We start from the raw sequence: 57671 nt of genomic DNA, 5'->3' as shown, positions 1-57671 counted from the left end.
GTGGTGCTCAGAACACATATAAGCGACCTGCTGCCGCTCTCCAAGCTTAACCAGTTCTCCAATACCTATTTTAAATTCATCTGTCATTGTATAATCTGCATAATTGTGAAAAGAACGGTTCTTCCAGCCTGCATTCAAGGTCTCGCCAATCTCCCCCGAAACCTTTCTTCTGCCTCCAAGTTCAGGGAAGTGACGGTAGCCGATCCCTGCCTCTTTCAGCCACCTCTCAAGATTTTCTTTTTTAAATTGAGGACTTCTCTTACTCGCTGGAAACGCACGTACATCCGCAATGAAATCAATATCTGCAGCCTGCAGCATATGTAAAAATTCTTTTTCAGTATGATTGTAGTGTCCGATTGTGTGAAAGATCATGATGCTGCCTCCTTTTATATGTCTTTACCCTGTTTCAGGGCCGCGCATTCTCTGGGGACGGAGTTCACACTACGAGGTCAGACCTCGTAGTGTGAACTCCGTCCCCAAAAAAAATGTCCCCAAAAGCATCTCTCCTCCCCCGCACATCCAATTCCTGTACAAAAAACAGACATATACGCCCCTCCATCCTTTTGTTATAATTTACTGAATATTAATCCACACAGAAAAAGGAGATGCTTTCCTGTTATGAGAAAGCTTTTAATACTGATGGTTTCAGCGGTTGGGCTGTTTTTGTTCTACTTTACTTTTCAGGCTGCTGCAGCTGTTTTTTATACAGACTGGGATTTGCCTGATGCGGGTGAGCAGGATGAAAATGTGCCGCGCGTTGTGCTGATTACAAATGAGACAGATCATCCTTTCTGGCGGGATGTTGCGGCTGGTGCTGAGAAAAAAGCCGGCGAACTGAACGTTGATCTGGATGTGAGCGGAATTTATGGCAGCAACACAGAGGATTTCCTGAGAAAGATTGAAATCGCCATTTACTCAAAGGTTGATGGGATTATCGTGCAGGGACTCGATAATGAAAAATTTAAAGAGCTGACAAAATTGAAAGCGGCTTCATATGGAATTCCGGTGCTCACTGTTGCACATGATGTCCCGAAAGAAGAGAGCCTTCGCAAAACGTATATAGGGTCAGATCAGTTTGAAGCCGGAGAATTGCTTGCGCGGGAATTACTCGAAGATATGGGCACGACTGGTGAAGTGATCCTGATGATGGACAGTGAACCTGAGTATTTTCAGCGACAGCGGCTTGAGGGCGTTGAGCATGTCCTGGCTGGTTATCCTGATATTGAGATGATTGAAGCCAAGATTGGTGACCGCGAGCAGGGTTTATCGACTGTGAATGATCTGCTGAATCACTTTCCGCAGGCAACGTCTTTTCTGGCAGTTAATGCCTCATTCACTGAAGAGCTGGTGAAAGAAATTGAGACCAGAAGAAAAGTAGATCCTTATTACATATACACATTTGATGAGGAACGTGGTGCGTATGCGCTGCTTGAGAGCGGTAAAATTGATGGTGTAGTGGAGCAGTCTCCTGAAGACATGGGACAGTTAAGTGTGGAGCTGATGTCAGATTGGCTTCAAAAAGATAGCCAGCCGCTCGATATTGAAGGTTATTTTACTGAAGTCAGTATTGTAAAGGATTTGAACGGCCAATGAGACATTTACAGAAAAAAATATGGCTGCTCGCCATTGTTGTGCTGATCATTATGGTGATTATCTGGATCTCCCTTACCTACTATAATCAGAAGATGCAGGATCAGTATAATCAGATTCTTGAACGCTACCTGGTGATGAATGAGCTGAATATGCTCAGCCAGGAAACGGTCGCTTCGCTTAATGCCTATCTGTTAGACCCGTCTGACGCGAATTTCCGGACAATTGAGCGCCGGAAAAACCGCATGGGTCAATTATACGATGAGGTCACTGCCTTCAGAAATACGGACAATGAGTCGGAACTGACGAATTATACGAATCTCACAGTGAGTCTCGTGGAAATGACAGAGCGCTCCGTGAACTTTCAGATCTCAGGAGAAATTGAAACAGCAAAATCTGCTTTGAATGAAGCCATTCATATTGCCGATTATGTATCTGAAATGAGACTTTCCGTGATTGATAAAGAACTCCGGACGTATGATATTTTTTATCGGGAAATGATTGACCGATCAGAGAAGTTGACGGAGCTTGGTGTTTGGCTGTTAATGACGATTATTCTCATGCTGTTGTTTTTTACTTACTGGTTTTCCCTCAGGATTACAAAACCGCTTGAAAAACTGACGGAATCAGCGAAGCGGCTGTCAAAGGGTCAGTTTGATAGAGAAATTGAAGCTGATTCAAAGGATGAGACAGCCATTTTAGCAGGAACGTTTGAACAGATGCGGATCAATATTAATAATCTTTTTATTGAGACGAAGCAAAAAGCAAGACTGGAAGCTGAACTGCAGGAAAGTAAGTATTTACTGAAAGAAAGTCAGCTGCTCAGCCTGCAAAGTCAGATTAATCCGCATTTTTTATTCAATACGCTGAACACATTATCTAAAAAAGCTTATATTGAGGGGTCAGAGGAAACGAGTGATCTGTTAGTCAGCATCGCAGATCTGATGCGCTATAACCTGAGACATATGGATAAGCCGACTGCCCTTCATGAAGAGCTTCATGTGCTGAAGCAGTATATCCAGATTCAAAAAGCAAGATATACAGACCGCCTGACTTTTATCACTGAGATTGATGAATCGTGTCTCGGTATTCAGATCCCGGGCATGACCCTGCAGCCGATTGTAGAAAATGCGATTATTCATGCCGTCGAGCCGAGTGAAGACGGGGGCACAATCCTGTTTCGGGTCAGACAGGCACTGAACCATGTTGTGATAGAAGTTGAAGACAACGGGCCAGGCATGACAGAAGAAAAAATAGAGATGCTTAAAGATGCGCGCGCAGTCACCAGTGAAAAAGGAACCGGTATTGGTTTTAAAAATGTGGTTCAACGGCTGAAACTGTTTAACGCGAGTGATGAGGTTGTGGATATTCAGAGTAAGATCGGCCATGGCACGAAGATATCCCTGTATATTTTAAAGGAAAGGAGCGATATGACGTATGATCAAAGTTCTCATAGTGGATGACGAGCAGATGGAACGCGACGGGCTTGAGATGATTTTAAACAGGCATTTTGAGCTTGAGATCAGTCAGGCGCGCAACGGACGGATTGCGATTGACATGTGTGAGCAGCTGAAACCAGATCTCATTTTTATGGATATACAAATGCCCGGTATTTCAGGGCTTGAAGCCATTGAGCAGCTGCACCAGGCCTATCCGGATACAACGTTCATCCTGGTAACTGCTTTTGCAAAATTTGAATATGCCCAGCAGGCGATGAAGCTCGGCGTGCACGACTATATCGTGAAGCCGAGTAAAGTAAGTGAGATCGTGAAAATTGTTGAAGGCGCACTGGATAAAATCTGTGCTGAGAAAAAATCTTCAGAAGAAAGTAAGCGCTATCAGAGTACGATTGAAAAAGCGATGGCCGTCTTTGAGACAGATGTCGTGACGCAGCTGCTGTTCGATCATGTCCATGAAGTTCACTTGAATCAGCTTGTCGACCTGCTCCACATTCCGATTACACAGGATAAGTTTGTGATGAACCTGCTGATACCTGAAGAAGCAAAAGGTTCTTACTCTGCAGTAAAAGAAGTGGTCAGAAGTACCGGCAGCGGCTGGACAGGGGCAATGAATGGCAGACAGGTGCCGATCATTGTTTTCCGTAACAGCGGGGAATCGTTCCGTCACCAAGCCATTACGATGGCAAAACGCATTCTCTCACTCAAAAAACCTGATCAGGACATATGGTTTGTTGGGATTGGTGATGTTTACGAACCGATCGAGCGGATCAAACAATCTTATCAGGAGTCATTGATTGCCACCAGAAACTATCATCAGCCGGTTAAATATCAGTTTTATTCAGATATGCCTGCACTAACGCTCGATTTCTATTCTCAGTCTTATAAAGCGTATGAGCAAAAATTCGATGAGCTTCTGCGTCAGGAAGAGTGGCATCTTTTAACAGAAGAAGTGAACGAAAGTATAGATCAGTATGAGCGGGAAAACAGAGATATTATCCAGACACAAAAACAGATAGCGGAAATTCTCTGGCTGATCTCTTCCATTTTGTCTGATATGGGGGTTGAAGTTGACATGCCTGTCTATTCTGTTCAGGTCACCGGCTATAAACAGCTGAGAGCGGAAACCAGCTATATGATCGACCGGATGAAGTATGCCCACCAGGCACACAGCCAGAATACTGATGGCGATATGATCGAACAGATCAAGCATTACATTATTGAACATGCCCATGAAGATCTGTCCCTTGAAATTATCAGTAAAGAAGCGGGGTTAAGCCCGATCTATGTCAGTAAACTGTTCAAAGAAAAGCTCGGCATCAACTATATCAGCTTTCTGACTGAATGCCGTCTGGAAAAAGCAAAAAAATTAATGAGAGATTCTGAGAAGAGCATGAAGGAGATTGCGATTGAAATCGGCTATCATGATCCGAATTATTTCAGCAAAGTTTTCAAAAAAGCCTATCACCTCTCTCCTACTGCCTACCGGAGTAAAACAGTCACGTGATTATTTATCAGAAAAGGACTGTATGCACATGAATAAACGATTCACACTGTTATCAGCCTGGGTGATGACGATTCTTCTGATCGCCTGTACCCCTGATGAACAGATCAAAGAAGTCGCACTGCCTCCTGAAGCTGAATCAAAAAGCCTGGAGGATATTAAAATCGGTTTCTCAATGGATACACTTCAGGAAGACCGCTGGTTCAAGGATCGCGAGCTTTTTGTAGAGGCTGCAGAAAAAGCCGGAGTTGAAGTAGAGGTCACTGTGGCAAATGGAGATGACGTCAAACAGGTCTGGCAGACAGAAAAGATGATCAGTGAAGGAATTGATGTGCTGGTGGTCGTCCCCCACAATGCAGAATCGATGGCTGCGATTGTAGAAAGAGCCCATGATGCGGGAATTAAAGTGTTATCGTATGACCGCCTTGTGAGAAACGCAGAAGTGGACTTATATTTATCCTACGATAATGAACAGGTCGGTATACTGCAGGCAACTGTGATGACGGAGCTTGTACCAGAAGGGAATTACGTCTACCTGGGCGGAGCGGAGACTGATTACAATGCACACCTGATGAAGCAGGGAGTCTTTAAAGTACTGAAGCCGTACATTGACAAGGGAGATATCACTGTCGTATTCAATCAGTGGACGAAAGACTGGGTACCTGAAGTGGCAAAAGCAAATATGGAAACGGCACTTGAAGTGAATCATCAGCAAATCGATGCAGTCATTGCAGGAAATGATGCGACTGCAGGAGCTGCAATCGAAGCACTTGCCGCATATGACCTCGCAGGCAGCATCCCCGTCGCCGGACAGGATGCGGACCTTGCTGGCGTTCAGCGGATCGTCAACGGGACCCAGAACCTGACAATGTATAAAAGTATTGATGACTTGTCCGAACGCGCTGTGGAACTCGCAATCAAGCTTGCACTGAACGAGGAGATTCAGGAAGACCGGACAATCAATAATGGGAAGATCAATGTCCCTTCTATCCTTTTGCCTCCGGTTCCTGTAGACCGGACAAATATCAAAGAAACAGTGATTGCAGACGGATTTCATCAGAAAAAAGACATCTATCAATAAGATCGACCAGGAGAACTGCGGCCAGAATGGGCTGCAGTTTTTTTGCATATATTTATCTCAATATTAAAAAAATACAGCATGATGATAATTTACTACTAGAAGAAAGCGTTTTCAATCAAATTTCCGATGCTATATTTACCATGTACCGAACAAACATTTTGAAAGGGGTCTTACAAACAATGGGGAAAAAATCAAAAGCATTTGGTTTACTTTCAGCTGCAGTCTTAACATTTGGTCTTGCAGGATGTGGAAGTGATGGGGGTTCAGGCGACGGAAGCGGCCTTGACGTAGGAATCGTATTACCGACAAAGGATGAACCGAGATGGGTTCAGGATGAAACAAGATTCCAGGATGCATTGTCAGACTCTGATTATACAACTGAAATTTTATTCAGCCAGGGATCTTCAGCGAAGGAAAAAGAAAACGTTGAAACATTGATCAGTAAAGGAATGGATGTCCTTATTATCGCTCCGCATGACGGCACAGCTGCTGGATCTGCTGTTGAAGCCGCTCAGGAGGAAGGCATCACAGTGATCTCATATGACCGTCTGATTACAGACACAGAAGCTGTAGACTACTATGTTACGTTCGACAGCATGGCTGTTGGTGAAGCACAGGGTCAATATTTAATTGATCAGGCTGAAGGTTCAGGCATTCCACTATACCTTTATGCAGGAGCTGCATCAGATAACAATGCATTCCTATTCTTTGAAGGCGCATGGAAAGTGCTGCAGCCAAAAATTGCTGACGGCACATTCGTAATCGCTAACTCAAGTGAAGCTGAAGCTTTAAAGGATAAGGCAGAATTAAGCCGTGACGAGCTTGGAAGCATTCTTGGCCAGGTAACAACAAACTGGGATCCAAGTGAAGCGAAAAACAAAGCAGAAACGCACCTGACTTCTGCAGGCGCTGATATGAAAGGTGACGTATCAATCCTTGCACCAAATGATGGAACTGCCCGTTCAATCGCAGACGTATTCGCTTCTGATGGCGCAATTACAGATTATACAATTACAGGACAGGACGCTGAAAAAGCATCGATCCAATATATCATTGACGGAAAACAATCTATGACAGTATTCAAAGATGTACGTACACTCGTTGAAGATGCAATGGGTATGGCAGTAGACGTACTTGACGGCAATACACCGGAAACAACAGCTACTTATGATAACAACAGCATTGAAGTAGATGCAAAACAAACAGACGTGATCGTGGTTGACCAGGAAAATGTTGAAGAGGAACTAATCGATTCAGGCTACTATGAAGCAAGTGAGTTTGAAGGATTAGAATAACGTAACCATCAGAGTAATCGTGCCGGCTTACCTCCCCTGTCACGATTACTCTATGTTTTACAATTAAGCCAGGTGCTTAGGAGGCATGAAAATGAGCGAACCAATTCTGGAAATGAGAGGCATATCCAAAGAATTCACCGGTGTAAAAGCACTCTCCAACGTTAATTTTAAAGTTGATCAAGGAGAAATTCACTGTCTGGTAGGTGAAAATGGTGCAGGTAAATCCACACTGATGAAGGTACTGAGCGGCGTATATCCATACGGCGAGTACTCAGGCGATATTTATTTTGATGGTCAGGTCCAGCAGTTTAACAAAATCAGCGACAGCGTTGACCGTGGGATCGTGATTATCTACCAGGAACTCGCCCTGTTCCCTGACCTCTCTATCTATGAAAATATTTTTATCGGTAATGAATTGCAGCGAAAAGGCGTGCTCGACTGGAATGAAGCAGTTGTCCGCTCTAAAGAATTGCTGAATAAAGTAAACCTTCATATTAATCCTGAAACATTAATTAAAGAAATTGGCGTTGGAAAACAGCAGCTTGTTGAAATCGCAAAAGCACTGAGTAAGAAAGTAAAACTGCTGATCCTTGATGAACCTACAGCAGCTCTTAATGATAAAGATAGTGAAAACTTACTGAAATTATTAAGGGAATTGAAAAAACAGGGAATTACTTCAATTATGATTTCTCATAAGCTGAATGAAGTAATCTCAATTGCAGATAAAGCGACCGTCCTCCGGGATGGGCAGACAATTTGTACGCTTGATGCAGCAAAAGGTGAAGTAACAGAGGCTGCGATTATTAAAAACATGGTCGGCCGTGAAATTGAAGATATTTATCCTAAAAGAAATCATCCTGTTTCTCCGGACAGACTGCTTGAACTTAAGAACTGGACTGCCTATGATCCGAAACTCGGAAGAAATGTTGCAGAAGATGTAAATATTCATGTCAACTACGGAGAAATCGTCGGTATTTCCGGCCTGATGGGTGCCGGAAGAACAGAGCTTGCTTTAAGTATTTTCGGAAACTCAAAGAAATATAAACTCTCCGGGGACCTGTTAGTCGACGGAAACCAGATCCAGTTTAAGCATACGAGTGATGCCATCAAATCCGGTATTGCTTATGTAACCGAAGACCGTAAAGGAGACGGGCTGTTTTTACTTCAGGATATTAAAAACAATATATCGATCTCGAATTTAAAGAACCTGTCAGATTATGGTGTTGTCAATGACAACGAAGAGATTAAAACAGCAGAAGAATACCGACAATCGCTTGGAATTAAAACACCATCAATAGAACAAAAGGTCGGGAATCTGAGCGGCGGGAACCAGCAGAAGGTATCTATCGGAAAATGGCTGTTTGTCGGACCAAAGCTGCTGATTCTTGATGAGCCTACCAGAGGAATTGATGTTGGTGCCAAGCTTGAGATCTATACAGTGATGAATAAGCTGATCGAAAGCGGCATGAGTATTATCATGATTTCTTCTGAGCTGGGGGAAGTGCTTGGGATGAGCGACCGTGTGTATGTGATGGCAAAAGGTGAAATTAAAGGTGAACTGTCTTCAGAAGAAGCAACCCAGGAAAAAATCATGGGACTTGCCACGCTATAGGAGTGAAAAACGATGAATCTATTTAAAGAAGCAAAAGGATTATTAAAGCATAATATTCGTGATTACGGAATGTATATCGCGCTGCTTGTGATTATGCTGATCTTTACGATTTTAACAGACGGCTTATTTATGTCTTCAAGAAATATCAGTAATCTGATTGACTCCTCCGGCTATATCGCAGTACTCGCGGTCGGTGTCATGCTTGTCATTGTCATCAGACATATCGACTTGTCAATCGGGTTTCTTGCAGGATTTCTTGGCGCAATCGCCGCAATTTTGTTAGTTCAATATGATATGCCAGTGTTTCTGGTGATTCCAATTATCCTGGTGCTCGGTATGTTTGCAGGTTCAATCACAGGCTTCCTGGTTGCAAAAGTAGGAATTCCTGCATTCGTAGCAACACTGGCCGGCTGGCTGATTTACCGCGGAGCATTATTACAGGCAACTGAAAAGTCCGGAACGATTAACGTAGATAATGAGGCGTTCAATGCAATCGGAAACGGCTATATCCCTTCAATTGCAGAAGTTGGCGGGCTCCACCTGCTCTCTCTTTTAATCGGAGCAGTCTTTATTCTTTACTATATCTACTCTACAATCAAAAACCGGAATAATAAGATCAGATATAATTTCGACGTTGTCTCTAAGCCACTTTTCATTATCCAGCTTGTTCTTGTCTCTGCACTAATCGGCTACATCACCTGGATTCTTGCAGGTTACAATGGCTTCTCATGGACAATGATCATTATTCTAATCGTACTGATTGTCTATCACTTCATCACGACAAAAACAGTACTCGGCCGCCATATCTATGCGGTCGGAAGCAACCCTGAAGCCGCTCACCTGTCAGGGATTAACGTGAGTAAAATCACATTTATCGTATTCGGTTCAATGGGTATGCTGTCTGCACTCTCAGGGATTCTCTTCACCTCAAGACTGCAATCCGCGACCACAACAGCCGGAACTTTATTCGAGCTTGATGCTATCGCAGCAGCCTTCGTTGGCGGCGTGTCAGCAGCAGGCGGTGTCGGTAAAGTAACAGGCGCTGTGATCGGAGCAGTTGTTATGGCCACTCTCGTAAACGGTATGAACCTGCTCGGCGTCGGCATCGCATCACAATACATGATCCGCGGAGGCGTACTTGCCCTTGCAGTTATTTTTGATGTCATGACGAGAAAACAGAGAGCTTAAAAGAAAAATCCACCTGATGAGGGTGGATTTTTTGCTGCTTTTTTTGGGGACGGAGTTGGCACTACGAGGTCAGACATCGTAGTGCCAACTCCGTCCCCAACTCTTGAATTGACATTCTCTTCAAAACACTGTAAATTACTAAATGTACGAACAATTTTATTAATAAAATAAAAAATCATTCGCTTTTAGGAGTGTTTCATATGGATAATGTATTTGATTACGAGGATATTCAATTAATTCCCGCAAAATGTGTCGTGAATAGCCGTTCTGAGTGTGATACGTCAGTAAAGTTTGGTCAGCATACATTCAAATTGCCGGTGGTCCCTGCCAATATGCAGACGATCATTGATGAGAAAATCGCTGTTCATTTAGCTGAAAACGGTTACTTCTATATCATGCACCGCTTCGAACCGGAAACGCGTATTGCGTTTATCAGGGATATGGAGGCAAAGGGTCTGGTTACATCCATTAGTGTAGGCGTTAAGACAGAAGAGTATGGATTCATTGAAGAGCTGGCTTCTGCTAGCCTGGTACCCGACTATATCACAATTGATATCGCGCACGGTCATTCCAACGCAGTAATAGACATGATCAGGCATATTAAGAAGCATCTGCCTGAGAGCTTCGTCATCGCCGGAAATGTCGGCACACCGGAAGCAGTCAGAGAGCTTGAAAATGCCGGCGCTGACGCAACGAAAGTCGGCATCGGACCTGGTAAAGTGTGTATCACAAAAATTAAAACCGGCTTCGGCACTGGCGGCTGGCAATTAGCAGCACTTCGCTGGTGTGCAAAAGCTGCAACTAAGCCTATCATCGCTGACGGCGGCATCCGGACGCATGGCGATATCGCCAAATCAGTCCGCTTCGGTGCATCAATGGTCATGATCGGCTCGCTCTTTGCAGGTCACGAGGAGTCACCTGGTGAAACGACTGAAGTTGATGGAAAGCGCGTTAAGGAATACTTCGGCTCAGCCTCAGAATTCCAAAAAGGGGAAAAGAAAAACGTCGAGGGTAAGAAAATGTTCGTCGAGCATAAAGGTTCCCTTCAGGACACGCTGACTGAAATGGAACAGGATCTGCAGTCATCGATTTCATACGCGGGTGGTAAAACGCTTGAATCGATTAAGCATGTGGATTATGTTGTGGTGAAAAATTCGATTTTTAATGGGGATAAGGTTTATTGAGTTTGGGTGGTTTTAGTTCAGAAGATTTCGGGTGATATTCAGTAGATTATAGAGGGTGTTCCGAAAATTATCCCTCGTGTTCAGGAGATTACACCAGTGGTTCAGAACGAATCAGCTGGCAATCCTGAAAAAGTGTCATTTGACCTACCCTACCTATAAGCAAAAAGCGGCTGGCGCACATCGCCAGCCGCTTTTTGCAGGGACAAATTCATCTCCGTCCCCTTCATGACACTTTAACCTCCGTCCCCAACATGCACACGCGCCTCCACAACACCAAGCTTCCCCCGCAACCTCGCAGGCGAATCAGTAAACACACCATCCACAAACTGAAGCGAGATCCCTTTCAGATCTTCAGGTTCATTCACGGTATAAAGCCGAATCGGCAGCCCTGCTGCTTCTGCACGTAACGATTCTGCTGTGTGCATGAATCCCGGCCGCGCATGGATGGCATCGGCGCCAAGGTGCCGTGCGCACTTGACGACACCATCTATGTTGTCCCATACAAGTACAGCAATAGAAACAGAACTGCTGATATCACGCACACGTCTTAAGGTTTCCAGGTTAAAAGAGGAGAGAACAACCCGATCTGCCAATTCGTGACGCCTCACCGCATCAATGACAACCTGCTCAATTCCCGGGTATGGCTCACGGTCCGTTTTCAGTTCGATATTCAGCTTCAATTCTGTACCGCCAATCCACTTCAGCACTTCTTCTAAAAGCGGAATTGTTTCTCCGGCGCATGCCTGGTTGTACCAGCTGCCGGCATCAAGCTGTTTGAGCTCAAGTACCGTCATATCCTTTACAGCGCCTGTCCCGTTTGTCGTACGGTCTACGGTTTCATCGTGTATGACGACGGCTTCTCCGTCCTTTGACAGCTGTACATCAATTTCAATCCCGTCTGCTTTTTCGCGCAGGGCCTGTCTGAAAGCGGCCATGGTGTTTTCAGGACACATCGTACTTGCGCCTCGGTGTGCATAAAAGGTTGTCATATTTGCGCCTCCTTCTGTTCAGTTACCGTTTTTGGCTGCATCCACTTCAAGTGCCCGGTTTGTTTCTTCTGCCGCCTGATCAAGTGCTTCCTGCGGGTCTGCTCCCTGATACAAGCTTTCCATTGCATTGACTACACGCTGTCTTGCTTCAGGGAATACTGAAATGAGCGCGCCGCCTGTTGCTGCGTTTGCCTGCGTTTCTTTCAGCTGATCAACCGTTACTTTCAGCTGTGGATATTCTGCCCACTGATCGACAACAACCTGCTCATCGTATGCTGCCGGGTTAATCGCAAAGTAGCCTGTATCCACGTGCCACTGTGCCTGTGCTTCAGCTGATGATGCGTACTTCATGAACTCCCATGCACCCTGCTTCTGTTCAGCTTCGATATCATCTGCCATCCAAAGTGATGCACCGCCGATGATCACACCGTTACGCTCTGCGTCATCCGGTACTGGCAGATAGCCAACGCCTACTTCAAACGGCGCGTTATCAATCATTCCTTTTACACCTGCAGATGAATCAAGAATCATCGCTGTCGCACCTGACTGGAACGCTGCACGCATATCATCCCAGTTTTGACCTGAATTATAGAACGTCCCTTCATCATGCATATCCTTGATCAGGTTGAATACATTCAGGCCCTCTTCTCCGTTAAATACAGCTTCCGTTGCCTGACCTTCACGTCCATTTTCAGCGTCAACGAACAATCCGCCCTGCGCTGCCACAAGCTCTTCAAAGAACCAGCCATAGTTTAAAATAGAGAAGCCTTTCTGTTCACCTTCAGTCAGTGCCGTTGCAGCTTCTTTCAGCTCACTGTACGTCATTGGTGACTTTTCAGGGTCAAGGCCAGCTGCTTCAAATGCGTCCTTGTTATAAATCAGCACAGGCGTTGACGAGTTAAATGGCATTGAATACTGAACGCCGTCCACGCTGTAGTAATTTGTGATATTTTCTTCCCAAATTGACGTATCAAAGCCTTCTTCATCAATAAAGTCCTGAACCGGCTGGATATGTCCTGAGTCGATCATGAATTTTGTTCCGACTTCAAATACCTGCATCATAGCAGGCGATTCATCTGTTCCTGCCACTGTGTTCAGCTTTGTCAGCGCCTCTTCGTATGTACCCTGGAAGACAGGCTCAACTTCATATTCCTCCTGTGATGCGTTGAAATCATCCACTAATGTATTCAGTGCTGTCTCAAGCTCACCGCTCATCGCATGCCAGAACACCACTTCAGTCTTACCTGTATCCTCAGCCGGTGCAGCTGTTGCATCAGTTGTCTGTACTGCCTCTTCTGTTTCACTTGAACATGCCGCCAAAAGTAGTGCCATTGCTGTTGAACCGATCCAAAGCTTTTTCATTGATTGTTTCCTCCTTATTTTAGCGCCCCTTGTGTGAGGCCTTCCTGAAGTCGTTTTTGTCCTGCAAATAATAGAATCAATGTCGGTAAAATCACCATGACTACACCAGCCATCACAACACCCCAATCACTTGCAATCTCCTGGGTCTGCATCTGCTTTAAGCCGATCTGAACGGTGCGGTTTGCTTCATTATTGGTGACAAGAAGCGGCCATAAATACATATTCCATGCCGTTAAAAAGCTGTAAATCGCAAGCGTCGTCATCGTTGTTTTCACAACCGGCAGCACCACGCCGGTAAAAAAGCGCAGCTTGCTGATGCCTGCAATCTGTGAGGCTTCATACAATTCTTTTGGAATCGTCTTGAACTGCTGGCGTAATAAAAACGTGCCAAATGCCATGGCGAAAAACGGAATCGTCAGCCCTGCATAGCTGTTTAGCCAGCCAAGCGACTGCACGGTCTGGAAGTTCGGCACCATCGTCGCTTCCCACGGAATCATCATCGTAGAAATAAACAAATAGAAAATCCACTCACGTCCCTTGAACTCAACGAACACAAACGCAAACGCCGCCAGACTGCAAAGCACCAGCTGTCCGGCCATGATCAGCACAGACACCATTAGACTGTTCCACAAATAAGTGAGGAGCGGCACCCGATCAAATGCAGACACAAAGTTTGCAAGAGAAAAAGTTTCCGGCCACAGTGAGCCCTGCAGTACTTCTCCACCCTGCATAAAGCTTATGAGAAAGGCGTAAAGAATCGGGAACACCATCACAAGTCCTGAGACGGTGAGCGTCATATAAAGTAAAACCTTTTTTCCCATGCTCACTGATAGTGCACCTTCCTTTCACCGATTTTGAACTGAAGCACTGTTACGACCAGCACCGCCACAAACAGCAGTACTGCCTGCGCACTCGCGGAACCAACGTTATAGTTGATAAAAGCGTCCTTATAAATGGAATATACAATCACGTTTGTGGACTCCATCGGCCCGCCTTTTGTTAACAGATCGATCTGGCCGAACGTCTGAAACGCATTGATCAAAGAGACCGTTGTCACGAAAAAGAGCGTTGGTGACAGCATCGGCAGTGTAATTTTACGCAGCTTATATGACTCGCTTACACCTGCAATCCGTGCACTTTCATATAAAGATTGATCAATGTTCTGTAAGCCGCCAAGGAGAATCAGAAAAGCAAAGCCGGTATTCATCCAGATCGTTGCAATCGAAACCGATAGTAGCGCGTACTGCGGATCCAGCAGCCACTGCACCCCTGGAATATTCAGCGCAGCCAATATACGGTTGAATAATCCAATTGATGGATTAAACAGAAACATCCAGATCACAGAAGATGCTGCTACACTCATCCCCATCGTCGCAGAAAACATCGTGCGGAAAAGGCCGATACCTCTCAACTTCTGATTCGCTAAAATCGCAAGTGCAGTCGCAAGCACAATCCCTGCAGGCACTGTATAAAGTACAAATAGCGCAGTTGCCTTTGCACTGATCTGAAAACTCGTGGACTGAAACAGATTCAGGAAGTTCTCCCAGCCGACAAAGACAATCGGCACACCCTGCGAATCGGTTAAAAACAAACTCAAGTACACAGTCCTGACCATCGGATAGAAGAGAAAAACCCCAAACAGCAGCAGCGAAGGCAGCAGAAACAGCATGCCGGTTGCCCAGTTGGACCAGGCACGCTTCCGTTCCACATGACGGTCTGCAAGTTCATGCTGAATCGTCGTCATGATGATACCTTCTTTGCATCCGGCACCGGTTCACACACAATGCGCTCACCCTTTTCAGCTGAAAATAACGCCAGGTGACGATCATCTACGCAGATCCGGATCTGTTCTCCAGGCTGAACGCTGCTCTGACCCGGCCATTTTGCAATCCACTGCGTAGCCTCTCCAAAATCGAAAGTAACAAGCGTTTCAGTTCCCAGCACCTCTACATTTGCGACCTGAACTAAAAACCCAGGCTCACTATCCTTCGCAAGCGAGATATGCTCCGGCCTCACGCCAAGCGTCACGCGTCCTGAACCGATCTTCTGCTTCATAGCTGCAGTCACCGGCGTCATCCAGTGACCATCAGCAACCAGTACAGAATCCTTCATCTCAGCATCAATCAGATTCATTGGTGGCGACCCTATAAACGAGGCCACAAATGTATTCGCCGGATTGTTATACACATCAAGCGGCCGTCCGATCTGCTGCACGTCCCCGTCAGATAAAATCATCATCCGGTCTGCCATCGTCATGGCTTCTGTCTGATCATGTGTCACATAAATCATTGTCAGGCCAAGCTTTCGCTGCAGCTGACGGATTTCAGAGCGCATTTTCGCGCGCAGCTTGGCATCCAGATTGGAAAGCGGCTCATCCATCAGACAAAGCGGTGCCTGCGTGACCACTGCTCGTGCTAACGCCACCCGCTGACGCTGACCACCTGAGAGCTCGCGCGGCTTCCGCTTCATATAATCTGTGAGTCCGAGCATTTCACATACTTCTTTGCAGCGTTCTTTTTGCTCTCTTTTCGAAACCTTTTTCACATGTAAGCCAAATGTGATATTCTGTTCGACTGTTAAATGAGGGTACAGCGCATAGTTCTGAAACACCATCGACAGATCGCGTTCGCTCGGGCTCAAAGCGTTTGCCCGCTTCCCATCTAACGCAAGTTCGCCCGACGTGATCGATTCGAGTCCCGCGATCATGCGGAGCATCGTACTTTTCCCGCACCCTGAAGGTCCGACCAGCACAAAAAATTCACCCGGCTCGACCATGACGTCAATTGCTTTTAGCACGTCCTGTTTTCCGTCATAGGATTTCGTAATCCCTTTTAACTCAACTTTTCTCACTGAACCACCTCCACAAGCGGCTTCCAAAGATGCGTCCTTCCTGTAGAAACAGCTGTCGCACCACGCTCAATCGCCTTCTCCATCTGTCTGCGGTTCTGGATCAGGCCGCCTGTAATAATTGGAATATCTGTTTTCTTTTTTACATGATCAATCAGATGTGGCACCACACCAGGCATCAGCTCCAGAAAATCAGGCTGTACCTGCTCCGCACTCTCAAGTCCGTTCTTTAAAGCATCTGAATCGATTAAAAACAGACGCTGAATCACAATTAATCCTTCTTTTTTTGCAGCCGTCACAAGCGATGACTTCGTTGTCACAATCCCGGTCGGCTGCACATGCCGCGCAATAAACTTTAACCCTTCACGGTCATAGCTGATCCCCGGAATCTTCTCAATATGTAAAAACACATCACGGTCATGTGACTTCAGAAAATCCACATACCGCTTGATCACCGTAAGATTTCCAAGCAGTAAAAAGGCCGCCTTAATGTCTGTCTGAACAAATTCTTCAAGCTGTCTCGGCTCTTTGATTGACGCAATCACCCGGGACTCTTTCACTCTATCTAAAAACAAAACGCTCACTCCTTTTCCCCGGTACAAGTACATAAAAAAATCCACGAAAATATAAAGAGGCCTATCTGTCTCTCGTTTTCGCGGTTCTCATCAGTCATACCGGACTGCTATTCACTTGTCTTTCACAGCTATGATGTTACAGATGGAATGTTAAGGAAGTTTGAATGAATTGTGAGCGGATTGATAAGGTTTTGTTAACTGCGTGGTTTGTGGTTTATGAAATTCAAGGTGGGGTTCAGGAGATAACTGCTGGTGTTCATGAAGTAACATGAGAGGTTCAGAAGAAAATGACGAAGGTTCAAAACTAGTCAGGTACCGTTCCGGAAAAAGTGTAATTTGACCTAGACCAAATCCCCAAAGAAGCCCCTGGCCAGATCACTGACCAGGGGCTTAACACTCGGCACACGCGGGACGGAGTTTGCCGATTCATTTTTAGCAATGTTCCAAAACGACGCACTCAACACCGTACCCGTCGCACGAGGATTTTCACATATTAAGCAGTGCGCACGTTAAAGCTCACATCAATATTTCCACGCGTCGCATTAGAATAAGGGCATACCTGATGACCTTCTTCAACCAGCTGGCGCGCTGTTTCTTCATCTACACCTTTGATCAGGACATCCATTTCAACTGATAATGCATAGCCTGCATCACCTTTGTTCAGTGAAACATCAGCTTTAATTTCAGAGCCATCATGCTTGATGCCTTTTTGCATCGCCACGATATTCATTGCTGAATCGAAGCATGCAGCATAGCCTGCTGCGAACAGTTCTTCAGGGTTACTTTTACCTGCAGTGTCTGCGCCTGGCATTGGCATTGCAAGTCCAAGATCGAATGAGCCGCTTTCTGCTGTTACGCGTCCTTCACGTCCGCCTACTGCTGTTGCTGTTGAAGTGAATAGCTTTTTCATGAATGATTCCTCCTGTTAAATGTGGTATATTTAAGTTGTGTACAATTTAATTTTATACAATTTAAATAATATTGCAACTAATATGATTCTCTCAGGAGGAGATTTTTATGAATCCTTTACATCTATCCAATCAGTTATGCTTTCCCTTTTATGCGATTTCTAAAGAAATTATTAAGCGTTATCGGCCTTTTTTAGCGCCGCTGAATCTGACTTACCCGCAATACCTGGTCATGCTTGTACTGTGGGAAGAAGATCTGGTTACATTAAAATCAATTGGCGGACGGCTTCAGCTTGATTCCGGCACGCTGACACCGCTGGTTAAAAAACTGATTCAAACCGGTTATATAGAAAAAACACGGAACACTGAAGATGAACGCCAGCTTGTGATCAGGCTGACTGAGCGCGGAAGAAACCTTGAAGAAGAAGCAAAAGAGATCCCGGCCCGAATTAATGAAGTGCTTGGGCTGAATAAAGAAGAGTACAATAAATATAAAGACATGCTTGATGAATTGGCGGGTAAACTGGAAATTAAGCGTGAGGATGGGTATTGCTGAGTCGTGTGAAGGTGAAGTTCGTGGTAAAACGGCGGATGTTCGCCACTCACAGGCTAAAGTTCGAAGGAAAACCCGGACAGTTCGCTACTTATCGCCTCAACTTCGCCATATCGTGTAAAAAGACCTATACCACCAACCAATAAAACCGCCCGCTGAACAATCATCAGCCGGCGGTTTTATTTATTTGCTCCACTGTCCACTTTTTAAAGTCCGCGGCAGTGAGCGGTTTAGAAAAGTAATACCCCTGAATGGTCAGATCAGCAGACAATGTATGAAGAAAATCAATCTGCTCCTGCGCTTCAACACCCTCGATGATGATTGCGAGTTTGAGAGATGCACACAGGTCGACTATTGCACTCAACAGACCGGCATCTTTTAGTGAAGTTGGTACTTCATCGATAAATGATTTATCGATTTTAATCGTATTAACCGGCAGTTTTCTCAGATAGGATAGGGATGACAGCCCTGTTCCAAAATCATCGAGAGCAACGGATAAACCGAGCTTTCTGTAATCACTGACGGCTGCAATCGCGTTATCGATGTCGTGGATTACGCTCGTTTCAGTGATTTCGAGCTCCAGCATGGCAGGGTCAATTCCGTGTGCTGCAAGCTGAGCTTTGATTACGTTCATCAGCTTCGGGGAAGTCAGATAGATTCCCGGTATATTAATAGAAATGGGTCCAAAATTATTATGGTTTCCTGACCAGGAGGCGATTTGTGCGCATACCTGCTGTACAATCCAATCCGTGAGATCACACACTTTTTCATGTTTTTCGAGCAGCGGGATAAAAACTGCCGGTGAAATAAAGCCATGTACAGGGTGCTTCCAACGGATGAGCGCCTCTGCCCCATTTACACGAAGCGTTTTCGCGCATATTTTCGGCTGATACACAACATACAGCTGGCCTTCTGCCTTCGCTTGTTCGAGCTCGGCGATGATCTGACTTTCAAAGCTGTATGTGTGAATCAAACTGTCGTATTCGATCACTTCATTTCTACCTTGAACGGAAGGGTGTTCTAAGACGGCAATCGCGTTGGAAAACAGTTCCCAGCCGTTTTTCTTTTCAATATAGGAAAACGCAGCAGTCATTTCGACTATAACTGACTGGCTGACAATCTCAAGCGGCTTTGACAATTCATTTAAAACACGCTGCATTGCTGATTTCGCTCTGCTGACAGACTGCTCTTTCAGATTGAGCACAGCAAACCGGTTTTCCTCAAGCCTGTAGATGCGGGTATGCGCAGGTGCGTTCTTTTGAATCACATGCCCAATTTCAGCGACCAGCTGATCACCAAAACCGAACCCCTGGCCGTTGGTAAAAGCTGCGAGGTTCCTGAGATGGAGGACTGTCAGACTGCCTGCAGTCAGCTGCTGGTTGATATCTTTCTCAAATTGCCGCTGATTCGGAAAAAGTGTCAGGGAATCAAAGTGACTCATCCGATGATCCACATAACGGTCAAGCACACTGGTGAGTCCCGATATCAGAAGAATTAAAAGCATTCCGGCTGCCACGAATCCAACAAGACCCATATCCATTTCATGCGCATGCATATGGTACTCGACCGGTTCGTCTGTATAAAAAACGACCGCTGCCATTCCGATATAATGCATACTCGAAATCGCGCCGCCCATCAGTATGGCTGTGACAATTTTGATCAGCAGGTTCCCCATAAAACGCTGAAGATTTGAAAAAACGTAGAGCGCAACGTATGATACAGCAACAGCCACAAGGATAGAGGCAATAAACATCCACGTTTTATAATAATAGTCAACACTCATGACCATAGCTGCCATCCCGATATAATGCATAGCTGAAATACCAAACCCCATAATCAGCCCGGCTGAGAGAATCGGATATAATGACTTTCTTGGCCGATTCGCAAAATAAAAAGCCAAATAGGATGCTAAAATAGCAGGCACCATTGAAATAAACGTCCATTTTGTATCATAAGACATCTCAACCGGTATCATAAATGCACTCATGCCGATAAAATGCATCGACCAGATCCCAAGCCCCATCGCAAATGAAGCCAGTACCAGCCAGAAATTCTTATGAAAAAAACTATTCTGCTGCATCCGCTGATTCATCGACAGCGCCACATAAGCAGACACACAGGCAATTACGACAGATAAGACCACAAACCCATACGAAAATTCACCATCCACAACAGTAATCGAATCTAACCCATCCGTTGAGAACATACCCTCTGTGCCTCTTTTCTCTATTTATCTACAGCTTTTAAGCTGATATCTATGTAACACTTATTATAAAATATTTATGTATTTATATCTATGTGGAAATGCGTTTTTTGGGTATTTAGTATGTAAAACGTAAAGACGGAGGTTAAAGTGTCATCTCATGACACTTTAACCTCCGTCCCCTTAGTGCATAGTGCACACAACTCTTTAATTCGTCACAACTCTCAGCCCGACAACAGCTACAACAATAAGCGTCAGAAAGAAAATACGCTTACGGTCTGCAGGATCGCCGTAGAAAATCATTCCCACAACCACACCGCCGATTGTGCCCATCCCTGTCCAGACTGCGTATGCGACGCCGAGTGGAATGGTGGTCATCGCAAATGACAAGAGGTTCAGACTGGCAACGAATCCGCCGATCAGGAAGACAAATCCGCTCAGCTTTTTGCCTGATGAGATCCGCTGCATCCCATTAACACCTAATACTTCACAGAATCCCGCGATAATTAATGCAACCCAGCTCATGACTGCTGCACCTCCTTCTCTTTTTCATCCGTGACAAACTTCAATCCGACTACACCGACCAGGAGGATAATCACAAAGAAAATCACGCCTGCACTGACGCCGGCGTCAAAAAAGATCATATCTACTATTACTGTTCCAAGTGTGCCAAGTCCGACAAACACTGCATATACAGTAGCTGTAGGAAGCTTGGTTGAAGCCTTCAGTAACCCTACGAAGCTTACAATAATTGCGCCAATCGTAAGCGCCCACGTTAATCCATCATGCGCATATTTCAAGCCGGTTGCCCAGCCAACTTCAAATAATGCTGAAATTGCTACTACTAACCACCACATTAAAATCTCTCCTTTTCTGAATGAAAATAAAAAAACCCGGGACATATCACTTGTTAAGTGGTATCTCCCGGGCTTTTCTCCCTCCGTGTACAAAGATTGCTCTTTGCGCTTTCTCTCGGACCAGACCCGTAATGGCGGAACCCTAGAAAGGCTTTAATGTCTATGGAGTTTTCGTCAATTATGTTAGTACAAAAGCATTTATTAGTCAAGAAAATAGATCCAGCCATATTAAATAACTCTTATTCTGATAATTAAGACTTTTTATGAATATAAAGAACTATATTAATTAGGACTTTTTTATTAAAAAATCCTTTTTTATAGGCATATTAGTGTTATAATCATTCTCGTGCATTTCAGTAACTTTATATTAATATATTAATTTTTACATAATATTCTTAAAATAAGGTTCTTTAGAATGACAAATTTAAGACAAGGAGGTGTGCTTGATGCTAATCGTGGATAATCATATTATCTCACCGTTTCTCATTCAAAGCGCATTAAAACATAGCATACCGATTTATTATCATAACGACAGACGCGTATTGTCAGTCGCACCGGCTACAAAACTTCTGACCAATTCGGAAAGCTGTTTAACCATTTTAGAAAAGAATAACCAAGACCATCCTTTTATTGCTGCTTCAAAACTGGTCAAAAATAAGGCTGCATTCCGGGATCTGATTTCGTCTGTAAACCCTGAATACTACTTCTCACTGGTGTCACTTCAGGATTTGCTGAAGCTGAATAAAGAAGACCTACCATTTCCTGTAGTGATTAAGCCGAACAAAGGTTACTCAAGTGTCGGGGTGTACATTGTGAAGGATAAAGACGAATGGGAGCATGCCGTCATGAGCTTGCAGGCAGATCTGCTTTTGACAAAAGATGTCTACTCAGATGCTGTGATTAACGGTGAGGAAATCATTATTGAACAATGGATTGACGGCGATGAATATGCTGTTGACTGTTATATCAATGAAGATGGAAAGCCCGTGATCCTTAATATACTGAAACGGATCTTCAGCAATGCTCATGATACGTCAGACCGGATTTATTTCACCTCTTCCGCAGTCATCGAAGAAGTGAAGGATCATGTAATGAGTTACCTGTATGGCCTGAATGACCAGCTGCAGCTTAGAAATTACCCTTTTCACATTGAAGTCAGACTTAGCAAAAACGGGATTATTCCAATAGAGTTAAATCCTTTACGCTTTGCAGGCGCGGGTACGACAGATGTAAGTCATTACGCTTTTGGGATCAATGGAGCTGAATCTTACTTTTTAGACCATGAGCCTCGATGGGAAACGATCCTGCAGCAGAACGATCCATTGATTTACGGTTTCTTTTGTGCGGAAGTGCCTTTGCACCTCGATAAAGAATTGATTAAGATGATTGACCATGAAAAATTAAAAGCAGAATTCAGTCACCTGTTGGAATACAGGGAAATCAATGCTGCAAATGATCGTACATTCGCGGTCATTTTCTTCAAAACAGCGTCAATGTCTGAAGTAAAGAGATTGCTTGGGCTGGATTTAACCAGCTATATTCACTTATTCCCGGTAAAGGAGCTTGTGTAAAAATGATGAAAAAATTTAATCCGAAAAAATCGTTACGTTCACAGCTATTCATCATGTTTATTATTCCGTTTGTATTATTAAGCATATTGATGTTTGGTTTTGTGAAGTACTTAACAGATTATATCATTGAGGATCATGTGCTTCCTCAGTTTGAGCAGATCCTGCAGATATACGGAGGCGACCTGGCAGAGTCCATTGACGAAGAAGCTGTATCAGAAACGATCGGCAATTCGCAGGAGTCAGGCGAGGAGCTCGTACAGTTTCTGAATGCTTTTATGGATGGTAAAGAAGGCATTGAATATGTGTACGTATTAACGCGTGAGGACAATACAGATTATATTGTTGCGTTGAACGGCACTGAAGACATCATGATGGAATCACCAATGACAGAAGATCAGGAAAGAGCTCTGACTGAAAATACAGTGGTGTCAACTGAAATTTATGTGGATGAGTGGGGCAGCCACAAGTCAGTATTTATTCCCCTGCCTGATACGGATGCCATTATTGGGCTTGATATGAGTACGCAGTTCATAGAAGATCTGGAGCAGCAAATCATCTTATTTCAAATCATCTTTGTCATCATTTCCATTATCATAGGCGCGATTTTTGCATATGTGTTTGGCCAGCGTTTGACAAAGCCGATCAAACTTCTTCTCGCATCTGTTAAAAAGATCACAGGTGGTAATCTGACAGAAGAAATCAAGGTGAAGCGTCAGGATGAAATTGGGATGCTTGCAGAGAATTTTGAAGAAATGAGACTGAGCCTGACAACGATTATTCAGAGTGTAAAAGAGAACTCAGGCCAGGTTAATCATACAAGTGAAGACTTAGTAAAATCATTTAATGAATTAGCGGAAGCATCATCTCAGATTGCTGTGGGAACCAGTGAGGAAGCTAAAGCATCTGAAAGCAGATCCTCCCACATTGAAAATATCTCATCAGGATTTTCAGTGATGGCAGGTAAAATTCAGGATGTAAACCAGCAGGCTAAAGAGATTGATCAGATCACTAAAAACGCAGGCAGTATTGCTGAAAAGGGTGCCGTTCAGATTCAGGAGATCTCTGCTCAAATAACTGAGATTCAAAAGAACGGTAATATCAGCCAGGAACGTCTGGGCGATTTGGGGAAAAATATTGACCATATCAATGAGGATATAAAATTAATTAAAGCAGTGGCTGATCAGACGAACCTGTTATCACTGAATGCTTCTATAGAGGCAGCAAGAGCAGGAGAAGCCGGAAAAGGTTTTTCAGTTGTTGCACAGGAAGTTCAGAAGTTATCAAGTCAGACGGAAGATACAGTGACTACAATTTCAGCGACGCTAAAGGAACTCGCGGCCCAGTGTCAAAAGATGCTTCAATCAAATACACAGGATCTATCAGAGATCAATAAAGGCGTCACCTTGATTCAAAGCAGCGGCGAGTTATTTAACCAGATCTTTGACTCAGTCAACGCTTTAACAAAACAAGTAGACTCGATGGTTGACGGTATTGATGAAGTAACGACAACGTCCAACCGCTCAGTTGAGTCCATTCACGAAATCGCAGCGATCTCAGAAGAAGGCGTTGCGACGATTGAGGAAATTTCAGCTTCTTCCCAGCAGCAGAACGCGACGATTCTTCTTCTGCAGGATAAGAATAATGAGTTGAAGGAAATGGCAACTTCTCTAAATCGTCTGGTTGAAAAGTTTGTGGTGAAGTAAATAGGTATAATCACTCTGGGGACGGAGGTTAAAGTGTCATGAGACGATACTTTAACCTCCGTCCCCATATGTGCATACACATATCTAGTATTCTGGAAACTCCATCTTAACTTCCTGATGGATTTTTTCGGTACCTGCTTCCAATGCTGTCTCATAGTAGTGACATTTATGATCGATCATTTCCATCGTTTTTTTTAACTCTTCCATTTGGGCTTCTACACAGGCCTTTCTCTCCAGAAACATGTTATACCGCTGCTGCAGTGAGGAGTCCCCTTCTGCACACCAATCGATAAAATGCTTAATTTCCTTAATAGGCATACCTGTTGATTTTAGACATTCAATGATTCTTAAAGCATCAATGTCCTTTTCTTTAAATTGTCTTGTCCCGCTTTCTGATCGGTCAACAAACGGTAGCAGCCCTTCTTTATCATAATAACGCAGAGTATAAGCGGTTAAATTCAATTCTTTAGCAGCCTGGCTGATCGAATAAGTTTTCATTTTACCCCTCCATTAGTTAGACTTCGAGTAAACTCTATGTGTTGAAATATGTTACCAGTCGGATTATGGTCCGTCAAAAATAGATGAATAGATTTAATATTTAATAGGATAAAGGTTTATTTCTTGCCTTAGAGTTAACTATAAGGATTAAGATGGTTTGCAAGAGAGAGGCACCAACCACCTTTTTCAAACACATTAACTGGAGGTTTTATAATGGTAACTGCTAAAGCAAGAGCTGTTGATGGGCCGGATAAGTCGTTTCGTGAGGCTGAGATTGAGCGTCGTGAGCTGGATAAGCATGATATATTGATTGAAATTAAGTTTGCAGGGATTTGTCACTCAGATCTTCATACTGCACACGGTGATTGGGGAGAAGTCAATTATCCTCTAGTACCCGGTCATGAAATTGCAGGGATTGTTACTGATGTTGGAGAGAACGTTTCAAAATATAAAGTGGGAGACCGCGTAGGCGTCGGCTGTATGGTTGACTCATGCGGTGAATGTGAAAACTGTAAGGCTGGTGAGGAACAATACTGCCTGAAAGGGAATGTACCTACCTATGCCGGCGTGGATAAATACGGTGAGCCGACACAGGGCGGTTATTCGACACATATCGTAGTTGTAGAGGATTTTGTACTTGGTATTCCTGACAGCATCCCGCTTGATAAAGCTGCACCACTCCTTTGTGCAGGGATTACAACTTTCTCACCGTTAAATCATTGGGAAGCCGGTCCAGGGAAAAAAGTAGCCGTTGTCGGAATGGGCGGACTTGGACATATGGCTGTTAAAATTGCGCATGCCATGGGTGCTGAAGTGACTGTTCTATCGCAGACGCTGAATAAAAAAGAGGATGGTCTTGCATTCGGTGCAAGCAGCTACTATGCAACAAGTGAAGATGAAACATTTGAAAAGCTTGCGGGCACATTTGACCTGATCATCAATACCGTCAGTGCCAAGCTTGATATCAATGCCTACCTTTCACTGCTTACGCTGAACGGCACGCTCGTAAATGTCGGAGCACCTGCTGAACCGCTTGAAGTCAATGCATTCTCACTTATTCCGCACAGACGTTCATTTGCCGGCTCCATGATTGGCGGTATCCGCGAAACACAGGAAATGCTCGACTTCTGTGCAGAACATGACATCGCACCAAGCATCGAAGTGATCTCTGCTGATGAGATCGATGAGGCGTATAAGCGCGTGATGGATTCTGATGTAAAATATCGTTTTGTGATTGATATTAGTACGATGTGATTTGAACGGCACAACGATGCCAGAGCTTAGTGTGCCAGAATGATTATTATTTTAAAACCAGCCCGGCAGTTTTTGATCCTGCCGGGCCTTTTTAATGATGGGAGAATAGAACAAAAGTTTAATAAACGTTCTGTTACTCTTCTCTCTAAATACCATGCCACTCCTCCGTATAGTCAGGATTCTTTACCTGAACCTCTTCAAACAGGATTGCCATATCATTTAAGTCAACCCTCACCAGATATTGTCCAATAGGGTTCTGTTCCTTAATCAGCTCATCCATAACCTGTTGTCTGCGTTCTTCATACAATAGAGCGTTTTGAGTATGCTGATTTTGAATGATCATCCAGATAACGCCGGATATTATGATAACGACTATAACCCCAGTCAGTACGCGTTGTTTCAATGAAGGTCTCTCTTCTCATTCATTCATAAGCAACCTGTATTGAATCAGACGGCTCTCTTCCTCCTGATACACTTCAAACCCGTCTCTCCTCATCTCTTTGAACTTCAGCTTCTCAAGCATTCTGCGTGAGCGGACGTTTGCTTCATGTGTTTCCGCGTAGAATGTATGGAGGTTAAACTTTTTCACACCATATTCCATGATATGTACAGCCGCCTGAGCGCCTACCCCTTTTCCCCACACAGCACTTTTTCCAATCGCAATGCCAAGCTCAGCTGTCCCATTTTCGATTGAGGCTAAGTCTGCATAACCGATCAGTTCTCCATTCAATTCAATGCCCAAACGCAAAAAATCCTTATCAACGTTATTCACACAATGGCTCCACCAGCGCTGCAGCTCTTCTGTACTTCTATCATCAGGCCATCCGTTTGCCTCACAGAAAGCTGAGTCGCGGCTCCACGTTAAAACATCTTTAAAATCGCTTTCTGCAATGGGTCTTAATCTCATATCCAATATCTATCACTCTTCCTTTGTCGTTACTAACAGCTCATCATATAACCTACGGGTGTCAGGAAATTCGTCGAGCACTTTGTACTCTATGGCCGGGGATGCGGCTATGTGAATAAATGAATCTTCAAGCTCCAGTATGATGTCTCCGAGCCAGACTTCTCCTTCCTCTGTAAATCCATACCCCCACACATTCTTTATCTCACTACGAAAGGTTGTAAAGCTTGCGGATGAGACAATATATTTCTGCTGCCCGGACTCGGTCTCTTTATAATTGAGTGGTGCCGGTGTATCCTGCTCCTTAACGATTAGTGCATCATTTCCTGAGTACAGTTCTTCCCACTTTATCAGCCAGAACTTTTCATCACGATCAGCATGCTTCTTCATGAAACAAAGCACACCGGGAGATGCAATGACAGAGATTTTATCGCCGTCTTTATATGTATGAAGCAAATCACCATAAATCGCGGAGACATTCATTCCTTTTACTTTTTTAAGAAAATCGAAGTTTGTTTTCATAGCTCTCCCCTTTTAAATACGAGTTTAAAGCATTGCTTCCTTATATATTCCTGAACCTCTTCTTCAAAAAGCTGGACAACAACTTTCCACCCTCACACTTCTGTCCCACACATGTAAATCCCTTTCTTTTCCTGTAAAATAGAGTAAGCTGTTATACCACTTTTACATACAGGAGTAGTACCACATGGTTATTGGCTTACATCACGCACAAATTACGATTCCAAAAGGGACAGAGGAACAGGGCAGAAGGTTTTATTGTGAGGTTCTGGGCTTCACTGAAAAAGAAAAGCCTGAATCATTACAGGGACGGGGCGGCTTCTGGCTGACAGCTGGCCATGCAGAGGTTCATGTGGGGACTGAGGAAGGGTTTGACCGGACAACTACAAAAGCGCATCTTGCTTATGAAGTGACTGATTTGAGACATTGGAAAAATGTTCTTGAAAGTGAGGGAATTGAGATTCTTGAAGGCATTCCGATTCCGGATTTTGATCGCTTTGAGTTCAGAGACCCTTTTGGAAATAGAGTAGAGCTGATTCAAAAACTCAGTTGATTCATTGAAAAAAGTGACTGAACTCAAAGCGTTCAGTCACTTTTTCATGTTTTTATTTAGTTTTTTTACACACATAAATCATCTCATAGCTCTCGTTTGTCACCGGAGTTTCTTTCCAATCCTGATAAATATGTGTGATTTCAAATCCATGCGCACCTAATAATCTTTCCATTTCTTTCGGATACACGTACCTCAGGCTGATATTCGTCCGCTTTTCATCCACAGCCTCATCATTGCTGTTTTTATAGCGCCGAATCGTTGTGTAGTGCTGGATCTGCTGAAGAGCGTCATAGCGGCTGATTGTGGAGACGTCCACTTTATATTCCCCGTCTTTGTAGGTTCTCCAGTATTCCTCCGTTTCAGGCTGAAGCAGCTCTTCAGCATTTGGAAATCTAGTGTTGAAAATAAAGATGCCTTCTTTTTCTAAATACCTGTTCACAGAAGAAAGCAGGCCATCCTGATCTTCATTGGTCAGGAAATGCTGAAAAGAGTTTCCTGCTGAGTAGATGAGCGGGCTTTTCACACTCAAATCAAGTCTGGTACAGTCCTGTTGGATCCAGTCGATATCCAGACCAGCTGCATTGCTTTCTGCCTGATTCAGCATCCCCTTATGTACATCTACACCCAGCACTTGAAGCCCTGTCTCTGCTAAAGGAATCGTTACTCTTCCTGTTCCGCAGGCGATATCTATAATTGTTCCCTGTCTGTCTGCTGCCCACTTGCGTAAGAGGGTAAGTTCAGGGATATAATGGCCATTCTCTTTATCGTAGAGTTCCGGATCGTCGTATTCTTCAGCGTTAGTCATCTTTTCACCTCCTTTGTTCCACGTGAAACACACAGTTTTTATCTATTTCCTGCTTTTAAAGGGTGGTGTTTCTGATCAAAAACAGAGACTCTGTTACGCCCCTTGCGCTTCGCCTCATATAAAGCCTTATCCGCCTGATTCAAAAGCTGAAATAATGTTTCATCAGGCTCATGTAATACACATGAAACGCCAAGGCTTAGGGTAACAGGAAGTAAGCCTTCTTCCATCGGAAAAGGGTTTTTTTCAACATGCACCCGCAGGCGGTCTGCCAGTTGTTCCCCTGCTTTCAGGTCAGTCTCTCTCAGTGCGATGACAAACTCTTCTCCACCATACCGTCCGAATAATACATCCGGACCAAGAATCTCCTGACACACTTTTACCATATGCTTGAGCACGTCATCGCCAACAGCATGTCCATACGTATCATTCACTTTTTTGAAATGATCAATATCCAGCAGGATCACTGTCAGTGGAAGTTTGTTTTCCATGGCCTGTGAAAAATATTGCTCACACTTTTGGAAAAACGCACGCCGATTATAAATTTGAGTCAACTCATCATGGTATGCGTGATGCTCAAGCTGAAGCTGAAGCCTTTTGACTTCGGTGATATCTGTAAAGATGATCAACTGACCCTTATAATGAAAGCCATGATGAATCGGTGTGGATCGTACCTGGTAGGTGTGTATGGGACCGTCTTCTCCTGACAGCTGCAATTCCTGCTGAGCTGCGGCTTCCATGGATTGGAATGGAAAATCTTTTCCGGATACCTGCTTCCACACATAATTAAAATCCCGTCCAAACATCGCTTTTGACAACTTCGGAAACATGTTTTCAGAGGCCTGGTTGTATTCGATCAGCCTGCGGGAAGCATCCAATACGATGACTCCATCATTGATGCTGTTAAAAATCGTTGTTTTTGCGATAGGCATGATTCTGAAAAGGCGTGAAGATCCAATCGACCACAGATATAGAATAGAAGAAATCCATAATACAAGAGGCACAGGATCTATGCCAGGCGGTGTAAGGCCAATCAGGTATACAAAAGCAGATACAATCGGAATCAACTGTCCAAATATTAGTGCAACAAGCTGCGGACGATATTCTCTGTCTGTATCCCCCCAATGAGAAAGTAATAAATATAAAGCGACAAACATACTAGAAAACGTCACAATCCCGTGAACCAGATACCAGACCCCAACCTCCTGCTGAACGTATGGCGCACCAAGCACGGGGTCTACTTCATATACGCGGTAATATAAATGATGGAAGTCATTCGTCGCCACCATTAACAGTGTTACTAAAGGAATCACCAGAAGCATGAGGTATCTCATTCTCAATGCATTTATCCCTAAATACTGCATAATGAACAGCAGTCCTACAGGGGCTGAAAAAGGCATGCCTATATAAAGGATCACTGTCCAGAACTTAATTTCTGCCAGGTTCTCAGACATCAGACCAAATGCAGTACCAAAACAGTAAATACTGATCAACAGCGTATAAACCACAAAAATATATGCAATGCTCGTATACTGATGACGCTTGAAAAAAACATACAGACTCAAAAATAAATTCAGCACCCCTGACGTGCATGCCAGCGTAATATACGCGATCAATTCCAGGTTCACGATCAAGCACCTTCTTTATAGGAACTTTTTAATTTCACTTTAGCATACCTCTAAATAAAAAGGTGAACATCGTACTATTTTCGTTGAACCTGTCACTCCCCAAAAGAAGCAGCATATCCAAACAAGATCACAAAGAACAGGATAAGAAATCGTCCGCTGACTACTAACGCACTCACTGGAGCCAGCCTCCCCTTACCGCTTTATTTTCTAAGGCCCAGTATTCTGAAAATAATGCCAAGCGATGCTATAACCAATGTAAACTGAAGAAACACAGCGGTTGAGATCTTCCCCGGGAGAGAGACGAGTGCTGAGTAAGCTTGTTTTTTTAGGGTGTGCACTTTAACCTCCGTCCCCACTGTTTATGATGCAAAAACACTTAAAAAGCGTTACAATCAATACAAATAACTGGAAGGTGTGGTTACACATGAAAAACGCCAAAAACATTGAGGTTATCGGGCTTTAAAACGGGCAGTTCTATATGAATGCCCGTCAGACTGAAACATACAGGGGGAGCATTCTTGTTAAATAATAAAGGATTTAATTTATGGGCAAATGATTATGATCAGACGGTAAAGGTGAGTGAGGAAAACGATCTATATCCTTTTGCCGGCTACAAAGAAATATTGAATACGATTTTTAACGCAGTGATGCATAAGAAAAATACTGACGTGCTTGATATCGGATTTGGTACAGGTGTCTTGACGAATAAGCTGTATGAAAATGGACATTTGATTGATGGAGTCGATTTTTCTTCTCAAATGATATCAATCTCACAGGTGAAGATGCCTGCTGCGAACCTGATGGAGTGGGATATTACAAACGGAATCCCGCCTGTCCTTAAGGATAAAAAGTACGATTTTATTGTCAGCACTTACACGCTGCATCATCTGAATGATGAAGAAAAAGTAAATTTTATCCGTGAACTGTTATCTCATTTGAAAACAGGCGGCCAGCTGCTCATTGGAGATGTTTCTTTTGAAACAAGAGACCAGCTTGAGACATGTCGCAAAGATAATCTTGAACATTGGGATGAGGATGAATTTTATTTTGTTTTTGATGAGCTGAAGGCTTCACTCGAAGGGAAATGCGCTATTGAGTTTCACAAGGTTTCTCATTGTGGTGGTGTGATGGTGGTAACTGGATAAACTCTGTTTGATACATGGCAGCTCCGGCTAATTGGTGGAGCTGCCTTTTTTTCACTGAACAGATTAACGCTCGTGAAAATGGATGTCTATGACAAGCACTAATGCAGCAATCAACGCTGGGTCGATCGCTTCCTGATCAGCAGGAATTGCACGGTACACATCAGGTGCGATAATCAATTCTTTTAAGCTGAAAGGAGCTGCAGTCTTCTCAACTGTCAGTATTCTTTTCCCTGTCTCACCAGTAAACTCAAACCATGTTACATAAAATCCAGCTGATCCTCTGAACAGCTCCCGGCTTTGACTTGATACCGTAATAGAGGGCTTACGCTGCTTGAAATTTGCTTTTGCCTCAATGATATAAACTGATTGATCCGCCGAAATAAATTCATATATGCTGCTGAATCCTTTGTTCTTTTTTAACATACCAATACGCTGGTCCTGCTGATTAAGGATCTTTAAGTGCATACTTGTCACTGAGAACAGACTAATCCCTTTTAACAGCAGATTGACCCTATCTCTTGAACTAGTCAGGTCTTCCTCAATTGTGCCGATGAGCTCCTGATGATTTCTGATTGCATAGCGCTTGCTTTGGCTTTTAATGCTATTTTCCTGACTGATAATCATTTCTTTAGACTGCTGCATATTTAGAACTCCTTATCTTCCCCGCCAGAATCGTAAATTCCCAAGGGATATTCTCACCCTTCCAACCGCGATGTTCATCAAAACGATCCAATGTGAACCCTGTCTTTACCACTGAATTAATGATTTCACTTAGGGTGTGAAATTTCAAAGATACATCAGGAAACCCCTGCTGCTCTGACTTATCAAAGAACTGTTTATAGGCGATATCCCCCTTACATAATGACTGTTCAAAATACACAGGATGATAACGGAGGTCTTCATCAATGCATCTTTTCACAGGGTGATAATCGCTTAAAATCATGCGACCGCCCCTTTTCAGCATGGAAAAAAGAATCGTCATCAACTGATCAATATCATCAAAGTAATGAAGGATGCCTCCTTCCAAATAAAGCAGATCAAATGAATCTTTGTATGTTTTCAAATCAATATCATATATATCGCCTGTTATGTACTGAATCGTCACGCCTGCATGATGAGCTAATTCCAAAGCATACCTTCTATTTTCCTCTGACAGATCGAAAACAGTAACGTCTGCACCCAGTATAGAAAGAGGAACCGCTTTTCTGCCATTTGATCCGCAAATGTTAGCGATTTTCATGCCCTCAATGCGATCAAAATAGGGTTTGTGTTTCTTTAAGGCTGCTTCCGGATTTTTCATGATCTCTTTTGCCTTATTCTCCGGGGTACCGTCTTTTTTACACCAGAATTCATATGCACGGTGCTCCCACGCAAGTTTATTTTGACTGCTCTGATTATTCATGTGGTACATCCTCTCATTTATGGAAGTCAATCCGTGTGACTATTATACACTGAGCTCCATTATTTTTTACACACACCTTCGTCACACTATTGCTCCTATAATCATGTAAACTATACACAAAACAACCTGACAGAGGTGAAGACAATGATACACATTCTAGCAGTAGATGATGATCAGCGAATGCTTGATTTTACGGGCAGAGAGCTGCGCGAAGCGGGTTATTTTACAGTTTTGGCGTCAAATGGCGAGGATGCACTGAAACGGCTTGAGAATGAACGCGTGGATCTGGCTGTGGTGGATGTGATGATGCCGGGGATTGATGGGTTTGAGCTGACGAAGATGATCAGGGAGATGTATGGGATTCCGGTGATTCTACTGACGGCGCGGCATCATATTGAGGATAAGGAAAGAGGGTTTTCTGCAGGTTCCGATGATTATATTGTGAAGCCTTTTGAAGCAAAGGAACTGCTGTTCAGAGTGAAGGCAGTACTCCGGCGGGTACACGGTTCTGATGATACGCTGACGGCCGGTGATTTAGTCATTGATCGCAGAAGCTACGATATCAGGATTGACGGTAAGAAACTGATTATTCCTTTGAAGGAGTTTGAACTGCTCTCACTGCTTGCTGCCCAGCCGGGTCAGGCTTTTACACGCGATCAGATCATTGAGCGCGTATGGGGATTTGATTATGAGGGAGACGAACAGACAGTGAATGTACATATTAAAAGGCTTCGCAGCAGGCTCCAACATTCAGAGGTTGAAATTGTCACTGTGCGCAGTGTCGGATACAAGCTTGAGGTGACGCAATGAATTTATATGTTAAATTTATCTGGTTTACTTTTACCACGATGCTGGTCAGCAGCCTGATTGGATTTTTAGTTATGAATGTGTACTATGATCTGAACCTGAAGGATGCGAATAATGATAAAAATATGGGGATTTTAATTGAAGTAGCTGAGCAATTGGAGTCCGGGTCCGGTCAACCCGCTGAAACACTCAGCCTTCTCGGGGATGCCGGGTATCAGTTTTACCTGACCGGAAATGGCCGGAGTGAATTTTACGGCGGTGAATACCGGGAGCGGACACTCAGTGAGGACGTTATTTCGAGTGTGTTAAATGGAGAGCAGTATCACGGCATCAGCGAGTTCCCGCGGTCTGCTTTTATTACGGGTTTCTTTGCGAATGAGCTACGCAATACAGTCGGCGTTCCTGTCACAATTGACGGGGCGGATTATGCGCTGTTTATGCGGCCGGATATCGGACTGCTCTTTCAGGAGCTGCATTGGCTTTTTGCAGGACTTGCTGCCGGTATTATTCTACTGAGCTTTCTTTTGATGATGATTGTGGCAAGGCTTTTAACGCGGCCGATTGTGCAGCTGACAGAAGCGGCTGAGCAGATGGAGCGTGAATCGTTTGATCTGCCGCTGAAGGTAAAACGTCGTGATGAGATCGGCCGTCTCGCTGAGCGATTCACTGCGATGCGGACGCAGATTGCCCGGTCTATTCAAAAGCGTGAGGAATTTGTCCATCATGTATCACACGATATTCAGTCGCCGCTTCATAGAATCCAGAGTACCCTTTCACTGCTTGAAAAAGAACCATCGACTGAATCGGAACGTCAGAATTATTATGGGATGATCCGGGAGGAAACTGCACAGATTTCAAGCCTGACAAAGCAGCTCCTGATTCTTGCTTCTTTTAGCGAAGAGGACAGTTTAAGTGAAAAAGTTAAAGTCAGAACGCAGCTAACAGCGATCATTGAGCGGCTGCGGTATTTATTTGATGAAAAAGGACTGGCAGTTGCGGCTGACCTGGAGCATGCGACAGTCCGTGGAAATGGTGTGCTGCTGCAAAATGTATGGGAAAACCTGCTGACAAATGCAATTAAATACAGTCATGACGGCGGTCTGATTGAAGTGACCTGCCGCGCAGGACAGGGTCATGTGGAAATCATCATAAAAGATGAAGGGATTGGCATGACTGAAACGCAGGCTGCACAAGTGTTCGACCGTTTTTACAGAGCAGATGAAGCACGGTCAGAGAAGGGTTCAGGTCTCGGCCTCTCCATTGTAAAAGAAATCATTGATCTGCACGGCGGGACTGTGCGGATTGAAAGTGCGAGGGGCCAGGGCACGACTGTAAAAGTACGGCTGTAGAGCAATTGTTACGCATTGTTCATGCTCCGTTCATCTTTCCTCTATAAGATTGGACCTATCAGTTCAACAGGAGGAAAAATGATGAACCTTGCATGGAAAGAAATGAAGAAAAACAAACTGAAGTTTTTTATTCTGGGCAGTATTGTCTTTCTCGTGAGCCTGCTGACCTTTGTGATCTCAGGGCTTGCGAATGGCTTATCAGAGGATAACGCCTCGCTGATCCGCAATATGCCTGAGGGTCAGTTTCTCATGAGCAGCGATGCAGAAGAAACCTATTCTATGTCCGTGATCGACCCCGGGCTGCGTGATCAGGTAATTGATGAACATGGCGGCTATGCCATGTCACTTCAGATGGGTTTTTTAACTGATGATGAAGACCGGCAGACGGGTGTGGCTTTTGTTCATTCAGGAGATCAGCACGTATCAAACGGCAATATCATACTTGATGAATCCCTTAAAAAAGACTATCAGACCGGCGATCATCTGATACACGAACAGTCCGGCACCACATTTACAGTCGCAGGATTTGTTCCGCAGGCAAAATTCAGCCATGCACCCTCTGCCTTCTTATCAGCAGACGACGCTGAGCAGATGACGCGCACAAAAGCTTCCCAGCTGATCTTTGTGCCTGGTAGTGATGAACTCAGCGCATCCGGACTGACTGCCTTTTCTAAAAGTGAATTTTTAAATACGATTCCCAGCTACAACGCGGAACAGCTATCGCTAAATATGATCGTCTGGTTCCTGATTGCAATCAGCGGGATGCTGTTTGGGATCTTCTTTTATATGATGAACGTTCAGAAAATCGGGCTGTACGGTATTTTAAAAGGAATCGGGGTGAAGACACGGGACCTGTTCCGGATGATGTGGACGCAGCTCGTCATTATCACCCTGATCGCGCTCGCTGCATCACTCTCTATAGGCTTTTTGCTGAATGCAGTGTCTCCGGGTGACCTGCCCTATCTGCTTGCACCAGTTACAGCTTTTCAGCTCTCAGCTGTCTTCACTTTAGTCGGGTTTCTTGGCGCCACACTATCAGGTATACAGATTAAACGTATTGAGCCGCTGCAGGCGATCAGACAGGGAGAGGTGTAAAGATGATGGAATTAAAACAGATCGAAAAATCATTTTCAGCAGGCGAAGTGTCGGAACAGGTGTTAAAAGACGTGACGCTGACCATCGAAAGCGGCAAACTGACTGCATTAACCGGTGTATCCGGATCCGGAAAAAGCACACTGCTTTCAATTGCAGCCGGCCTGCAGTCCACGACTTCAGGCAGCGTACTTTTTGACGGTCGCGACCTGACTGCGCTCGATCAGGAAGCCTTAAGAGCACTACGCGCCGGATCATTCGGCTTTATCTTTCAGTCATCGTACCTTGTTCCGTTTCTGACAGCCGCTGAACAGCTGGAGCTCATGCTGAAAACCTCAGGCAGAAAGCTTTCTAAAAAAACAGCCCCTGCTGAGATCAGCCGCATACTCACCAGGGTCGGAATGGAACACCGCCCAGACGCACACCCTGACACCATGTCAGGCGGCGAAAAACAGCGGATCGCGATCGCAAGGGCCTTGATCCACCAGCCAAAAATCGTCTTCGCTGACGAACCGACCGCTTCACTGGATTCGAAGCGGTCACACGACATCATGAAACTGTTAAAAGACATGACAACAAACACCGGGACAGCTGTTCTGATGGTGACACACGATGAGGAAATGCTTCGTTATGCGGATCGTGTAGTGGAGATGCGGGATGGGCAGATTAAGTGATATCTACTGCACTGCCTGGACGGGGGTTAAAGTGCCCATCCATGACACTTTAACCTGCGCTTCAATATGGTCGTTTACCTGTTTTACAGTTTCATCTCATTCATCCGCTGCTGATAATAGCCGAGCACATAGTTGTCATACACCTCTGCAAGCTTAACCACCAGCACCGCTCCATACGTCAGTGATTCCCATCCGTTATCAGGCTCCTCTTCCAGAGCCTGTTTCATCGCTGAGAGAACTTCCTGATCAAAGGGCCTGTCGTGTAAAAGAGGACTTGCAAGCGCACTGCTAATAAATTCGTACACTTCAGAACGTCTCTGCGCTTCATCGAGCAGGTTAACGACGTCACAGCCAAGCGCTACAAGTGCTCCCTGTCTCAGGATCTCAGCCTCTTTTGCCTGTAGAGAGATGCTGCCTTCACCGACTTCTGTAAGTAGGAATCGCTTATAATCAATTGGTTCAAAGTCAATGTTGTGCCCGAATCCGCCATACATTCGGGTCATATCATGGTACATCCACAGGATATGCTTGATCGTATTCCGGCACTCGTCAAATTCATCCCATGTCAAAATGAAAGAATTGTTCATTTTCCCTGACCTCCGAAAACATTTTTTACCATTATATAACAAACACTGATCTCCATAACAGTTTTCTGTAAGAAAAATCATATTCTATGTTGAATAGAGGTTTTTGAAAATATTAAAGCTGACCCGGCGTTGTTTTTAGTTGCAATCAACGCCGGGTCAGCTCTCTATGTCATAACTATCCTTTTTCCTGCTCCAGCTGATCCAGCAGCTCATCAAGACTCGGGTCATTCAGATAACTTTCAATCGTAATAATTCTTTTATCGTCATGAGCCATTCTTGCGCGATCAGAGAGGTTTTTGTGAACGACGATGATATCTGAGTGCTCAGGGACATCCTCGATTCGATAATGCTTAACCTCAATGTCTGTGATTCCTCTCTTTTGGAGCTTCTTTCTGAAGGTGGTTGCACCGAGCGCACTGCTTCCCGCTCCGGCATCACATGCAAATGAGATTTTGCTTACGTTTGTTGTATCTGCAGATTCTGCTGAGAAATTCATCAGCTGCTTTCCTTCTGCTTTCATTGATTGTGACTTCGCAAGTGAGCTGCTGAAGTCAGCTTCTTCATCTTTATTTTTATCAAGCTTCAGGATCACGGATGTTACCGCAAATGTTACTGCTGCAGCAACCAGTACACCTGAGATGATGCCAAGGAAGTTTCCTCTTGGTGTAAGAGCCAGGTAAGCAAAGATTGATCCCGGACTCGGTCCTGCTACAAGACCTGCATCAAACAGGCTGAACACTGCAATTCCTGACATACCCCCTGCGATCATACCGATGATTGTAAGTGGTTTCATTAGTACGTACGGGAAATACAGTTCGTGAATACCACCAAGGAAATGAATCACAATCGCACCCGGCGCTGTTCTCCTGGCTATCTTTCCACCAAATAGCGTGAATGCAAGAAGTAGTCCAAGACCCGGTCCAGGGTTTGAAGCGACTGTAAAGAAGATGGATTTCCCGGCTTCAACTGTTTCCTGCAGTCCAAGCGGATAGTAAATCCCCTGATCAATCACGTTATTCAGGAACAACACTTTCGCAGGTTCATTCACAATAGATAGCAGCGGCAGGAAGCCTGTCGCCACCAGCGCCTGAATGGCTGATGTCATTGCTTCATTCAGAGATTGAATGACTGGTCCAATGAACAAATAAGAGATGATCATTAAACCGAAGCCTAAAATACCGATTGAGAAGTTGTTAACGATCATTTCAAAGCCGGCAGCAATTCTGTTTTCAATCAGCTTATCAAACTTCTTGATCACATAACCGCCTAATGGTCCAATAATCATTGCCCCAAGGAACATCGGAATATCAGATCCGACAATCAGTCCGATGGCACCGATCGCACCCATGACAGCCCCTCTTTGACCGGCAATCATTCGTCCACCGGTATAAGCAAGCAGTAACGGCAGCAGGTACGTAATGGCTGGTCCGACAATCTGTTCAAGCTGCTCGTTTGGAATCCAGCCAGTCGGAATAAAGAGCGCAGTTAAGATACCCCAGGCAATAAAAGCACCGATATTCGGTAAAACCATGTTGGTTAAGAAGCCGCCCATCGCCTGGATCTTTGCACGAATTGATGGCTTCTTATCGCCGTTTTGACCGTATTCCGGAACATTCGCTACGTTTGTCATTACATTCATCCCCTTCTTTTCGTTTTATTCCAGTGATTCAATCAGATTCAGGACCTCTTCTTCGTCTGTTGACTGCTTTAACTGCTCCATTACGTCTTCATCGATCAATAAGGATGACAAGTCTGAAATTAACTCCAGGTGACCCTCGCTGTCTTCAGCCGCAAGTACAAAAAGAATATTTACATTTTTCTCCTCAGGGTAAGTTACACTGTTTTCAAGCTTCAGGAATGAGATCCCCGTTTTCAATACACCACCTTGATTCTGGGCGTGAGGCATTGCAATACCCGGCGCAATCACGATATATGAGCCGTTGATTTCAACATTTTTAATCATATCCTGTACATAAGATTCATTAATAAAGCGCTTACTTAAAAGTGGTTCTGCAGCAACTTTAATTGACTCCTCCCACGTGGACATACCGTTTGCAAAGTGAATATTTCCTTTTAATAAATCTGCTAGCATGATTGTCCCTCCTCTAATTGAGCGCTGACGCTTTTAAATCGTTGTATTTATTCAATATTTTACTTTGAAGGTTTTGATCTTTTATACTGCTGATGTTTTGAATCGCTTTTTCGATCCCGTTCTCTGCAATGTAATTCTGAAGCTCGACAGCTTCCTCATCTTCAGAGGTATCGAATAGAAATCCTGCAGCAATGGCTGTTGTCAGATGCTCTACTGAATAACCTGCTTCAAATAACGACACTGTGGGATGAACGAGCCGCTCGCGAAGTCCGAGCTTTCTAAGTGGGGCTCTGCCGACTCTTTTCACGTCATCATCTACATGCGGGTTTTTAAAACGGCCGAGCGTCTTTTCGATAAATCGGTCCAGTTCTTCAGGGTCAGCCTGAAATGTCTGTACGATATAACCGGCAGCCTCCTTCATTGCGCCTTTCACCAGCGTTTCAAGTTCAGCATATTGAAGTGTTTCTCTGATCGTATGGCATCCCTTCAGATAGCCAAGGTAGGCAGCTGCTGCATGTCCCATATTCACGATATAGAGCTTTCTTTCGATGAAAGGAGTCAGGTCCTGTGTGTAAGTGACGCCCTGAAGCTTTGGCAGACCATCATCCACCTTTTCAGACTCATCAATTACCCATTCATAAAATGGCTCTACGATCGGGATCTCTACACTTTTACTTTGCCTTGATAACGCCAAACGGTCAACGGCAGTATTTGGGAAAGCAATGAAGGCGCCAAGCTCTTTCATTTCCTCCTGCGTCAAGTATTCAGCCACTTCTTTTTTCAACGTTGAACTCGCATTGATCGCATTTTCATTGGCCATCACATTGAGTGGCTTAGGATTTTCAACAGCTCTCTTTTTCAAGCCTTCAGCAAGCACACCCGCTACCTTTGACAGGTTCTGGACGCCGACTGACATCGTGATGATATCTGCATTTACAATCCTGTCAACTACAGCATCTTTTTGTGTCATACTGTTTAATGCGGAGACAGGTGAAATGGTTTCCATGCGACGATCATCACTCAGCAGCTCAATATCATAACTGTTACGACTATTGATCTGATCAATCATTTGCTGATTTACATCAACAAAGCATACATCATATCCGTTCTTACTCAGCAAGTAGCCGATAAAACCTTTACCAATATTTCCCGCTCCAAAATGTACTGCCTGCATGTCCTCATCTCTCCTTTCTCCTGCGATTCTCTACTCCAGGTTTGCGTGATACTCCCAGAGATTTTTCATATCAATATCCTGTTCCTTAATCATCATTAACGCTAATGTGTCCCCAAGTACCAGCAGACTTTGTTCAAATAAACTTGTCATCGGCTGGATCGATGGAATTTCATTTGGTCTGTTCAGCTTCGTGCTCACAGGAATTCGGACAAATACGTCTGAGAATTCTCTCATTGAGCTTTCAGGATTCGCGCCAACATGCGCAACCCTTGCATTGTGCTGCTTTGCTTTTTTCGCAATGATCAGCGGGAAAGCAGTCTCCCCGCTTCCTGACCCGACAATCAGAAGATCCTTATCTGTAATCGCCGGTTCAGTGATCTGTCCGACAACATAAGTGTTGACGCCGAGATGGGCCAGTCTTTTTGCAATCGATTTTAAGGAAAGTAAAACCCGTCCTACTCCTACAAAAAATACTTTATCCGCACGGCTGATTTCCTTCATTAAAAGTGCCACTTCTTCATCGTTGACATTTTGAAGCGTATTAGCCAGTTCGTTTGTAATTTCCTTTGCAGATTCATGATAATGAGTCATTTACTTTACCTCCTCATATAAACCTTCTGTGATTTTTTCTTCCATCAGCTTTTTGTTTTCTTCAAGGCTCTGCCCTTTAGCAAATAAGCTTGTACTTCCTGCGACCAGAATGTCTGCTCCGGCTTTTACGAGTTCCGGAATTGTCTCAAATGAAACGCGTCCATCGACTTCAATGCGTGTATCCAATCCTTTTTCATCAATCAGTTCACGTAAATCCTTTACTTTCTGAACCGCATAGGCAACCTGCTTCTCATTCTTATCCGTTGCAAAGCCAGGGTTGATCAGCATCAACAGGACAGTGTCACAGTACGGCAGGATATATTCGAGTTCTGAAAGCGGCGTTGCAGGGTTCAAAGCAATACCTGTACGTAAGCCACTTTTCTTCACCAGTTGAAGATGTCTGTCCACGTGATTACTTGTTTCTAAATGGAACGTAATCTGCTCTGCACCAATTTGAATCATTTCCTGAATGAAGTACTCATTGTCTTTAGCCATAACATGCACATCAAATTTCATGTTTGTGCGTGTTTTTAATTGTTTGATCGTATCTATGCCCAGAGGCATGCTTGGACTGAAATATCCATCGATGACATCGACATGTAAAAGGTCTAGCCCTAATTCTTCTATATTCTTAACACCTTGTTCTAAGTTACAAAGATCAGCGCACATAATTGATGGTGCGATATCGATTTTTCTCTTTTGCATTTTTGTGCCTCCTTGTGCGTGTTTTTGCTTGTTTAAATCATTATAAGCGCTTTCATTAATTATGTAAAGCCTGTTTTTGCATTTTTTAGCGCGTTTAATGCGCGAAAGTTTTCGTGTTTCCCTTCATTTGTGGTAAAATAAAGATAATTCCAGATGAACAAAGGGGATCGATCAAATGCTAAAAGAGGAAAGACAACAAATAATTGTAGAGATATTAGAGGAAGAACATAAAATTATTGCCACCGACCTGAGCCGCAGGTTATCCGTTTCAGAAGATACAATCAGAAGAGATTTAAAAGAACTGGATAAGCAGGGACTGATCAAACGTGTACATAGCGGTGCCCTCAGAGTAGGTCCGCCGGTAGTGGATTTCACCACGCGTCAGCATATATCCAGTGACATTAAAACGATCCTGGCTAAAAAGGCAATGGACTTTATCAAGGATGAGATGGTGATTTTGATTGACGGAGGCACGACGAACCTGCAATTTGTGAATCAGCTGCCTCTTACCTTAAAGGCAACGATCATTACAAATAGTCCTCCGATCGCAATGGCCCTTGAAGATCATCAGGATGTAGAGGTCATTATGATCGGGGGAACGCTTTTCAAGCAATCAATGGTTACGCTCGGGATCGACACAGTAGAGGCGCTTGAAACGATGAGAGCCGACCTCTACATTATGGGCGTCTATAATATCGATCCGCATATCGGGATCAGTGTACCGAGTATTTCTGAAGCGCTTGTAAAAAGGAAAATGGTCAATGTATCAGCTAAAACCCTGGCGATGGTGACGTCTGATAAGCTTGATACTGTATCAAACCATATTATCTGCCCAACAAGTCAATTGACGTACCTGATTACGGAAAATGTGAATGACCGCGTGAAGAAGCTTTATGATAATCAGGAGATTGTAGTGGTTAGTTAATTAAAAATGAGCCTGTTCATATAGACTGAGCAGAGAGACAAAATGATATCTTATATAACTTTCCAAGTGGAGCGAAGCGTAAGGCGGCGATTCCAGCAGGAGAAGCCGGACAGGTGAGACCCCGCAGGTGCGAAGCATCCGAGGAGGCTCACCGCCGGCCCTGCGGAAAGCGTCCGCCTGAAGCGCAGCGTAACGATTACATCCTCCAAAAGTTTTCTTCCACACTTTATAAAGCCCCCTCCCCTTGCACTTTCACCCAAATCCTATTAAAGTATATAAAGACCAAAGTCAAGCGAAACTAGTCATTGATGATTTTATATAATACGTTGGGAACGTGTTTCCTCTATAGAAAGGGTTCAGATAGATATGAAAGATAATTTCTGGCATGAGTTACCGCGTCCATTTTTTGTGCTTGCACCGATGGAAGCAGTGACGGATGTCGTGTTTCGTCATGTTGTCAGTGAAGCAGCGAGACCTGATGTGTTTTTTACGGAGTTTACGAATTCTGAGAGCTACTGTCACCCGCGCGGTAAAGACAGCGTAAAGGGGCGGCTTACTTTTACTGAAGATGAACAGCCGATCGTTGCGCATATCTGGGGTGATAAGCCTGAATATTTCCGTCAGATGAGTATCGGGATGGCTGAAATGGGCTATCGCGGTGTGGATATTAATATGGGCTGTCCTGTGCAGAACGTCGCAGCGAACGGAAAAGGGTCGGGGCTGATCCGACATCCGGAGACTGCGGCTGCCATTATTCAGGCAGCAAAAGCTGGGGGCCTTCCAGTCAGCGTGAAGACGCGTCTTGGCTACACGAATGTGGATGAGTGGCATGACTGGCTGAAGCATATTCTTGAGCAGGATATTGCCAACCTGTCGATCCACCTGCGTACGAAAAAAGAGATGAGTAACGTGCCTGCGCACTGGGAGCTGATCCCTGAGATCAAAAAGCTTCGCGATGAGATCGCACCGCATACGCTGCTCACAATTAATGGTGATATTGAGGACCGTCAGATGGGTCTTGAGCTTGCTGAAAAGTACGGAATTGATGGTGTGATGATCGGACGCGGGATTTTCCATAACCCGTTTGCATTTGAAAAAGAGAAAAAAGAGCATACAAGTGAGGAACTGCTTGATCTATTACGTCTGCAGCTTGACCTGCATGACAAGTATTCAAGAGAGCTTGAGCCGCGTGCCTTCAAGCCACTCCGCCGATTCTTCAAGATCTACGTCCGCGGATTCCGTGGAGCGAGTGAGCTGAGAAATCGCCTGATGGAGACAGAAACAACAGATGAAGTACGTGATCTGCTGAATACGTTCATGGAGCAAAATGGTGTGAATGAAGAGCAGGGATTTTCGGTTTCTAAATAAGTGAAGCGCAGGCTGGGACAGACCCCCGCCTGCGCTTTTTCAATATGTTACAATAAAAACATTTAAAGAAACAGGATGATTTTTCAAAAATGTATATAAAGGATGACTGTTCGTGTATTTAACAATTTCAATTATTTTAGCAGCGATCTTAGGCTACCTTTTAATGATGATGGGTCCCCTGATTGGTGGACTGGTTGCTTTTGGTATTGTTGCAGGCTGTTTATTCAGAGGGCTATATCTGCTGAATAATATACATAAGAAATTATCAGAAACCTACCCAACATTAACAAAAGCAGAGGCGGCTTATGAAAAGCACCTGAAAGAGCTGGACCGGAAGCACAGGGAGCACCGTGAATAGGAGTCCGGTCTGGCGTTCTTCAACACATCAGCCAATGTCCTGAAAGTCCGGCTATCATTTTACTGGCGCGCCAGAAATGCCTTTACCATGCTAACCGAATCCCCTCTGTCATACCTGCTGTACAGCTGATCTGCAAGCCGGACTGGATCCCCAAAAAAGAACCGCTCATATAACTGCTGCCTCGAACCAAAGGCACTCATCGACAAATCCCATGCAAGCCGGAACAATTTGACCCTTTCATAACCATTCTGACAGGCAGTCTGAAGATGATGATTCAATAGATCCTTTTGATCTGAGGCAAAATCTTTTTCAGAAGGAATCGCGACCAGCCCGCTTGCGCTCATCAGCTGAATGATTTCGATCAGACGCGGATAAATCCCTGGATAGTAATTCACCGCAGCCAGCAGCGGATTCGCATCAGGCGTCATCGTGCCCCACTGATTGATTTTTGCGTTCCGCTCAGATTCATATAAAAATCCCCTCATTGCTTCAAGCGCCATGGCCACTTCTGAAAACTTTTCTCTTATATGCTGGTATTCACTAATGTTGATGCCATCTATAATGAGTTGAATCATACCGAGGATAAACTCTGTTTTAATCACGTTTTTTGATACGACCTGATGAGCCGTATGTTCAAACATGTCACTCTGGCTGTACAAAAGCTTCTTGACGATTGGACTGCCATGCAAAAACACCCGCTCCCACGGAACAAGGACATTGTCAAACACAACAATTGCATCCATTTCATCATACCTCGAGCCAAGCGGATGGTCGAAATGAGTATCTTTATAAACAAAGGACTCCCGGCATATAAATGACAAGCCAGGCGTATTACAGGGAATCGCAAATGCATAGGAAAAAGCTTCATCATCTATGTTCGATGGCACTGGATAAACCAGAATTTCATCTGTCACGCCTGCCTGTGTGGCTAAGATCCGGGACCCGTGTATGACGATGCCGTCTTCCGTTTTCCTGATCATCCGCGCTGCAATCTGCTCACTTTCTCCATCCTGTTTGCCACGGTTATTCTGAGGACTGACAAATACGTGGGTTAAAGATAAGTCATGCTCCTTCACGTATTGATAATAGTTCCTGATATTTTCAGCGCACCTTTCATCTTCAGCGGTAAAAAGGTCCGCAGCAGCATTTAATACCATTAAAATCGTATTCATATAATCCGGAGACCTCCCCATCATCCCGACGTGACTCTTTGCCCATTCCTGAATCATCAGTCTTCTTTTTTCCAAATCTTCTTTTGTCTTCGGCTCTAAAAAAGACATGCCAACACGATTTCCTGACTCTTCAGAAACGAACGTCATGACGTCTTTTAATGCTGGCTGATGCTGAAGATCATATAGCTTCGCCTGGCTTGCCATGACACCTTTAAAGGCTGCATGGTCTGAGATATTGCCGGTAATGCGGCTCCCGTCCAGCCAGATATTCGTTTTTAGCTGATTGATCCGCCTGATATATTGCTCCCCCGTTGAAATACCCATTGTCATGCGCTCCTTCCCTGGAAAGATCCTTTAATATACATATGAATCCGAAGAGATTTGGTGTATGTCGGGACAATACCCTGCACCCGCTAAATAGTGATGTGATGATTCACAAAATTGTTACAGCTTATTGCAATCGCTTTAAATCGTGTTGACATAAGAAGTAATAGCGTTTAAAGTTATGATAATGATAATTGTTATCAATTAAAAACTGAAAGAAGGAATTAATCCAATGGGTATGAAAAGAAAGTCTTCTATATTTACCTTATCAATGTCAACAATGCTGATGCTTGCACTTGCAGGCTGTTCAGATGACTCTTCAACTGAAGATACAGGAGCGTCAGAAGACACAGATACAGAAACGACTGAATCGACTGACACTGAGGCATCTTCTTCTGAATATCCAATCGTCATTGAACACGCTTTAGGTGAAACAACGATTGAAGAAAAACCTGAACGTATTGCGGCGATTGCATGGTCTAACCACGATGTACCACTTGCTCTTGGCGTGATGCCGGTTGGATTATCTGCTGCAAACTACGGCGTGCAGGATGACAGCGGGATGCTTCCATGGACGGCTGAAGCAATTGAAGAAATTGGCGGGGAAGAACCGGTGCTTTTCCAGGATACAGACGGCATTGATTTTGAAGCGGTAGCCGATGTTGATCCTGATGTGATTCTTGCTACATATTCAGGTCTGACGCAGGAAGAGTACGATACATTAAGCCAGATTGCACCGGTCGTTGCTTACCAGGAAGCGCCTTGGGTTTCATCGTGGCGGGAGCAGGTAACATACAATTCAATGGCAATGGGCATGGCTGAAGAAGGTGAACAGCTGATCGCGGATACTGAGCAGCTGATTGCTGATAAAGTAGCAGAATATCCTGAATTCGAAGGGAAAACAGCTGCATTTTTAAGTGTTAACGCTGCTGATCTTTCTTCATTCTTTGTGTATTCACCTGAAGATCCGCGTGGTGCTTTCCTTGGTGAGATCGGCATGGAATATCCGGATAGTCTGTTAGATGAATTTACTGATCCAAATGCATTCTATATTGAAGCAAGTGCAGAAAATGCTGATATGCTGAATGATGCTGATGTACTTGTTTCTTACGGAGATGAGAATACGCTCGAAGCGATGCAAAATGATCCGATTCTTGGTCAGGTGCCTGCAATCGAAAGAGGATCAGTTGTGATTATCGGGGACAACACACCGCTTGCAGCAGCAGGTACACCAAGTACGCTTTCAATTGAGTACACGATTGACGAGTACCTGTCACTTATGTCGGAAGCTGTCAGTAAGCTAGAGCAGTAAGATGAATGATCTTTCCGTTACAGCACAGAAGCAGTGGCATTTGCCGAAGCATTTCTTTAAGCTGCTGGTGATCTCTCTGATCCTGTTAGCGGTATGTATATTTGCTTCACTTGCATTCGGATCGCGGGCCATCGCAATGAATGACATTATTACAGGTTTATTCAATGCTGATGTTCAGACCCATGAAGCAAATGTTGTACGGCAGAGAATTGCAAGAACAGTATTCGGCTTAATGTGCGGCGCAGCACTTGGGGTGTCCGGGGCACTGTTACAATCAGTTACCCGGAACCCGATTGCTGACCCGAGTATTCTCGGTGTGAATACAGGGGCTGCATTGTTCGTCGTTTGCGGGATTGCGTTTTTCAACATTAACAGTTCAGCACAGTTTATTGTCTTTGCCCTTGCAGGTGCAATACTGACTGCTATTTTTGTATACGGAATTGGTGCAATGGGTCGTGGCGGTGCCACGCCCCTTAAGCTCGTTTTAGCGGGCGCTGCGACAAGCGCTGCATTATCATCACTTGTCATGGCTGTGATGATTCCCCGTTCGAGCGTCATGGACCAATTCAGATTCTGGCAGGTAGGCAGCGTTGGGGCCGGCACGTGGGATTCAGTCACGGTATTTATTCCATTTCTCGTTGTTGGTCTGATTATTGCTGTTGTCACAGCACCTGCACTGAATGCGCTGGCTTTAGGTGATGAAGCTGCCAAAGGGCTTGGTGTGAAAACAGGAACACTCAGACTGATTGCCGCGCTTGGCGGCGTCATGTTATGCGGTGTGACAACCGCGCTTGCAGGACCAATCGGCTTTATCGGTCTTCTGGCGCCTCACCTGATCCGGCTGATGATCGGACCGGATCTGCGCTTTATGATTCCGATGTCTGCCATCTCAGGTGCGATTATTCTGAGCATTTCAGACGTCGCAGGACGCGTACTTGGAAGTCCCGGAGAGCTTGAAGTCGGTGTTGTCACAGCGTTCGTCGGGGCCCCTGTGTTAATTTTGATTACAATGAAAGCGAAAATGCGTGCATTATGATGAACGAATTGATTTACCCTATAAAATCAGGAAGAATAAAAAGACAGCGCAGATTTCTTACTGTCACGATCATTCTGGCTGTTCTTTCCTTTATACTAGCCGGTGCAATGCTGATGATCGGCAACACGATCTATCCGGTCTCAGACGTGATTGGCGTACTGATGGGTGAGGATGTCAGCGGAGCCTCTTTTGCAGTCGGAACCATCAGGCTGCCAAGAATGATTGCAGGTGTGTTTGCAGGATTTGCATTTGGTGTGGCAGGTCATGTGTTCCAGACGATGCTCAGAAACCCGCTTGCTAATCCGAATGTCATCGGAATTACAGCAGGGTCCAGTGCTGCTGCTGTGTTCAGCATCATTGTGCTGCAGGCCAGCAGTACGTTTGTGTCGGTATCATCTGTTATTGGCGGTCTGGTTACTGTACTCGTTATTTTCACGCTTTCGAGAAGTACTTCATTTTCCATCGGTCGGTTAATTCTTGTTGGTATCGGGATTCAGGCGATGCTGAATGCAGTCGTATCCTACCTGCTGCTGATCGGACAGGAGAATGATATTCCAACTGCGATGAGATGGTTGACAGGGAGTCTGAACGGGGCTACTACTGAAGGTTTGTATCCATTAATTGTCACCGTCTTGATTTTTTCACCGATTATTCTTGCCCTGGGCAGAAGGCTTGATATGCTTGAGCTTGGTGAACAGGCCGCAACATCACTTGGCGTTAATACGGGTCAGACACGATTTCTACTCGTTGTCAGCTCTGTCATGATTATCGCTTTAGCCACAGCCGCTACAGGGCCAATTGCTTTTATCGCGTTCTTATCCGGACCGATTGCTAAAAGACTTGTCGGTGCAGGCTTCTCAGGAACGATCCCGGCAGGCCTTGTCGGTATTATTCTGGTACTCGCATCTGATCTGATCGGTCAGTTCGCCTTTACTGCACGGTATCCTGTAGGCGTCATCACAGGAATTCTTGGTGCACCTTACCTGATTTACCTGCTGATCAGAATGAATCAAAAAGGAGACTTATAATGAAACAGACACATACTTTCCGTACTGACAACCTGATTGCCGGATATGATCAAACGCCTATTCTTCATAACATTGATGTTACGATTCCAAGTAATGAGATCAGTATCATCATTGGTGCCAATGGCTGCGGAAAGTCCACCCTTTTGAAGACGATGGCGAGACTGATCAAGCCGACAGCCGGGGAGGTAACAATCGGTGGTACACCGATCCATAAAATTCCACCGAAGAAGCTGGCACGCGTGCTTGGGCTGCTGCCTCAGACACCGATCGTACCTGAAGGCATTACTGTTACAGACTTAGTCGGCCGGGGACGCTTCCCGCACCAGTCATTTATGAAAGGCTGGAGCCAAAAAGACTATGAAGCTGTCAGTGAAGCCATGGATATTATGAATATTACAGAATTCGCTGACCGTCATATTGATGAACTCTCAGGTGGTCAGCGCCAGCGCGTCTGGATCGCCATGGCGCTCGCTCAGCAAACGGACATCCTGTTTCTTGATGAGCCGACTACTTATCTCGATATTACCTATCAGGTGGAGATCCTTGATCTGCTCACTGATCTGAACCGTAAATACGGCACGACGATTGTGATGGTTCTCCACGATATTAATCTGTCTGCCCGTTATGCAGACCATATCTTTGCACTGCGTGAGGGAAAACTCATTGCAGAAGGAGATCCATCAAGCATCATTACAAGCCCGCTGATCGAAGAGATCTTCGGACTGAAATGCACAGTCATGAAAGATCCGATTTCAGGCTCGCCTTTTGTTGTGCCGATTGGGAGACATCATAATAAGGTGAGGAAGCATTCCTAGAAGGAAGTCTGGGACAGACCCAGACTTCGCTCAATGCGGCAGTTTGAGGCTGAAGGAATCGCAGGGTGTGCTGTCGACCGGGGTGAGGGAAAAACATCGCATTCTGATGTAAATAGTACCAGACGCAGTTGCGCTGAAGGAATCATTGTCATTCTGAGGGAATTCCCTCGCAAATTGATGGAATCATTTCAACATTGAAGGAATCGCCTTCCACTTCGAAAGAATGAAAACGGGTGCTCTGTCCAACCCGATCCGTTACGGAAGCCGGAGCCAAGCCTCCAGCCTCCTCCCTCTCACGGCACCACTATCCATCCGGTGGGCTCTCCTTTTAAAAGTAGCTTCCTGATCACATCTTCTGCCGGTCCATGAAGCGGGGAGTAATCAACGGTCTCCACGTCCACTTCCTGATCAAGTGCCACCCCCCACCAATAGATCCCTTTACTTAAAGGCTTCAGCGCGCTAAAAGTTGCTGAATAATAATTCGCCTGTGCCTGTCTATCCACAACTCCATCCGGCATGCTCCACGCATAAGGCGTCCGGTGAGCTCCGGCAACCGGTATCATACCGGCTTCTGTGATGATCACTGATGGATGGTCAAGCTGCTTTGAAAGATCAACTGTCCATTGCTCCCAGGCAGCTGACAGCTCTTCAACGTCAGCACTATCCGGCGCATCAAGTGGAAAGTAGGCGTCAATGCCGACGTGATCAAGGTGCTGCACAAAATTAAGAGATGACACACTTTCAACTGTATCCCAGTTAAAAGAATAAATTAAATCCCCACTATACCGCCCTCTAATGGCATTAATCAGCTCAATCCATTTATCGCTATAGCTTTCCATCGAATTAAGCTCAGTGCCAATATTAAAATAAGAAACCTCATTAGCCTCCGCCAATTCAGCGTATTCGAGCAATAATGACTGATAGCTGTCAAACCAAGCAGCGGGATCACCTGGCTGAATTTGCCCCCTCCAGTGCCCGGTCGCAATCAGGCTTTGCTCATCCATGGTCGGACGCAGCATTACACTTAACTCTTCCCGCTGTGCCGCTTTAATCAGGCTATCCAGTGAAGATAAAGAAGGCGTCATAACAGCATCTGCACTTACTTCACTCGCCTGCCAACCTGACTGATAAAAAGGAAAAGTAATCGTGACACTATTCATACCAATTTCCCTGAACTGTTTAAAATAAATCCCGGCTCTCTCAAGATCCGGCTGCCCGTACACCAGTAAATTCATTCCTGCCTGAAACTCGCCCACTTCATACTTGCGGTCGGGCGGCTTTGGCTCAGGTGTAAACTGTCTGGCACCTGACCTGTTTATGTATTCATCCTCTGAAGACTGAATAATAGTCACTGTCTGACCTTCAGCAGGCTGCCCGCTGATATGATGACGTATCCGTGGATCATCCAGCTCAAACTGTACAAACAGTATCAAAGCCAAAACAGCACATACCACCACACTGATTCGCATCTTATTCATCACCCACTCAATCCCTTTATCAAAGATATCTAAACAGTGCAGACTGTAGGAGATCAAACGGTCCCCCTGTTTAAGCTTATGCAGCAGGAGGTTGATATATGACAAATATAGGAATGAAAACTTGACTGAGACAGATTTCGCTAAATGACGCTTTTAGGGGGCTGAGGAGAATCGCAAAGCCTATTGAAGGAATTATCAATTGAAGTGAAGGAAATAATATCGTGCGCTGATGGAAATAGCTCCACACGCCATTGTGCTGAAGGAATTAAGGCGATGTCCAGGTCAGACCATCTCGCCTTTCCAGAAAGCTCAGCCCATCCCTACCCCATCCCCCCATATTTCTACACTTCTCACACCCTTGTTTTGATATACTAAAATCAGTCAAAATGTAAGCGTTTTCTATTTTTCTACCGGAAAATCAGAATGTACAAGTACTGGAGGTGACTGAATGAATACACCGATTCTTGAATCCAAAATTAAAGCGCCTGCTACATATTCAAGTTATCTGCGGCGTGCAGCAGTCAGTGCGAAGTTGAAGCAGTTATACCGCTCGCCTTTGACGCTGATTCACAGCGGGGCCGGCTATGGGAAGACGTCTTTACTTTCTCATGTGCTTCAGGATGAAAAGAGGCTGTACAGCTGGTATACCGCTCAGGAAGATGATGATGATATTCAGCCTTTTCTGCTTTATCTGATGGCGAGTATTGAGCGGGTGTTGCCGGGTGTGGACAGTGATTTCAGCGAAAAGCGGACGCTCCCCCATTATCCGAAGCCTTCTGACCTGCAGAACTGGGTCACTTCTTTTATCGAAGCACTGGCACCGATAGATGAAGAGTTTGTCATTGTCATAGATGATTTTCATACGATTGATCACGTATTCAGTATTAATTTTTTCATGGAAAAAGTGATCTCCTTACTGCCGGATACGGTTCATATCGTACTTTGCAGCCGCCAAAAGCCACGCTGGTCCAACCTTTTAAAGCTGCGCAGTGCCGGTCAGCTGGTTGAAATTTCTTCTGATGACCTTCAATTCAAGGCTGAGGAGATCAGGTATTTTTACGAGGACACTCATCAGCTTCAGCTGACTGACGAAGCAATCTCGGATATTTACCGTGTAACGGAGGGCTGGGCGATTGCGATCCAGCTGATTGGAAGCTATCTTGCAGGCTCAGGTGAATCTGATTTTTCACTGCCTGATCTGCCCACTGATGAGCTTTTTCAGTTTCTTGCACAGGAGGTCGTCGGCAAGCGCTCCACCGATGAACAGCTTATGCTTTACCAGCTTAGTCTGACAGAGTCATTCGATCTGCAGGTCATTGAGTATTTTTACAAAGAAAAAGGTAAGCGCTTACTTAAGGAGATGCTCCATTCTCATATGTTTGTCCATCAGATCGGGGCGTCACATTACCGGTTCCATGCGCTGTTTCATCAGTTTTTGCAGGATACTTTTCAGGCGGAAATGCCGGAAGCTTGGCTTTTACAGCATCAGCAGCTCGCTGATTATTATGCGGGCCGGAATAATGTGATTCAGGCAATGAACCATTACCGGGTTGTCAATAATCAGCAGCAGATGGCTGAACGGGTGAATGAGTTCGGTCCGCAACTGATTGCACGCGGTCAATTCGATTACCTTGAGGATCTGCTGAATCAGGTTCCTGATCGTTTGAAAAACAGTCATTATTCGCTATATCACCTTGCAGGAGAAGTTTACCGCTACAAGGCTTATTACGAGAAGGCTAAAGCTGCTTATCTTGAGTGCGCTGAGCGGGCCCGGGTGCAAAAAGATATCTATACCGAAGCCAAATGTATGATCGGGATTGCATCAATCTATATTGATACGATTCAGCCGCTCTATGCTGAGCCTTACCTGGACAGCGCTCTGACACTTGCCGGTTCAGTTTCAGACTTTGACCCCGAGATGATTCAGGAGTGGAAATGTCTCCGGATTGAGAACCTTGTTAATCTTGGTCAGGCTGAGGAAGCTGAACATCTGATGGAACGTTTTGGGATGCGGATTGAAGATCTTCCCGCACATAACACTGATGTGCGCCTCCACCTTAGGAGAGGGCGTCTTGAAGAAGCACGTGCGACCGTACTGAGTAAAAAACAGCAGACGGCTGTGCTGCCTGAAATGTTTCGTGAGGGAACGATTCTTGGGTCATTTATAAGATCGATGCTTGGAGAGGCTGATGACGCGCTGACACTGGCTGAACGTGGAGTGGAACATGGGCGCGATGAGAGATCGACCTATATTGAAGCGGTTGGCTACGTACGTAAAGGTCATGCGCATATGATCTCGCCTGTGAGAGAGCTTGATGAAGCACACAGCTGTTACAGAAAATCGATTGAATTGCTGACAACGTATGACCTGAATCGCGCAAAGGCTGAACCGCTGATGGGTCTTGCAGCAGTGCTTGCCATGCAGGGTCTGATCGATCAGTCTGCTGAAGCCTATGATGCAGCGATCCGGGAAACTGAAAAGGTACAGGATAACTGGCTGTCTGCATATCTGCTGATTGGCAGAGGTCACTTGCGGGGTCAGCAAAGCCGCACGGATGAGGCGGTTCAAGATTTCAAGGAAGCACTTGAGCGTTTCCTGCGCTGCGGCGACCGGTTTGGAGAATTCATCACGCGCTATTATCTGCAGACCCGGCATTTTGAACAGACGTCCACCTTTAATAAAGAAGACCTGGAAAAACTGGCAGATCTCTTTCTGACTGAGTCATTTGATTTTTTCTTCAAAAATCATTCGCTCTTCGGACCTGTTGACCCTGCAGAGACACTGCCTTTCTGGTATGAAGCAGCGAAAGAATTGTCTGAGGGAAAACGGCAGAAAATATATAGAAGACTCGGGCTGACAGAAGAGCTCAGGCCCCCTTCCTACACGCTGCATGTCAGACTGCTCGGTGCATTTCACGTAGCAAGAGGCACACTGTCTATTCCGGAAAAAGAATGGCGCCGTGAGAAAGCGAAAGAGCTGTTTGCGCTGTTCGTGCTGAACCGTACCCGGTACCTGAATAAGCAGGAAATCTACGATGAATTGTGGCCTGAGGTCGGACCCGAGCAGGCAGAACGGGATTTTAAGGTGACTTACAATGCAATGCTCAAGGCGATTGAACCGGAGCGCGAGGCCAGGAGAGAATCTTATTTTATTGAACGCAAAGGGCTGCTTTACAGGATCCGGCCGGATGTAAGAATCCTGGTTGATACGGAACAGTGGCAAAGCGGAGTTGAGAAATCTCCGGAGATAAAAGACCCGAAGCTTCAGCTGCGTGTCTTGAAAAAGACGGTCAGCTTGTATCAGGGTGAGCTGTTTGGAGAGCGGGTGCCGGACAGCAAATCAATACGCCGCGAGCAGGAGCAATTCCATCAAAGTTACTTAGAAGTGATGGAGCGGATTGCCCAGCTGTATACGCGCCTGCAGGATTATCATAAAGTCATCTACTGGGCTGAGAAGATTCTTGCTGAAGATATCACCTGGGAGGAAGCCTACCGCCTGCTGATGTTCGCTTATTATCAGAAGAAAAACCGCAGGCGTGCAATGGAACTCTACTCCTCGTGTGAGAGAGTTCTTCGTGAGGAGCTTGGTGTCTCCCCAATGGAAACGACTGAAAATATGTATGACCTGATTCGTCTCTGATTCGTTCAGAGACGTTTTTTTGTTGTAACTCATTTGTAACTCCTCCTGCATACACTTGCAGTGAAGAAAGAAAACGCTTTCAAAAAGAAGGGAAGGGGTAATACGATGATTAGAAAATGGGGTTCCACACTTGTGCTCTCCTCTGCTTTACTGCTCGCTGCCTGTGGAAATGAGGCTGATGGATCCGGAAGTGGCGGGTCAGGAGATGATGACACAGTCAAGGTCGGTGTACTGGCTTCACTGACAGGTGCACTTGAGTCTTACGGAAAGCAGACGCAGCGGGGATTTGAGCTTGGCCTTGAATATGCAACTGACGGCACCATGGAAGTCGCGGGTAAAAAAATTGAAGTGGTATTTGAAGATACAGAGACAAAGCCGGAGGTCGCCGTTCAGAAAGCGACAAAATTGCTTGAAGAAGATGAAGTTGATTTTCTGGTCGGCTCTTCAAGTTCAGGCGATACACTTGCCGTCCTTCCCCTTGCTGAGGAATATGAAAAAATCATGCTCGTTGAACCTGCTGTGGCTGACAGTATTACAGGCGAGGAATTCAACAAATACATTTTCAGAACAGCGCGTAACTCTTCCCAGGATGCCGTCGCCGGTGCTGCGGCTATTGCCGGTGAGGGTGTCAAAATCGCCACGTTCGCACCGGATTATTCATTCGGCTGGGATGGTGTAGCAGCATTTAAGGAAGCGGCTGAAGAGCTTGGCGCTGAGATTGTCCTGGAGGAATTCGCAGATCCGGCAGCAACTGACTTTACATCAAATCTTCAAAAAGTCATTGAAGCGGATCCGGATTACCTGTTCATCGTCTGGGCAGGCGCGAACTCTCCGTGGAACCAGATTGCTGATATGAAGCTTCAGGAAAAAGGTATTAAGATCTCAACCGGTGCACCGGATATTCCGGCACTGAGTATTATGGAGCCGCTCGTTGGCATGGAAGGCTTCAGCGTGTATTACCATACACTTCCTGATAACGAAATCAATGACTGGCTGGTTGAAGAACATAAAGCCCGCTATGACGGTGAAGTGCCTGATCTGTTTACACCGGGCGGGATGACGGCAGCCATTGCGATAGTGGATGCACTGAAGAAATCAGAAGGGTCTGTTGATGCCGATGAACTGATCGGCATCATGGAAGGCATGTCATTTGAAACGCCAAAAGGCACAATGACATTCCGCCCTGAGGATCACCAGGCACTGCAGACCATGTATTCGATCACGCTTGAAGAACAGGAAGGCGTGGATTATCCGGTTCCTGTGTTAGTGAAGGAGCTGTCACCTGAAGATACAGAACCACCTATTTTGAATAACCCATAACAGTTGAGGTGGGCAGACGACAATTGTCGTCTGTCCATATGCCGCAAGAACGGGCTCCTGGTCTTACGGCATATGGACAGGAAAGGAGGAAAACAAATGGCTTTATTAGAGACGAAAAACCTGACGATTCAATTCGGCGGACATACAGCAGTAGATCATGTTTCCTTTTCACTGCCTGAAAAGGAATTCAAATCAGTGATCGGGCCGAATGGGGCCGGGAAAACAACATTCTTTAACCTGTTAAGCGGTGAATTAAAGCCGACTGAGGGCGAGGTTTATTATAAAGGAAAATCACTGAACAAAGTCAGCGCCGTTGAAAGAACGCGGCGTGGGATCGGCCGGTCGTTTCAGATTACGAATGTATTTCCGAACCTGACTGTATTTGAAAATGTCAGACTCGCAGTTCAATCAAAGGAAAAGGTGCGCTATCCATTCTGGAAAAGCACGCGCTCCTATCACGGGCTGGCAGAGAAAACCCATGAGCTGTTAGAGCAGGTGCTGCTTGATAACAAGGCTCATATGATCGCTGCCCAGCTGTCACACGGAGAGAAACGGAAGCTTGAGATCGCGATGCTGCTCGCACTCGATACTGAGGTGCTGCTGCTTGATGAACCGACAGCCGGCATGTCGCTTGAGGAAG

Annotated in this window: 55 protein-coding genes and 1 riboswitch (2 of these 56 cut by a window edge); of the genes, 28 read left to right on the top strand and 27 right to left on the bottom strand. The window is 45.0% G+C overall.

What is annotated here, in order from left to right:
* On the bottom strand, positions 1-372 hold the 5' portion of the coding sequence (locus JOD21_RS11845) for a DUF488 domain-containing protein (RefSeq protein ID WP_204729823.1). The gene continues 180 nt to the left of window position 1, outside the view; 372 of the gene's 552 nt are visible here — the first part of the coding sequence; its start codon is at positions 370-372; the stop codon falls past the left edge of the window.
* Positions 373-618: 246 nt separating this feature from the next.
* On the opposite strand from JOD21_RS11845, the gene JOD21_RS11840 reads away from it, so the two are divergent.
* The 8 genes from JOD21_RS11840 to guaC all read left to right on the top strand — a co-directional run bounded on the left by JOD21_RS11840 (position 619) and on the right by guaC (position 10911).
* Positions 619-1593, top strand: coding sequence for a substrate-binding domain-containing protein (locus JOD21_RS11840; RefSeq protein ID WP_204729822.1), 975 nt, complete (start codon positions 619-621; stop codon positions 1591-1593).
* Positions 1590-3053 carry a sensor histidine kinase gene (locus JOD21_RS11835; RefSeq protein ID WP_204729821.1) on the top strand — a complete coding sequence of 488 codons (1464 nt, stop codon included), beginning with the start codon at positions 1590-1592 and terminating at the stop codon, positions 3051-3053. Before JOD21_RS11840 ends, JOD21_RS11835 begins: the two co-directional genes overlap by 4 nt.
* The gene (locus tag JOD21_RS11830; RefSeq protein ID WP_204729820.1) at positions 3028-4554 is read left to right on the top strand and encodes a response regulator; all 1527 of its coding nucleotides are present in this window, start codon (positions 3028-3030) and stop codon (positions 4552-4554) included. The genes JOD21_RS11835 and JOD21_RS11830 overlap by 26 nt, the downstream gene beginning before the upstream one ends.
* 28 nt (positions 4555-4582) lie before the next feature.
* Positions 4583-5632: a sugar ABC transporter substrate-binding protein gene (locus JOD21_RS11825; protein ID WP_204729819.1), complete on the top strand. Its 1050-nt coding sequence runs from the start codon at positions 4583-4585 to the stop codon at positions 5630-5632.
* A 179-nt stretch (positions 5633-5811) separates the two neighbouring features.
* Positions 5812-6927 carry a sugar ABC transporter substrate-binding protein gene (locus JOD21_RS11820; protein WP_204729818.1) on the top strand — a complete coding sequence of 372 codons (1116 nt, stop codon included), beginning with the start codon at positions 5812-5814 and terminating at the stop codon, positions 6925-6927.
* Positions 6928-7018: 91 nt separating this feature from the next.
* Positions 7019-8539, top strand: a complete 1521-nt coding sequence (locus tag JOD21_RS11815; RefSeq protein WP_204729817.1) for a sugar ABC transporter ATP-binding protein — start codon at positions 7019-7021, stop codon at positions 8537-8539.
* Positions 8540-8551: 12 nt separating this feature from the next.
* A complete protein-coding gene (locus tag JOD21_RS11810; RefSeq protein WP_204729816.1) occupies positions 8552-9727 on the top strand; it encodes a sugar ABC transporter permease in 1176 nt (391 codons plus the stop codon).
* A gap of 200 nt (positions 9728-9927) precedes the next feature.
* Positions 9928-10911: a GMP reductase gene (gene guaC / locus JOD21_RS11805; protein WP_204729815.1), complete on the top strand. Its 984-nt coding sequence runs from the start codon at positions 9928-9930 to the stop codon at positions 10909-10911.
* Positions 10912-11144: 233 nt separating this feature from the next.
* Here the strand turns inward: guaC and JOD21_RS11800 are convergent, their stop codons facing one another.
* From JOD21_RS11800 to JOD21_RS11770, 7 genes are all read right to left on the bottom strand, one after another.
* Entirely contained in the window at positions 11145-11900 is a 756-nt protein-coding gene (locus JOD21_RS11800; RefSeq protein WP_204729814.1) for a glycerophosphodiester phosphodiesterase, read from the bottom strand.
* 18 nt (positions 11901-11918) lie between these two features.
* On the bottom strand, positions 11919-13262 hold the full coding sequence (locus JOD21_RS11795; protein ID WP_204729813.1) for an ABC transporter substrate-binding protein: 1344 nt from the start codon (positions 13260-13262) through the stop codon (positions 11919-11921).
* A gap of 14 nt (positions 13263-13276) precedes the next feature.
* The gene (locus tag JOD21_RS11790; RefSeq protein WP_204729832.1) at positions 13277-14083 is read right to left on the bottom strand and encodes a carbohydrate ABC transporter permease; all 807 of its coding nucleotides are present in this window, start codon (positions 14081-14083) and stop codon (positions 13277-13279) included.
* 2 nt (positions 14084-14085) lie between these two features.
* Positions 14086-14931, bottom strand: a complete 846-nt coding sequence (locus tag JOD21_RS11785; protein WP_239581566.1) for a carbohydrate ABC transporter permease — start codon at positions 14929-14931, stop codon at positions 14086-14088.
* 71 nt (positions 14932-15002) lie between these two features.
* On the bottom strand, positions 15003-16112 hold the full coding sequence (locus JOD21_RS11780; RefSeq protein ID WP_204729811.1) for a sn-glycerol-3-phosphate ABC transporter ATP-binding protein UgpC: 1110 nt from the start codon (positions 16110-16112) through the stop codon (positions 15003-15005).
* Positions 16109-16717 (bottom strand): glycerol-3-phosphate responsive antiterminator, encoded by a 609-nt coding sequence (locus JOD21_RS11775; RefSeq protein ID WP_204729810.1) that lies wholly within the window; start codon positions 16715-16717, stop codon positions 16109-16111. The genes JOD21_RS11780 and JOD21_RS11775 overlap by 4 nt, the downstream gene beginning before the upstream one ends.
* A gap of 460 nt (positions 16718-17177) precedes the next feature.
* Positions 17178-17594: an organic hydroperoxide resistance protein gene (locus JOD21_RS11770; RefSeq protein ID WP_039812722.1), complete on the bottom strand. Its 417-nt coding sequence runs from the start codon at positions 17592-17594 to the stop codon at positions 17178-17180.
* Positions 17595-17701: 107 nt separating this feature from the next.
* Here JOD21_RS11770 and JOD21_RS11765 point away from each other — a divergent pair, with 107 nt between their 5' ends.
* Positions 17702-18148, top strand: a complete 447-nt coding sequence (locus tag JOD21_RS11765; RefSeq protein WP_204729809.1) for a MarR family winged helix-turn-helix transcriptional regulator — start codon at positions 17702-17704, stop codon at positions 18146-18148.
* A 163-nt stretch (positions 18149-18311) separates the two neighbouring features.
* Here JOD21_RS11765 and JOD21_RS11760 read toward each other — a convergent pair whose 3' ends face one another.
* The 3 genes from JOD21_RS11760 to JOD21_RS11750 all read right to left on the bottom strand — a co-directional run bounded on the left by JOD21_RS11760 (position 18312) and on the right by JOD21_RS11750 (position 21205).
* A complete protein-coding gene (locus tag JOD21_RS11760; RefSeq protein WP_204729808.1) occupies positions 18312-20351 on the bottom strand; it encodes a bifunctional diguanylate cyclase/phosphodiesterase in 2040 nt (679 codons plus the stop codon).
* 204 nt (positions 20352-20555) lie between these two features.
* Positions 20556-20873: a DMT family transporter gene (locus tag JOD21_RS11755; protein WP_204729807.1), complete on the bottom strand. Its 318-nt coding sequence runs from the start codon at positions 20871-20873 to the stop codon at positions 20556-20558.
* Positions 20870-21205, bottom strand: coding sequence for a DMT family transporter (locus tag JOD21_RS11750; protein WP_204729806.1), 336 nt, complete (start codon positions 21203-21205; stop codon positions 20870-20872). The genes JOD21_RS11755 and JOD21_RS11750 overlap by 4 nt, the downstream gene beginning before the upstream one ends.
* A gap of 62 nt (positions 21206-21267) precedes the next feature.
* Positions 21268-21362: riboswitch (guanidine-I (ykkC/yxkD leader) on the bottom strand.
* 289 nt (positions 21363-21651) lie between these two features.
* On the opposite strand from JOD21_RS11750, the gene JOD21_RS11745 reads away from it, so the two are divergent.
* Both JOD21_RS11745 and JOD21_RS11740 read left to right on the top strand, forming a co-directional pair.
* A complete protein-coding gene (locus tag JOD21_RS11745) occupies positions 21652-22776 on the top strand; it encodes an ATP-grasp domain-containing protein (protein ID WP_204729805.1) in 1125 nt (374 codons plus the stop codon).
* Positions 22777-22778: 2 nt separating this feature from the next.
* Positions 22779-24479 (top strand): methyl-accepting chemotaxis protein, encoded by a 1701-nt coding sequence (locus tag JOD21_RS11740; RefSeq protein WP_204729804.1) that lies wholly within the window; start codon positions 22779-22781, stop codon positions 24477-24479.
* Positions 24480-24563: 84 nt separating this feature from the next.
* Here the strand turns inward: JOD21_RS11740 and JOD21_RS11735 are convergent, their stop codons facing one another.
* The gene (locus tag JOD21_RS11735; RefSeq protein WP_204729803.1) at positions 24564-24977 is read right to left on the bottom strand and encodes a MerR family transcriptional regulator; all 414 of its coding nucleotides are present in this window, start codon (positions 24975-24977) and stop codon (positions 24564-24566) included.
* A 213-nt stretch (positions 24978-25190) separates the two neighbouring features.
* Between JOD21_RS11735 and JOD21_RS11730 the strand changes: the two genes are divergently transcribed.
* Positions 25191-26231 carry an NAD(P)-dependent alcohol dehydrogenase gene (locus JOD21_RS11730; RefSeq protein WP_204729802.1) on the top strand — a complete coding sequence of 347 codons (1041 nt, stop codon included), beginning with the start codon at positions 25191-25193 and terminating at the stop codon, positions 26229-26231.
* 145 nt (positions 26232-26376) lie between these two features.
* Here the strand turns inward: JOD21_RS11730 and JOD21_RS11725 are convergent, their stop codons facing one another.
* Genes JOD21_RS11725 through JOD21_RS11715 form a run of 3 tightly spaced genes read right to left on the bottom strand, consistent with a single transcriptional unit; the run spans position 26377 to position 27657 of the window.
* Positions 26377-26634, bottom strand: a complete 258-nt coding sequence (locus JOD21_RS11725) for a hypothetical protein (RefSeq protein WP_204729801.1) — start codon at positions 26632-26634, stop codon at positions 26377-26379.
* A 15-nt stretch (positions 26635-26649) separates the two neighbouring features.
* Complete coding sequence (locus tag JOD21_RS11720) at positions 26650-27138, bottom strand: GNAT family N-acetyltransferase (protein ID WP_204729831.1); 489 nt, start codon at positions 27136-27138, stop codon at positions 26650-26652.
* Between the two features lie 12 nt (positions 27139-27150).
* Positions 27151-27657 (bottom strand): hypothetical protein, encoded by a 507-nt coding sequence (locus tag JOD21_RS11715; RefSeq protein WP_204729800.1) that lies wholly within the window; start codon positions 27655-27657, stop codon positions 27151-27153.
* 184 nt (positions 27658-27841) lie between these two features.
* Here JOD21_RS11715 and JOD21_RS11710 point away from each other — a divergent pair, with 184 nt between their 5' ends.
* The gene (locus JOD21_RS11710; protein ID WP_204729799.1) at positions 27842-28207 is read left to right on the top strand and encodes a VOC family protein; all 366 of its coding nucleotides are present in this window, start codon (positions 27842-27844) and stop codon (positions 28205-28207) included.
* Positions 28208-28259: 52 nt separating this feature from the next.
* On the opposite strand, the gene JOD21_RS11705 is transcribed toward JOD21_RS11710, so the two are convergent.
* A complete protein-coding gene (locus tag JOD21_RS11705) occupies positions 28260-29012 on the bottom strand; it encodes a class I SAM-dependent methyltransferase (protein WP_204729798.1) in 753 nt (250 codons plus the stop codon).
* Between the two features lie 38 nt (positions 29013-29050).
* Positions 29051-30637: a diguanylate cyclase gene (locus JOD21_RS11700; RefSeq protein WP_204729797.1), complete on the bottom strand. Its 1587-nt coding sequence runs from the start codon at positions 30635-30637 to the stop codon at positions 29051-29053.
* A gap of 518 nt (positions 30638-31155) precedes the next feature.
* On the opposite strand from JOD21_RS11700, the gene JOD21_RS11695 reads away from it, so the two are divergent.
* Complete coding sequence (locus tag JOD21_RS11695; protein ID WP_239581560.1) at positions 31156-31782, top strand: class I SAM-dependent methyltransferase; 627 nt, start codon at positions 31156-31158, stop codon at positions 31780-31782.
* Between the two features lie 63 nt (positions 31783-31845).
* On the opposite strand, the gene JOD21_RS11690 is transcribed toward JOD21_RS11695, so the two are convergent.
* Positions 31846-32424: a hypothetical protein gene (locus JOD21_RS11690; RefSeq protein ID WP_204729795.1), complete on the bottom strand. Its 579-nt coding sequence runs from the start codon at positions 32422-32424 to the stop codon at positions 31846-31848.
* Complete coding sequence (locus JOD21_RS11685; protein WP_204729794.1) at positions 32411-33184, bottom strand: class I SAM-dependent methyltransferase; 774 nt, start codon at positions 33182-33184, stop codon at positions 32411-32413. The genes JOD21_RS11690 and JOD21_RS11685 overlap by 14 nt, the downstream gene beginning before the upstream one ends.
* A 144-nt stretch (positions 33185-33328) precedes the next feature.
* On the opposite strand from JOD21_RS11685, the gene JOD21_RS11680 reads away from it, so the two are divergent.
* The 4 genes from JOD21_RS11680 to JOD21_RS11665 all read left to right on the top strand — a co-directional run bounded on the left by JOD21_RS11680 (position 33329) and on the right by JOD21_RS11665 (position 37106).
* Positions 33329-33994, top strand: coding sequence for a response regulator transcription factor (locus JOD21_RS11680; protein WP_204729793.1), 666 nt, complete (start codon positions 33329-33331; stop codon positions 33992-33994).
* Positions 33991-35340 (top strand): HAMP domain-containing sensor histidine kinase, encoded by a 1350-nt coding sequence (locus JOD21_RS11675; RefSeq protein WP_204729792.1) that lies wholly within the window; start codon positions 33991-33993, stop codon positions 35338-35340. The genes JOD21_RS11680 and JOD21_RS11675 overlap by 4 nt, the downstream gene beginning before the upstream one ends.
* An 81-nt stretch (positions 35341-35421) precedes the next feature.
* Positions 35422-36435, top strand: a complete 1014-nt coding sequence (locus JOD21_RS11670) for an ABC transporter permease (protein ID WP_204729791.1) — start codon at positions 35422-35424, stop codon at positions 36433-36435.
* Between the two features lie 2 nt (positions 36436-36437).
* Positions 36438-37106 carry an ABC transporter ATP-binding protein gene (locus JOD21_RS11665; protein WP_204729790.1) on the top strand — a complete coding sequence of 223 codons (669 nt, stop codon included), beginning with the start codon at positions 36438-36440 and terminating at the stop codon, positions 37104-37106.
* A gap of 83 nt (positions 37107-37189) precedes the next feature.
* On the opposite strand, the gene JOD21_RS11660 is transcribed toward JOD21_RS11665, so the two are convergent.
* From JOD21_RS11660 to JOD21_RS11635, 6 genes are all read right to left on the bottom strand, one after another.
* Positions 37190-37693, bottom strand: coding sequence for a hypothetical protein (locus tag JOD21_RS11660; protein ID WP_204729789.1), 504 nt, complete (start codon positions 37691-37693; stop codon positions 37190-37192).
* Positions 37694-37868: 175 nt separating this feature from the next.
* Entirely contained in the window at positions 37869-39323 is a 1455-nt protein-coding gene (locus JOD21_RS11655) for a PTS mannitol transporter subunit IIBC (protein WP_204729788.1), read from the bottom strand.
* Positions 39324-39347: 24 nt separating this feature from the next.
* Positions 39348-39785 carry a PTS sugar transporter subunit IIA gene (locus JOD21_RS11650; RefSeq protein ID WP_204729787.1) on the bottom strand — a complete coding sequence of 146 codons (438 nt, stop codon included), beginning with the start codon at positions 39783-39785 and terminating at the stop codon, positions 39348-39350.
* A gap of 13 nt (positions 39786-39798) precedes the next feature.
* Positions 39799-40959, bottom strand: coding sequence for a mannitol-1-phosphate 5-dehydrogenase (locus JOD21_RS11645; protein ID WP_204729786.1), 1161 nt, complete (start codon positions 40957-40959; stop codon positions 39799-39801).
* A 30-nt stretch (positions 40960-40989) separates the two neighbouring features.
* Positions 40990-41550, bottom strand: coding sequence for a 6-phospho-3-hexuloisomerase (hxlB, locus tag JOD21_RS11640; RefSeq protein ID WP_204729785.1), 561 nt, complete (start codon positions 41548-41550; stop codon positions 40990-40992).
* The gene (locus JOD21_RS11635) at positions 41551-42255 is read right to left on the bottom strand and encodes a ribulose-phosphate 3-epimerase (RefSeq protein ID WP_204729784.1); all 705 of its coding nucleotides are present in this window, start codon (positions 42253-42255) and stop codon (positions 41551-41553) included.
* A 175-nt stretch (positions 42256-42430) separates the two neighbouring features.
* On the opposite strand from JOD21_RS11635, the gene JOD21_RS11630 reads away from it, so the two are divergent.
* The 3 genes from JOD21_RS11630 (at position 42431) to JOD21_RS11620 (ending at position 44906) form a co-directional block, all read left to right on the top strand.
* Positions 42431-43180 carry a DeoR/GlpR family DNA-binding transcription regulator gene (locus tag JOD21_RS11630; protein ID WP_204729783.1) on the top strand — a complete coding sequence of 250 codons (750 nt, stop codon included), beginning with the start codon at positions 42431-42433 and terminating at the stop codon, positions 43178-43180.
* A 366-nt stretch (positions 43181-43546) separates the two neighbouring features.
* The gene (locus JOD21_RS11625) at positions 43547-44548 is read left to right on the top strand and encodes a tRNA dihydrouridine synthase (RefSeq protein WP_204729782.1); all 1002 of its coding nucleotides are present in this window, start codon (positions 43547-43549) and stop codon (positions 44546-44548) included.
* Positions 44549-44660: 112 nt separating this feature from the next.
* A complete protein-coding gene (locus JOD21_RS11620; protein WP_204729781.1) occupies positions 44661-44906 on the top strand; it encodes a hypothetical protein in 246 nt (81 codons plus the stop codon).
* Positions 44907-44965: 59 nt separating this feature from the next.
* Here the strand turns inward: JOD21_RS11620 and hpaB are convergent, their stop codons facing one another.
* Positions 44966-46402 carry a 4-hydroxyphenylacetate 3-monooxygenase, oxygenase component gene (gene hpaB, locus JOD21_RS11615; protein ID WP_204729780.1) on the bottom strand — a complete coding sequence of 479 codons (1437 nt, stop codon included), beginning with the start codon at positions 46400-46402 and terminating at the stop codon, positions 44966-44968.
* Between the two features lie 232 nt (positions 46403-46634).
* Between hpaB and JOD21_RS11610 the strand changes: the two genes are divergently transcribed.
* Genes JOD21_RS11610 through JOD21_RS11595 form a run of 4 tightly spaced genes read left to right on the top strand, consistent with a single transcriptional unit; the run spans position 46635 to position 50593 of the window.
* Positions 46635-47714 (top strand): iron-siderophore ABC transporter substrate-binding protein, encoded by a 1080-nt coding sequence (locus JOD21_RS11610; protein ID WP_204729779.1) that lies wholly within the window; start codon positions 46635-46637, stop codon positions 47712-47714.
* 1 nt (position 47715) lies between these two features.
* On the top strand, positions 47716-48750 hold the full coding sequence (locus tag JOD21_RS11605; RefSeq protein WP_204729778.1) for a FecCD family ABC transporter permease: 1035 nt from the start codon (positions 47716-47718) through the stop codon (positions 48748-48750).
* On the top strand, positions 48747-49778 hold the full coding sequence (locus JOD21_RS11600) for a FecCD family ABC transporter permease (protein WP_204729777.1): 1032 nt from the start codon (positions 48747-48749) through the stop codon (positions 49776-49778). Before JOD21_RS11605 ends, JOD21_RS11600 begins: the two co-directional genes overlap by 4 nt.
* A complete protein-coding gene (locus tag JOD21_RS11595; RefSeq protein WP_204729776.1) occupies positions 49778-50593 on the top strand; it encodes an ABC transporter ATP-binding protein in 816 nt (271 codons plus the stop codon). The genes JOD21_RS11600 and JOD21_RS11595 overlap by 1 nt, the downstream gene beginning before the upstream one ends.
* A gap of 293 nt (positions 50594-50886) precedes the next feature.
* On the opposite strand, the gene JOD21_RS11590 is transcribed toward JOD21_RS11595, so the two are convergent.
* Positions 50887-52071 (bottom strand): glycoside hydrolase family 113, encoded by a 1185-nt coding sequence (locus tag JOD21_RS11590; protein ID WP_204729775.1) that lies wholly within the window; start codon positions 52069-52071, stop codon positions 50887-50889.
* A gap of 448 nt (positions 52072-52519) precedes the next feature.
* Here JOD21_RS11590 and JOD21_RS11585 point away from each other — a divergent pair, with 448 nt between their 5' ends.
* The 3 genes from JOD21_RS11585 to JOD21_RS11575 all read left to right on the top strand — a co-directional run.
* Positions 52520-55711 (top strand): AfsR/SARP family transcriptional regulator, encoded by a 3192-nt coding sequence (locus JOD21_RS11585; protein ID WP_204729774.1) that lies wholly within the window; start codon positions 52520-52522, stop codon positions 55709-55711.
* A gap of 105 nt (positions 55712-55816) precedes the next feature.
* Positions 55817-57031: a substrate-binding domain-containing protein gene (locus JOD21_RS11580; RefSeq protein WP_204729773.1), complete on the top strand. Its 1215-nt coding sequence runs from the start codon at positions 55817-55819 to the stop codon at positions 57029-57031.
* Positions 57032-57127: 96 nt separating this feature from the next.
* On the top strand, positions 57128-57671 hold the 5' portion of the coding sequence (locus tag JOD21_RS11575) for an ABC transporter ATP-binding protein (protein ID WP_204729772.1). 230 nt of this gene lie beyond the right edge of the window; 544 of the gene's 774 nt are visible here — the first part of the coding sequence; the start codon lies at positions 57128-57130; its stop codon lies beyond the right edge, outside the window.

Origin of the sequence: Jeotgalibacillus terrae, from assembly GCF_016908195.1 — a bacterium.
In the GTDB taxonomy this organism is placed as follows: domain Bacteria; phylum Bacillota; class Bacilli; order Bacillales; family Jeotgalibacillaceae; genus Jeotgalibacillus; species Jeotgalibacillus terrae.
The sequence above is the reverse complement of the archived record's forward strand: the minus strand, read 5'-3'. Positions and strand labels throughout refer to the sequence as shown.

Bases quoted from the DNA above. Each gene is read 5' to 3' on its own strand.
- JOD21_RS11840 (WP_204729822.1), top strand. From the start codon at position 619: ATGAGAAAGCTTTTAATACTGATGGTTTCAGCGGTTGGGCTGTTTTTG.
- JOD21_RS11835 (WP_204729821.1), top strand. From the start codon at position 1,590: ATGAGACATTTACAGAAAAAAATATGGCTGCTCGCCATTGTTGTGCTG.
- JOD21_RS11830 (WP_204729820.1), top strand. From the start codon at position 3,028: ATGATCAAAGTTCTCATAGTGGATGACGAGCAGATGGAACGCGACGGG.
- JOD21_RS11825 (WP_204729819.1), top strand. From the start codon at position 4,583: ATGAATAAACGATTCACACTGTTATCAGCCTGGGTGATGACGATTCTT.
- JOD21_RS11820 (WP_204729818.1), top strand. From the start codon at position 5,812: ATGGGGAAAAAATCAAAAGCATTTGGTTTACTTTCAGCTGCAGTCTTA.
- JOD21_RS11815 (WP_204729817.1), top strand. From the start codon at position 7,019: ATGAGCGAACCAATTCTGGAAATGAGAGGCATATCCAAAGAATTCACC.
- JOD21_RS11810 (WP_204729816.1), top strand. From the start codon at position 8,552: ATGAATCTATTTAAAGAAGCAAAAGGATTATTAAAGCATAATATTCGT.
- guaC (WP_204729815.1), top strand. From the start codon at position 9,928: ATGGATAATGTATTTGATTACGAGGATATTCAATTAATTCCCGCAAAA.
- JOD21_RS11800 (WP_204729814.1), bottom strand. From the start codon at position 11,900: ATGACAACCTTTTATGCACACCGAGGCGCAAGTACGATGTGTCCTGAA.
- JOD21_RS11795 (WP_204729813.1), bottom strand. From the start codon at position 13,262: ATGAAAAAGCTTTGGATCGGTTCAACAGCAATGGCACTACTTTTGGCG.
- JOD21_RS11790 (WP_204729832.1), bottom strand. From the start codon at position 14,083: ATGGGAAAAAAGGTTTTACTTTATATGACGCTCACCGTCTCAGGACTT.
- JOD21_RS11785 (WP_239581566.1), bottom strand. From the start codon at position 14,931: ATGCTGTTTCTGCTGCCTTCGCTGCTGCTGTTTGGGGTTTTTCTCTTC.
- JOD21_RS11775 (WP_204729810.1), bottom strand. From the start codon at position 16,717: ATGTACTTGTACCGGGGAAAAGGAGTGAGCGTTTTGTTTTTAGATAGA.
- JOD21_RS11770 (WP_039812722.1), bottom strand. From the start codon at position 17,594: ATGAAAAAGCTATTCACTTCAACAGCAACAGCAGTAGGCGGACGTGAA.
- JOD21_RS11765 (WP_204729809.1), top strand. From the start codon at position 17,702: ATGAATCCTTTACATCTATCCAATCAGTTATGCTTTCCCTTTTATGCG.
- JOD21_RS11760 (WP_204729808.1), bottom strand. From the start codon at position 20,351: ATGTTCTCAACGGATGGGTTAGATTCGATTACTGTTGTGGATGGTGAA.
- JOD21_RS11755 (WP_204729807.1), bottom strand. From the start codon at position 20,873: ATGAGCTGGGTTGCATTAATTATCGCGGGATTCTGTGAAGTATTAGGT.
- JOD21_RS11750 (WP_204729806.1), bottom strand. From the start codon at position 21,205: ATGTGGTGGTTAGTAGTAGCAATTTCAGCATTATTTGAAGTTGGCTGG.
- JOD21_RS11745 (WP_204729805.1), top strand. From the start codon at position 21,652: ATGCTAATCGTGGATAATCATATTATCTCACCGTTTCTCATTCAAAGC.
- JOD21_RS11740 (WP_204729804.1), top strand. From the start codon at position 22,779: ATGATGAAAAAATTTAATCCGAAAAAATCGTTACGTTCACAGCTATTC.
- JOD21_RS11735 (WP_204729803.1), bottom strand. From the start codon at position 24,977: ATGAAAACTTATTCGATCAGCCAGGCTGCTAAAGAATTGAATTTAACC.
- JOD21_RS11730 (WP_204729802.1), top strand. From the start codon at position 25,191: ATGGTAACTGCTAAAGCAAGAGCTGTTGATGGGCCGGATAAGTCGTTT.
- JOD21_RS11720 (WP_204729831.1), bottom strand. From the start codon at position 27,138: ATGAGATTAAGACCCATTGCAGAAAGCGATTTTAAAGATGTTTTAACG.
- JOD21_RS11715 (WP_204729800.1), bottom strand. From the start codon at position 27,657: ATGAAAACAAACTTCGATTTTCTTAAAAAAGTAAAAGGAATGAATGTC.
- JOD21_RS11710 (WP_204729799.1), top strand. From the start codon at position 27,842: ATGGTTATTGGCTTACATCACGCACAAATTACGATTCCAAAAGGGACA.
- JOD21_RS11705 (WP_204729798.1), bottom strand. From the start codon at position 29,012: ATGACTAACGCTGAAGAATACGACGATCCGGAACTCTACGATAAAGAG.
- JOD21_RS11690 (WP_204729795.1), bottom strand. From the start codon at position 32,424: ATGCAGCAGTCTAAAGAAATGATTATCAGTCAGGAAAATAGCATTAAA.
- JOD21_RS11685 (WP_204729794.1), bottom strand. From the start codon at position 33,184: ATGAATAATCAGAGCAGTCAAAATAAACTTGCGTGGGAGCACCGTGCA.
- JOD21_RS11680 (WP_204729793.1), top strand. From the start codon at position 33,329: ATGATACACATTCTAGCAGTAGATGATGATCAGCGAATGCTTGATTTT.
- JOD21_RS11675 (WP_204729792.1), top strand. From the start codon at position 33,991: ATGAATTTATATGTTAAATTTATCTGGTTTACTTTTACCACGATGCTG.
- JOD21_RS11670 (WP_204729791.1), top strand. From the start codon at position 35,422: ATGAACCTTGCATGGAAAGAAATGAAGAAAAACAAACTGAAGTTTTTT.
- JOD21_RS11665 (WP_204729790.1), top strand. From the start codon at position 36,438: ATGATGGAATTAAAACAGATCGAAAAATCATTTTCAGCAGGCGAAGTG.
- JOD21_RS11660 (WP_204729789.1), bottom strand. From the start codon at position 37,693: ATGAACAATTCTTTCATTTTGACATGGGATGAATTTGACGAGTGCCGG.
- JOD21_RS11655 (WP_204729788.1), bottom strand. From the start codon at position 39,323: ATGACAAACGTAGCGAATGTTCCGGAATACGGTCAAAACGGCGATAAG.
- JOD21_RS11650 (WP_204729787.1), bottom strand. From the start codon at position 39,785: ATGCTAGCAGATTTATTAAAAGGAAATATTCACTTTGCAAACGGTATG.
- JOD21_RS11645 (WP_204729786.1), bottom strand. From the start codon at position 40,959: ATGCAGGCAGTACATTTTGGAGCGGGAAATATTGGTAAAGGTTTTATC.
- hxlB (WP_204729785.1), bottom strand. From the start codon at position 41,550: ATGACTCATTATCATGAATCTGCAAAGGAAATTACAAACGAACTGGCT.
- JOD21_RS11635 (WP_204729784.1), bottom strand. From the start codon at position 42,255: ATGCAAAAGAGAAAAATCGATATCGCACCATCAATTATGTGCGCTGAT.
- JOD21_RS11630 (WP_204729783.1), top strand. From the start codon at position 42,431: ATGCTAAAAGAGGAAAGACAACAAATAATTGTAGAGATATTAGAGGAA.
- JOD21_RS11625 (WP_204729782.1), top strand. From the start codon at position 43,547: ATGAAAGATAATTTCTGGCATGAGTTACCGCGTCCATTTTTTGTGCTT.
- hpaB (WP_204729780.1), bottom strand. From the start codon at position 46,402: ATGGGTATTTCAACGGGGGAGCAATATATCAGGCGGATCAATCAGCTA.
- JOD21_RS11610 (WP_204729779.1), top strand. From the start codon at position 46,635: ATGGGTATGAAAAGAAAGTCTTCTATATTTACCTTATCAATGTCAACA.
- JOD21_RS11605 (WP_204729778.1), top strand. From the start codon at position 47,716: ATGAATGATCTTTCCGTTACAGCACAGAAGCAGTGGCATTTGCCGAAG.
- JOD21_RS11600 (WP_204729777.1), top strand. From the start codon at position 48,747: ATGATGAACGAATTGATTTACCCTATAAAATCAGGAAGAATAAAAAGA.
- JOD21_RS11595 (WP_204729776.1), top strand. From the start codon at position 49,778: ATGAAACAGACACATACTTTCCGTACTGACAACCTGATTGCCGGATAT.
- JOD21_RS11590 (WP_204729775.1), bottom strand. From the start codon at position 52,071: ATGAATAAGATGCGAATCAGTGTGGTGGTATGTGCTGTTTTGGCTTTG.
- JOD21_RS11585 (WP_204729774.1), top strand. From the start codon at position 52,520: ATGAATACACCGATTCTTGAATCCAAAATTAAAGCGCCTGCTACATAT.
- JOD21_RS11580 (WP_204729773.1), top strand. From the start codon at position 55,817: ATGATTAGAAAATGGGGTTCCACACTTGTGCTCTCCTCTGCTTTACTG.